The following is a 57671-nucleotide window of genomic DNA, read 5'->3' as shown; positions in this document are numbered from 1 at the left end:
TGACCAATGCCCTCCAGCCGTCGACGGAGGTACTTCCCGCCCTCGGCCTGCTGCTGCACAACGTGCGCGTGGCTCCGGCGGAGGGACCCGCTCTCGTCGACACCCCCGGTGCCGACGTCATCCTGATCGACGGCCGCCGGGATCTGCCTCAGGTGCGCAGCCTGTGCCAGCTCCTGCGCTCCACCGGGCCCGGCTGTCCGCTCATCCTCGTCGTCACCGAGGGCGGCCTCGCGGCCGTCACCGCCGACTGGGGCATCGACGACGTCCTGCTGGACACCGCCGGGCCCGCCGAGGTCGAGGCGCGACTGCGGCTCGCCATGGGGCGCCAGCAGATCGTCAACGACGACTCCCCCATGGAGATCCGCAACGGCGACCTCTCGGTCGACGAGGCGACGTACAGCGCGAAGCTGAAGGGCCGGGTCCTCGACCTCACCTTCAAGGAGTTCGAGCTCCTGAAGTACCTCGCCCAGCACCCGGGCCGCGTCTTCACGCGCGCGCAGCTCCTCCAGGAGGTCTGGGGCTACGACTACTTCGGCGGCACCCGGACCGTCGACGTGCACGTACGGCGGCTGCGCGCGAAGCTCGGCCCCGAGCACGAGTCGCTGATCGGGACCGTCCGGAACGTCGGTTATCGATTCGTTACGCCGGAGAAGGGCGACCGTACGAGCGACGAGGCGAAGGCCAAGGCCGCCCTCGCAAAGTCGGACGTTGCGGGCGGTACGGGCGATACGGCGGCCCTGGACGCCGTCACGGAGTCGCCCGAGGTCACCGCCGAGGCGTGACCTCGGTGGCCGGGTGACGGCGCACGGCATGGTCCGCGCTCCGGGCGGGTGGAACGAATCTTTTACGCCCTGCCCAGAGCGGGTCCATCCGCGTAGACTCCGCGCGTGGCCAAGGTGACTAGGGATGATGTGGCTCGGCTGGCGGGTACCTCCACCGCCGTCGTCAGCTATGTCATCAACAACGGACCCCGGCCGGTTGCCCCGGCCACGCGCGAGCGTGTCCTCGCCGCGATCAAGGAACTGAGCTACCGGCCGGACCGGGTCGCCCAGGCGATGGCGTCGCGGCGCACGGACCTCATAGGCCTGATCGTGCCGGACGCGCGCCAGCCCTTCTTCGGGGAGATGGCGCACGCCGTCGAACAGGCCGCGTCCGAGCGCGGAAAGATGGTGCTGGTCGGCAACTCCGACTACATCGCCGAGCGCGAGGTCCACTATCTGCGGGCCTTCCTCGGGATGCGGGTCTCCGGACTGATCCTGGTCAGCCACGCCCTCAACGACAACGCGGCGGCGGAGATCGAGGCCTGGGACGCCCGGGTCGTCCTCCTCCACGAACGCCCCGAGGCGATAGACGACGTCGCCGTCGTCACGGACGACCTCGGCGGCGCCCACCTCGCCGTCCGCCACCTGCTGGAACACGGCTACGAGTACGTCGCCTGTATGGGCGGCATCGCCGAGACCCCGGCGGTCGGCGACCCCGTCTCGGACCACGTCCAGGGCTGGCGGCGCGCGATGGACGAGGCCGGTGTCCCCACGGAGGGCCGCCTCTTCGAGGCCCTCTACAACCGGTACGACGCCTACAAGGCCGCCCTGGAGATCCTCGCCGACCCGGACCGCCGTCCCCCGGCCATCTTCTGCTCTACCGACGACCAGGCGATCGGCCTGCTGCGCGCGGCACGCGAGCTGCGCATCGACGTTCCGGGCGAGCTGGCGGTGGCCGGCTTCGACGACATCAAGGAGGCGGCCCTGGCGGACCCGCCCCTCACCACCATCGCCTCCGACCGCTCGGGCATGGCCCGCGCGGCCGTCGACCTCGTCCTCGACGACGGGGTACGGGTGGCGGGGGCGCGCCGCGAGCGGCTGAAGCTGTTCCCGTCGCGGTTGGTGACCCGGCGTTCCTGCGGCTGCGAGTAGCCACTACCGGCCGCCATCCGCACGTCTCTCTTGACGTCCCGCACGTCTTTATATCGGGCATACGAGCTTCTGTCGGGCTTCTCAGGGAGCACTCAGCCAGCTCTCATGCGGGCGGGACAAGCTCTGTTCCATGACCGAGAGCTTCCGCCGCAGCGGCGAGTACGAGACCCCCCAGGGCCACGAGCCGCAGTCGGCGTACCCCCAGCAGCAGTACGCTTCCGCCCCGCAGCCTTCCTCTCCGGTGAACCCGGAGTGGCCGCCCCCGCCGGCGTACGAGCCGCCGACGGCCCAGCAGCCCGCCTACCAGGAGCCGGCCCAGATCCAGCCCCAGGCCCCGCAGGCTTCGTACGGCCATCAGGCCTCGCACGAGCAGCCCGCGGCCACGGCCACCCTTCTTGCCGGGCCCCCGGCCGATCCCGCCGGCCCCGCCCAGCGCAAGAAGCGTGCGAAGGGCCCCTTCGCCCTCCTCGCCGCCGTGGCGATCGTCGCCGCGGCGATAGGCGGCAGCACGGCGTACGGCATCCAGGAGCTGACCAACTCGGGCTCCGCCGTCACCTCCAGCAGCACCAGCACCAACGTGGTGCCGTCGAGCGCCAAGGGCACGGTCGCCGGGGTCGCCTCGGCGGTCAGCCCGAGCATCGTCGAGATCAACGCGGCCTCGAACTCGGGTGAGTCGACCGGTTCCGGCGTGATCATCACGTCCGACGGCGAGATCATCACCAACAACCACGTCATCTCCGGCGCCTCGTCGATCAAGGTGTCGACGAGCGACGGCAAGACGTACACCGCGAAGGTCGTCGGCACCGACAGCAAGAAGGACCTGGCCCTCATCAAGCTGGAGAACGCCTCCGGCCTGAAGACGGCGACCCTCGGCGACTCCGCCGGTGTCCAGGTCGGCGACGAGGTCGTGGCGATCGGCTCCCCCGAGGGCCTGACCGGCACGGTGACCAGCGGCATCGTGTCCGCCCTCAACCGTGACGTCACCGTCGCCACGGAGGAGAGCCAGGGCCAGCAGCAACAGCAGCCCGGCGGTGGCAGCGGCGGCTGGCCGTTCGAGTTCGGCGGCCAGGAGTTCAACGGCGACACCGGCACGTCCACGACGACGTACAAGGCCATCCAGACGGACGCGTCCCTCAACCCCGGGAACTCCGGCGGCGCGCTCATCGACATGAACGGCAACATCATCGGCATCAACTCCGCGATGTACTCCGCGAGTTCGTCCTCTTCGGACGCGGGCAGCGCGGGCCTGGGCTTCGCCATCCCGATCAACACCGTCAAGTCCGACCTGGCGACGCTGCGCTCGGGCTCCACCACCTGAGGCAGAGAACCTCCGGGGCGGAAGTACAGGGAACAGTGAACAGAGAACAGGGGTACGTCATGATCAAGCAGGTTTCGCACACGGTGACCGGCACCGATCCGGCCGGTCTGGACCTCGCCCTCGGCGTGGCCTTCGCCCTGCACCCGCCGACGGCGACGACCCGGGCCCCGGAGGTGGCGAGGGCGACGCGTACGGCCGCCGCCCGCAGGGCAACGACGCGCGGTCGCCGTCCCGCACTCAGCTGATCCACCGCGCAGCTGATCCTTTCTCTCCGCAGCAGACCGGAAACGTGCGACGCTGAACGCGTCCGATACGTCCCGCCCCACCCGAGGAATCCGCGACCATGAGCCCCGCCGAAGGCGACCGTGACATCCAGCGCATCCTGATCGTCGACGACGAGCCGGCTGTGCGCGAAGCACTCCAGCGCAGCCTCGCCTTCGAGGGGTACGACACGGAGGTCGCGGTCGACGGCGCGGACGCCCTGGAGAAGGCGACCGCGTACCAGCCCGACCTGGTCGTCCTGGACATCCAGATGCCGAGGATGGACGGCCTGACGGCGGCCCGGCGTATGCGGGGCGCGGGCACGACCACGCCCATCCTGATGCTGACGGCCCGGGACACGGTCGGCGACCGCGTGACCGGCCTGGACGCGGGAGCGGACGACTACCTCGTCAAGCCCTTCGAACTGGACGAACTCTTCGCCCGGGTACGGGCCCTGCTGCGCCGCAGCTCCTACGCGGCGGCGGCCGTGGCGGGCAGCCTCCCGGAGGACGAGGCCCTGACCTTCGCCGACCTGCGCATGGACCTCGCGACACGTGAGGTGACGCGCGGCGGCCGAGCGGTGGAACTGACCCGCACGGAGTTCACCCTCCTGGAGATGTTCCTGGCCCACCCGCGCCAGGTACTCACCCGGGAACAGATCCTGAAGGCGGTCTGGGGCTTCGACTTCGAGCCGTCCTCCAACTCCCTCGACGTGTACGTCATGTACCTCCGCCGCAAGACGGAGGCGGGCGGCGAGCCGCGCCTCGTCCACACGGTGCGGGGTGTGGGGTATGTGCTGCGCCAGGGCGGCGCGGAATGAGCAGAGTGGGACGCCGGCTCCGTACCCTGCCGATCCGGGCGCGACTGTCCATGCTGGTCGCTGCCGCTGTGGCGTTCGCGGTGGCGGCGGTTTCGGTGACTTGTTGGTTCATCGTGCAGGGGAAGCTGTACGACGAGATCGACAGTGATCTGCAGAAGGCAACGGCACAGCCCCAGCGGTACGACCAGGTGATGGACGCCCTCAACCGCTGCCCCCGGACACCGACCGAGAACAGCGACGACTTCCGGGCCCCGGACACCCACTACTACCTCCAGCTGGTCAAGGAGGACGGAACGGCGTGTGTCTCGCTGACCTCCGAAGGCGTGATCAAGGTCGCCGACAGCGACAAGAACGTCGTCAAGACAGCGACAACCAGCGGCGACGGGGTCTTCCGCAACGGGACCGACAGCGAGGGCAACACCGTACGAGTACTGACGGCTCCTCTGATCGTCTCGACGGGCCCCAACACCCCGCCACAGATCTACGAAGGCGCCGTCCTGTCAGTTGCCGTCCCCCTCAAGAGCACCCAGTCGACGCTCAACGAGCTCGCCCTGCTCCTCCTCCTCGTCTCCGGCATCGGAGTCGTGGGCGCCGGAGCCGCCGGCCTCGCGGTGGCCCGCGCCGCCCTCCGCCCTGTGGACAAGCTCACCGAAGCTGTCGAACACGTGGCCCGCACCGAGGACTTGACGGTCCGCATCCCGGTGGAGGAGGAGAGCGACGACGAGGTGGCCCGTCTCTCGCGCTCCTTCAACTCCATGACATCCGCCCTCGCCAACTCCCACGAACTGCAACAGCAGTTGATCGCGGACGCCGGTCACGAACTCCGCACCCCCCTCACCTCCCTCCGCACGAACATCGAACTCCTCACCCGCAGCGAGGAGACGGGCCGCCCGATCCCCGAGGCGGACCGTAAGGCGCTGCTCGCCTCGGTGAAGGCCCAGATGACCGAACTGGCCTCCCTGATCGGCGACTTGCAGGAGCTGTCCCGTTCGGAGGGCCAGCGGGGCGAACGCGTCCAGGTGATCTCCCTGGAGGACACGGTGGAGTCCGCCCTGCGCCGGGCCCGACTGCGCGGCCCCGAGCTGACGATCACGGCGGACATCCAGCCCTGGTTCGTCCGGGCGGAACCCTCGGCGCTGGAGCGCGCGGTGGTCAACATCCTGGACAACGCGGTGAAGTTCAGCCCCGAGGGCGGCACGATCGAGGTCCAGCTGAGCGGCGGCACCCTGACGGTCCGGGACCACGGGCCCGGCATCCCCGCCGACGAGATCCCCCACGTCTTCGACCGCTTCTGGCGCTCACCGAGCGCACGGGCACTGCCCGGTTCCGGCCTCGGTCTGTCCATCGTCGCGCGCACGATCCAGCAGGCGGGCGGCGAGGTGTCCCTGAAGCCGGCCGGGGGTGGTGGGACAGTGGCCACTGTACGGCTGCCGGGAGCCGCTGTGCCGCCGCCGGAAACGACATAGGGGGCTTTCACCGCATGACAGGCCGGGCGGCTCATCCGTATGGGTGCGAAAGATCCTGGGCAGAATGCGTCTGACCTGCGGCGCGTTACTGCTTATATCGAAACCTTGGCCGTTTGGGCGCTGCGCTGTTACCACTTACGCGATAGGTTTCTGCCAAAACTCTCGTCGGCATGGTAGGGAACGTCGTGAACTCTCGAGCAAGAACCACTTCGCAGTCTTTTGCCGTCGCCGACGGCCGTGTGCCCAAGCCGCTCCTCGACGCCCCGTATGACCCCAAGAGCGCCCGCGGGGTGCGGCGTGCCCTCTCCTCCCTGGAGAGCCGGAAGGCCTCAGGCCCTACATTCCAGTCTTCCATCTGACGAACCCGAGTAACCCTCGAATGCCCGGTCCGCTGATTCCATTTCGACAGCTCGTTCTCAAGGTTCACAGCAGATGCGATCTCGCCTGTGATCATTGCTATGTCTACGAGCATGCCGATCAGAGCTGGAGTTCGCGGCCGAAAGTGATCTCCGACGAGGTCATTTCCTGGACTGCTCTGCGTCTTGCGGAGCACGCGAAGGACCACGCGCTGTCTTCCGTGCAGGTCATCCTGCACGGAGGGGAGCCGTTGCTGGCAGGGCCGAAGCGGCTGCGGCGCGTCTGCGAGGAACTACGCAGAGCCCTGGGTGGCGTGTGCGAACTCGACTTACGGATCCACACCAACGGCGTGCAGCTCAGCGAGCGTTATCTCGATCTCTTCGACGAGTTCGGCGTCCTGGTCGGAATCTCGCTCGACGGCGACAAGGCCGCCAACGACCTGCACCGGCGTTTCGCCGACGGCCGCAGCAGCCACGACAAGGTGTTGGCGGCGGTCGGGCTGCTCCGGCAGGAGCGCTACCGCCATCTGTTCGCCGGCCTCCTGTGCACGATCGATCTACGCAACGACCCCGGCGCCACCTATGACGCGCTGGCCGCCCTCGGTCCGCCGCGCATCGACTTCCTGCTGCCGCACGCCACCTGGGACGAGCCGCCGCCACGTCCCGACGCCGCCCCGGCTCCGTACGCGGACTGGCTGATGGCGGTGTACGACCGTTGGGACCTGCGGGGACGCCCGATCCCTGTGCGGATGTTCGACTCGGTGATCAGTACGCTCGGCGGGGGTCCCGGCCTGACCGAGGCGATGGGGCTGGCGCCCGCGGACGTACTGGTGATCGAGACCGACGGAACCTTCGAGCAGGCCGACTCGCTCAAGACGGCGTACGACGGCGCCCCGGCGACGGGGGAGGACGTCTTCCACCACACCCTCGACCAGGTCGCCGCCCACCCCGGTATCACCGCCCGCCAGCAGGGGATGGCGGGGCTGAACGAGCAGTGCCGGTCCTGTCCGGTGGTGCGGTCCTGCGGCGGAGGGCTGTACGCACACCGCTACCGGGGCGACGGCAGCGGTTTCGACAACCCGTCCGTCTACTGCGCCGACCTGGAGACGCTGATCCGCTCGATCGACACCCGCACCGGAGCAGGCGCCGACCGTCCGGTTCAGGGTTTCGACGCGCTGGCGGACGGTACCGACGACGGCAGCGCGGTCCGGGAACTGGCCCGGGCACGGCAGGCGGTCACCCGTGATCTGCTGTCCCTCGTCGGCCGGGAACTGGGCGGACAGGGCGATGAGCCCTGGGATCGTTCGTGGCGCCTGGCACTGGATCTCGACCGCCGGGACTCCTCGCTGACGCAGGTGCTGACACACCCCTACACCCGTTCCTGGATCATGCGCTGTCTTGCTGCCCCTCCCGGTGCCGCGCCGACCACGCATCTCGCCTCGCTCGTCGCCTCCGCGCTGCTGCGCGACGGCACTGTCGACCTGGTTTCCGTGCCGGTGGCCGACGGTTTCGCATCTGTCCAGGAAACGGGCCGGCTACGGGTCGGTGAAGTCGGCGCGCGGACAGTCGAGTTGGGGGGTCATCAGATCCGGAGGGCGGGTGCGCCCGGCTGGGAGCCGATGCGGTGGATACGGGCGGACGGGCTGGAGGTCGCGCTGGACGACCTCGATCCGTACCGCGACTGCTTCGGCCGGCCTGCCATGGACCGCCTGACGGACGAGGAGGCCGAGTCGTGGCGGGAAGTCCTGCCGCGCGCCTGGCAGTTGATCCGAGCGGCGCTGCCTTCGGTGGCCGCCGGCATGGCTGCCGGTGTGCGCGTCGTGACCCCCCTCACTGGCGCGGCGGGCTCGCCCACGACGCCGTCGGTGACAGCGTCCCCCGGCGGGTTCGCGGCACTGGGGGTCACCCTGGACCCGGATCCCGTGCGGCTCGCCGTCGCCCTGGTGCGCGAGTTCCGGCTCGGTGTACTGGACGCGCTGCTGGACGTGTGCGACCTGTACCACGAGGCCGACACCCGCACCGGCGAACTGCTGGCCGAAGCCTACGCGCGCTCCGCCACGGACGCCCTGCTGCCGGAGGTGGGTGCGGCCCGGCAACTCCATGTGCAACTCGACGAGTTGGCAGAGCGCGGCTCACTGACCCCCCTCGGCCTGCGGTTCACCGAGGGCATGCGGCGAAGCATATGACCGGGGCCCGGCCGCCGGCCGCCGCGCTGGCGGACCTGGGCGTACGGGCCGGTTCCACTCTGCTCGTGCACGCCTCGCTGCGCCGGACCGGACTGTCGGCCGCCGCCGTCCTGAGCGCGTTGCGCGATGCGCTCGGCCCCGACGGGACCTTGGTCGTCCCGGCGTTCACCGCGGGTAACTCCGACACTTCCCCGGCGTACCGCGAGCACACCCGGAACATGACGGTCCGTCAACTGGCCCTCCATCGGGACTCCATGCCTCCCTTCGACCCGACGCACACCCCGTCGCAGGGCATGGGGCTGCTGGCCGAGACGGTCCGGTGCGAACGGGACGCGGTGCGCAGTGCACACCCCCAGACCTCGTTCGCGGCCGTGGGGGTCCGGGCTGCGGAGTTGCTGGCGGGCCACGCCGGGGACTGTCACCTGGGAGAACACTCGCCGCTGGCCCGGCTGTACGCGGCCGATGCGCGGGTGCTGCTCATCGGGGTCGGCTACGAGGTGTGCAGCGCCCTGCACCTCGCGGAGTACCGCATCTCCGGCGCACCCTGGCGGGAGTACCGCTGCGTGGTGCTGCGTGACGGGGCGCGCCGCTGGATCTCGTTCAAGGACGTCGACCTCGACGACAGCGACTTCGGGGCCCTGGGGACGGCTTTCGAGGCGCACGATGCCACGCTCCCCGTGCCGGTCGTCCGGCGCGGCCGACTGGGCCTCGCCAGCGCCCGGTTGGTGCCCCTGCGGGCGGCCGTGGACTTCGCCACCGGCTGGCTGACCGGAAATCGCCACCCCCGCCGTGCGACGAACCACTCACAAATCGCTGCCGACTTCCTACACTGAGTGTCCACACCCGGGGGGAACGGGCGATCGGGGGATTGCGTGGCGCCGACGGAATCATGGCGGGCGGATGCCTCCGCCCCTTATTTCTTTCTGAGTTACGCCCACGCCCCGCGCAACGGTTCCGACGGCGTCGACCGGGACATGTGGGTCCACCGTCTTTTCCTCGAACTGTGCGAACACATCAACGAGATGACCGACACCGTCGGACCGCCGGGGTTCATGGACCGCCGTATCAGGGCCGGTGAGGTCTGGTCGGAGGAGCTGGCCCATTCCCTGGCCCGCTGCCGGGTGTTCGTACCGCTGTACTCACCGCGCTTCTTCCGCAGCACCTGGTGCGGCCGGGAGTGGACCGTCTTCAGCAGGCGCGCCACCCGGCACCTGTCCGGCGAACCGGGCACCCCCAGCGCCGTGGTCCCGGCGCTGTGGTCGCCGGTGGCCTCCCATCAACTCCCCCAGGAAATAGGGAATGTGCAGTACGCCCACCCCGAAATGGGTTCCCGCTACCACGATTACGGCCTCTACGGCCTGATCAAGCTGTCCTCGTACCGCAAGGACTATCAGCGGGCGGTGCTGGAACTGGCCCGGCGCATCGTCAATGTCGGCAACAACGTCCTGGTGGAGCCCGGCCGGCGCACACCCCTGGAGACCGTGCCCGACGCGTTCGCCCCGCCGCCCGACGCGAGAACGCAGAAGACGCTGCGGATCACCGTCGCCGCATGCGCGTACGACTGCCTGCCCGAGGGGCGCGGACGCGGATACTACGGCGAATCCCCCCTGGATTGGAACCCGTTCAGCCCGGACAGCCCCGCACCACTGGCCCGTGTGGCCACCGAGATCGCCGAACGCCTCGACTACCGGCCGGAGGTCACGGAGTTCCCGCACCGGCCCGGCACCGCGGATACGGTCGGCGACTTCGACGGACCCGAAGTGGTACTCCTCGACCGCTGGCTGCTGCGTGACGCCGAACACCGGGAGCAGCTGCGTCGGTTCGACAAGTGCCACCGCCCGGCGACCGGACTGATGGTCCCGTGGAACGATGCCGATCCGGACAGCAGCGAGGACGTCGAGACCGAACTGGCCGACGAGGCGGCGGCCGCTCTCCCCCGCAAGCTCAGCCAAAGCCGGCAGGCCTCCCACCGCGCGGTCGAGGGCATCTCCGACCACGAGTCGTTCGGCGAACTGCTCCCGTACGTCATGCAGTGGGCGGCGGCCCAGCATCTCAGGAACCCGCCCGTCCGCCGGTCGCCCGACCAGGGCACACCACGCTTCCGACTGCGTGCCGACCCGGACGACGACGCCCGCACACCGGTGCACCGCCCGCCCGTCGAGGAGGAAGACCGCGATGACCAGTTATGACGAACGTGAGGGTCAGGGGGGCCGCATCGTCACGTTCTACTCGTACAAGGGCGGCACCGGGCGGACCATGACCCTGGCCAACGCCGCCTGGATCCTGGCCGCCAACGGCAAGCGGGTCCTCGCCGTCGACTGGGATCTGGAGGCCCCCGGCCTGCACCGCTTCTTCCAGCCCTTCCTCGATCCGGACGCCACCGGCGCCACCACCGGTGTCATCGACCTGCTCGCCGAGTACGCCTGGGCGGCGGCCGACCCGGCACTGCCCGAGCCCCGACCGGACGACTGGCACCGGGAGTACGCCCGTATCCAGCGCCACGCGGTCTCCCTGGACTGGCCGTTCCCAGGTTCGGGCACCCTGGACCTGGTCCAGGCCGGCCGCCAGAACCGCGACTACTCGGCGACCGCGGGCGGCTTCGACTGGGACAACTTCTACAGCCAGTTGGGCGGTGGCCTCTTCTTCGACGCCCTGCGCGACGACATGCGAGAGAACTACGACTACGTCCTCATCGACAGCCGCACCGGCCTGTCCGACATCGCCGACATCTGCACGGCCCATCTACCGGACGTCCTCGTCGACTGCTTCACCCTCAGTGGTCAGAGCATCGACGGTGCCGCGGCCGTCGCCCGCTACATCGACAAGCACGCCCCCCACCGCCGTCGTATCCGCATCCTGCCCGTCCCGATGCGCATAGACGAGGGCGAGAAGGAGAAGGCCGACGCCGGACGGTCCCTGGCCCGCGCCAAGTTCGACCAGTTCCCCAGCGGTATGACCGGGGCCGAACTGGCCGGCTACTGGGGCTCGGTGGAGATCCCGTACCGGCCGTTCTACGCCTACGAGGAGACGCTGGCGACCTTCGGCGACGAGGCGGGCAACGCCGGCTCGCTGCTGTCGGCGTTCGAACGACTCACCGCGGTCATCAGCGACCATGCGGTCACGGCGCTGCCTCGCATGGACGAGGAACTGCGACTGCGCTACAAGAAGGCGTTCACCCGCGCTCCCGCCGCCCTTCCCGACGACCTGCATCTGAGTTATGTCTCCGAGGACCGGATGTGGGCCGACTGGATCTACGCCCTGCTGCGGGGGGCGGGCTTCCGGGTCGTGCTCCACTACGTCGGCGGCGAGGGCGACGGCGCGGAGCAGCCCGCGGAGCGCACCGTCGTCGTGCTCTCGCCCTCCTACCAGCGGTCGGCACGTGCTCGCCAGGTGTGGGAGAGCGCCACCGGCGGACTGCCCTCCGGCCGCCGCCAGGTGGTCGCCGTCCAGGTCGGTGACATCCGTCCGTCGCCGTCGTTCAGCGAGTGGCCCTCGGTCGACCTGGTCCGACTGGACGAGCGCAACGCCGCCTCGGTGCTGCTGCGCGCCCTCGGCAAACCGATCCTGCCCACGGGGGGCACCGCCGACGGCCTGACCATGGAGGCCCGTTTCCCCGGCACCGCGGCCAAGTTCTGGAACATCTCACCGCGCAACGCGTCCTTCACCGGCCGCAGCGCCCTGCTGGAGCACCTGCGGAACAGCCTCGGCAACAGCTCCGGCGGCGTCTCCGCCGGGCCGTACGCCCTCTACGGCCTCGGTGGGGTCGGCAAGACCCAGATCGCGCTGGAGTACGTCCACCGCTTCGGCACCGACTACGACCTGGTCTGGTGGATACCCTCCGAGCAGAACGAGCTGATCATCTCCTCGCTGGCGGAACTCGCCGACCGGCTCGGCCTGCGGATCGGCGACGACGCCGCGCAGGCTGCCCAGGAGGCGCGGGAGCATCTGCGGCAGACCGGCTCGGCGCTGCGCTGGCTGCTGGTCTTCGACAACGCCGACGAGCCGCAGGAGGTCAAACAGCACTTCCCCGGCGGCAACGGCCACATCCTGGTCACCTCCCGCAACCAGACCTGGCTCCAGGCCGGCCAGGCGCTGGAGGTGGACCCGTTCCTGCGTGAGGAGAGCATCGAGCACCTGCTGCGCCGCGCCCCCGGGCTCAGTGCCGAGGACGCCGACCGGGTCGCGGCGGCCGTCGGCGACCTGCCGCTCGCCCTGGACCAGGCCGGCGCCTGGCTGGCCGCGACCGGCATCCCCGTCGACACCTACCTGCTGCAACTGGAACAACAGGCTGAGCAGGTCCTGTCGTTCAGTCAGCCGGCCAACTACCCACAGCCCGTCGCCGCCACCTGGAACGTCTCCATCGAGCGTCTCAAGGAGCGCTCACCGGCGGCCGTTCGACTGCTCCAGCTGTGCGCCTTCTTCGCCGCCGAGCCGATCTCCATGAAACTCCTCTACGGCGAGGAGATGATCCGCGTCCTGGCCCGCGAGGACCCCGCGCTGCAGGAGAACATGGTCCTCGGGCAGGTGATCCGGGAGATCGGCCGCTTCGCCCTGGCCAAGGTGGACCGGGCCACCAACTCCATCCAGGTCCACCGCCTGGTCCAGGCCGTGATCCGCTCCCAGCTCACCGTGCAGGAGCAGGAGGACGCCAAGCACGTCGTGCACCGCATCCTGGCCGGCGCCCGGCCACCGGGAGAGGGACCGATCGACGAACCCGAGAACCGGGCCGCCTTCGCCACCATCTGGCCCCATCTGGAAGCGTCGGAGGCCAGCAGATGCGACGAGCCGGAGACCCGCCAGCTGCTCATCGACCGGGTGCGCTACCAGTGGAAGCGCGGCGATCTCGGCGCCGCCCTCGCCCTCGGCCAGGAACTCCGCTCGGCGTGGGAGGACCAGTTGACCGCGCGTCGGGACCGGCTCACCGGGCTGGAGGGGCGGATCGCCCAGGCGGCGGGCCTGACCAGCGGGGCGGACGAGGGCGACCTGTCGGCACTGGCCGTGGAAAAACGCTACGTCACCAACCTCCACACCCAGATCCTCCACCTGTGCTTCCAGATCGCCAACGTGCTGCGCTCGCTGGGCAAGTACGTCGAGGCGGAGCGCCTCGGCACGGACACGCTGGCCCGCCAGCGCGTCCTGCTGCCCGCCGACCACCCGCACGTCCTGATGACCACCAGTGGGCTGGCCATGGACCTCGGCAGCATCGGCCGCTTCACGGAGGCCCTGGACCTGGCCATCGAGGCGTACAGCGGCTTCAAGGAGAGCTTCGGCGAGGACCACCCGAGCACCCTCAACGCCAACAACAACCGCGCGTTGTGCCTGCGCCTGCTCGGCCGCTACAGCGAGGCCCTCGACATCGACCAGGAGATCTACGACCGACGGCGCAACGATCTGGGCCCCGACCATCCGGCGACTCTGACCACCGCCACCAACCTCTGCCGCGACCTGCGTGAGGTGGGTGAGTACGGCACGTCGATCTCACTGCTGCGCAGCAGTTACGAGGCCTATCAGCGGCTGTTCGGCGACACCTATCCGGAGACCCTGCGCACCGCCAAGAGTCTCGCCGTCTCCCTGCGCAAGGCCGGGCAGGTCGAGGAGGCCCGCCTGATCACCCAGCAGACCCGTGAGCTCTACCGAGCCCGCGAGATCCCGGCCTCCACTCCCGACGTGCTGGACTGCACCCTCAACTACGCCACCGACCTGTACGCGACCGGCGCCCGCGACGAGGCGCTCGCGCTGGCCCGGGAGATCGTCCCGCAGTATCAGCAGGCGCCGGGCACCCGCCATCCGGCGACCCTGGCCGCGCTCAACAACCTCGGTATATTCCTGCGGGGTTCGGGCGACCGGGAGAACGCCCGGATCCGGCTGGAGGACACCCTCGCCACCTTGCAGGACGTGCTCGGCGAGGACCACCCCTACAGCCTGTCCTGCGCGGTCAACCTCGCCAACGTTCTCGCGGAGGACGGGGAGTTGCAGCGGGCGGAGGCGCTGGAGCGGCTGGCCGTCACCGGGTTCCAGCCCAGCCTCGGCCAGAACCACCCGGACACCATCGTGTGCCGTGCCAACCTGGCACTCACCCTGCGGGCCCTGGGCCGGGCGCCTGAGGCCGATCAACTCCAGGAGGGGGCCCGGCAGGATCTGGCACGGCTGCTCGGCGAGGAGCACCCGCACACCGTGAGCGTACGGGCGGGCAAGCGCATCCACCGGGACCTGGAGCCCCTGCCCGTCTGAACGCCCTTGCCATATACGGGAGTTCAGGACCGGTCGGCCGACGGAAGCGGCCGGCCGGCCAGCAGCCAGGTCACGATGTCCGGCAGCACCCGCAGCGATGTGAAGTGTGCGGCGGCGGGCTGAAGAATCGCGGTCACGCTGGGTATCCGCGTGGCCAGCCAGCGGGTGTGGCTGGCCGGGGAGAACGAGTCCTGCTCTCCGTGCCACAGGAGCACGGGTACGGAGATGCCGGTCAGGGAAAAGCCCCAGGGGCTGCAGAAGGACAGGGCGTCGTCCACCCAGCCGTCGGCCGACACCCGCAGCGCCTCCCGGTAGTTGCGCAGCAGCATGCCCCTGATGCCCGCGTCGGCGACCACCCGCAGGTCGGACTCGGTGAGCTCCCTGCGCAGTTGGGTCAGCAGTCGTACGGGGTCCTTCCGGATCGCGACGGAGCGTTTGCGCAGACTGGCGGCAAGCCGGTCCGGTCCGGCCAGGGCCTGGGTGTACTCGCTGACATTGGAGGCGGCCATGCCGGCGAACCAGTCCAGCCCGTCGGCGTCGCGTGGCGCCAGGCTCACCAGCACCGCGACCCGGGTCACCCGGTCGGGCAGCATAGCGGCACACGCCAGGGCGTGCGGGCCGCCACCGGAACGGCCGACGACCGCGAACCGTGCGATACCCAGGGCGTCCGCGATCGCCGCGACGTCGGCGGCGACATGGGAGACAAGACGTCCCGGAAGCGGGTCCGAGCGACCGTAACCGGGGCGGTCGTAGGTGATCATGCGTACCTGCTGGTGGTACAGAAGCATCGGCCGGGGAGCCGGTCCGAGTCTGCTGCCCGGTGTGCCGTGCAGCAGAAAGACCGGCAGACCACTCGGGTCGCCGCTGACCTCGACGGCTAATCGGCGCCCGTCCCCCGCGTCCACCTCTCTCCGCACCCCGTGGCCTCCCGTCGCGCCCCGCTCGCGATAGTGCGCCGCGCGGCTGTGCCACGGGGCATTCCCCATGGTGGCCCAGATCATCCCGGCATACGGGCCTTTTGGGGCTTCCGTTGTGATCCGCGCGAGTTACAGCTGTCGGGTATCAGTTCGCGCTCACGCGGGCCGCCGAGTCGGAGGCGGACGTCCTGCGGATCGCGGTCAGCCGGGGTGGGCGGATCCCGACGGAGTGGTGATGCCGGGTTTCCTCGGTCGCGGAGCCGAGAGGAACAGTCCCGCGACCGAGGGTTCCCCCGTTGCAGAAACGACAATGCCTGGTTGTCGGCGGGTTGTCGTTCGCAACCGGTCCACAGTTTCTTGGCACTGCGTCTACTCGCGTCCTCCTGCCCTTACGTCAGGGCCTGTTGGCGGTAGTCCCTGGGTGACATCCCGTACGCGGCGCGGAACGCCCGGGTGAAATCGGAAGGGCGCCGGTAGCCCCAGCGGGCCGCGACGGTGTGGATCGGGGTGCCGCGCAGCGAGGGGTTCGCCAGGTCGCGGTGGGCGTTCTCCAGGCGTCGGCGGCGGATCCAGGCCGCGACCGGTTCGCCCTGGGTGTGCTGCTGGAAGATGCGGTGCAGATAGCTCAGCGAGATGTGGTGGGCGGCGGCGATCACCGGGGGCGTCAGTTCGGGGTCGTGCAGGTTCTGCCGGATGAACTCCTGGACGCGTTGCGCCATTGCCCTCCCCCGGGTCTCCGGCGACAACGCGGCCTCCGCCTCCAGCAGTTGGGCGAACCAGGCCGACATGAGGTCGAGGACGACCGTGCCCAGGCGGGGCGCGTCGGACGGCTGGAGTGTGCCGGCCTGCCGGTCAAGACCGACGACGAAGTCCGCCACGAGCGCCCCGACGCCCTCCAGCCCCGGCAGCCGCCGGCCCAGCAACTCCCGTACCCGGTGCGGCGGCAGGGGCAGCAGCGCCTTGGGGAAGTCCACGGCCATTCCGGTGACGAGGCCGCCCTGCCGGTCGTCCGCCGACCTGACGTCGTAGGGCTGCGAGCTGTCGGCCAGGTGCAGGTCACGTGAGGTGAACGTGCTGGTCTGCCCGGCGTGGTCGAGCGCCAGCCCGCCGTCGAGCAGCAGCGTCAGGTGATACAGCTCGGGGTCGGCCTGGCGCACCAGTTTCTCGGTCCGCCGGTAGCGCGTCGGCAGGAACGACATCTGGCTCACGACCACCGGCCCCAGCTCCATCAGCCGCTGCTCCGCCCAGAAGTCGGCGGCGTGGTCGCTGACGAGTGCGCTGGAGCGCGTCCGGCCGACCAGTTCCTGCCAGTAGTCGAATCTGTCGCCCGCAGGTACGTCGTCCGTACGGAACACCGTCCCGATCATTCCGCTTCCCTTCCGGTCCCCCGTCGCCTCCTCGGCACGGCAACCTTTCCCCCGACGGCTGCGACAGCCAAGTGACGTGGTTCCCCCTCCAGTTGATCCCTCTTGATCCACCCCCCTGCCCCCTGACCCGATCGGAAGCAGCCGTGAGCGAAACCCGCAGCAAGTCCCGTAGCCGCAGCCGCACCCGTCACCACCGCCGCCGTAGGACCGCACTGCTCGCCGGAGTCCCGCTGGCCCTCGCCTCCGCCGGAGCCATGGCCTACGGCGGTGCCCTCGGCGTGTTCGGCGCGGACGCGCAGCCGAAGGCGTCCGCCGCGGCCTCCGCCACCGCGACCTCCGCCCTCGCCGGCGTCACCGATGTCGCGGACGGCTTCGCCTCCGTGAACGCCCTTGGTCAGAACGGGACTTACGGCGGCCGGGACGGCCAGACCGTCACCGTGAGGACGCTCGCCGACCTGGAGAAGTACGCGACCGCCGCCGAGCCGTACGTCATCGTCGTCGCCGCCACCATCACCATGAACCCGGTCGGCAAGGAGATCAAGGTCGCCTCCGACAAGACCATCATCGGGTCCGGGACCTCCGGGCACATCGTGGGCGGCGGGTTCTTCCTCGGGCAGGGTGTCCACAACGTCATTATCCGGAACCTGACGATCCGGGACGCCTACCAGGGCGTCTGGAACGACAAGGAGCACGACTTCGACGCCATCCAGATGGACGGCGCCCATCACGTGTGGATCGACCACAACGACCTGCGGCACATGGCCGACGGTCTCATCGACAGCCGCAAGGACACGACCTACCTGACCGTGTCCTGGAACAGGCTGAGCCAGGACAACAAGGCCTTCGGCATCGGCTGGACCGAGAACACCACCGCCGACATCACGATCCACCACAACTGGATCCGCGAGACCGAGCAGCGCAACCCGTCCACCGACAACGTGGCCCACGCGCACCTCTACAACAACTATTTGGAGGACGAGGCGGGGACCACCATCAAGTCCTCGTACGGCAATTACTCGCGCGGCAGGACCAACATGGTGCTGGAGAACTCCTACTTCCACGGCATGACCAACCCCGTCGTCCGCGACGCCACCGCCACCGTCGTCCAGCGCGGCAACACCTTCTCCGGGACCAGTGGCAGGAACGAGAGCGGGGGTCCGGGCGCGGCCTGGAACCCGAGGTCGTACTACAGCTACACGCCGGACAAGACGGCCGATGTGCCCGCGCTCCTCAAGTCCGGTGCGGGGCCGCGCAGTTCCGTTGCCAAGGCGACGACCGGCAGCGGCACCACGACAGCCGCCGCGGCCACGACCCTCACCGTCGCCGCGGACGGCTCCGGCCAGTACCGGACCGTGCAGGCCGCCGTGAACGCCGTACCCGCGAACAACGCCTCCCGGGTGGTCATCTCCGTGAAGCCGGGCACGTACCGCGAGTTGGTGAAGGTCCCGTCCAACAAGCCGCACGTCACCATCCAGGGCAGCGGCGGCAGCCGCAAGGACACCACGATCGTCTACAACAACGCGTCCGGTACGCCGAAGCCCGACGGCTCCGGTACGTACGGCACCGGCGGCAGCGCCACGGTCGCCGTCGAGGCCGACGACTTCCAGGCCCGCAACCTGACCATCTCCAACGACTTCGACGAGGCCGCGCACCAGGACATCGCGGGCCAGGCGGTCGCCCTGCGCACCGCCGCCGACAAGGTGTTCCTCGACGGCGTCATCATCAGCGGCGACCAGGACACCCTGCTGGTGGACACCGCGTCCAAGGACAGGCTGGGCCGCGTCTACGTCACCAACTCCTACGTCGTCGGCAACACCGACTTCATCTTCGGCCGGGCCACCGCCGTGATCGACAAGTCCGTCATCACCCTGAAGAAGCGCTGGAACGGCACCTCCGCCGGTTACGTCACCGCCCCCAGCACCGCCGCGAACCGCAAGGGCATCCTGATCGCCAACTCCACGGTGAACGGTGACGTCTCCGACCGCAGCTTCTACCTCGGCCGCCCCTGGCACGCGGGCGGCGACGCGTCTCTCGACCCGCAGACCACCATCCGCAACACCTCCCTGAGCGCCGCGATCAGGACGACCCCCTGGACCGACATGAGCGGCTTCTCCTGGAAGGACGACCGCTTCGCCGAGTACAGGAACACCGGCGCGGGCTCGGGCGCCGCGAGCAGCGACCGCCCGCACCTGACCGACGCCCAGGCCACGGGCCAGGAGGTCGCGGACTGGCTGGGCGACTGGACACCGACGGCCGGCTGACCGACGTACGGAACAACCCGCACCCCCGGCAGCCCGCCTCCAACACGCTCGACGTGTACGTCATGTACCTGCGCCGGAACCTGGAGAGCCGGGGCGAACCCCGGCTCGTCCACACCGTACGGGGGGGATGGGTTACACCCTCAGGGCGAGCGTCAGCGTCTCCTCCCGCCAGTAGTCCGGCACCGGTGACGACGAAGATGACGGTGCGGGTGCGGGTGCCGGTGCGGGTGCGGGTGCCGGTGCGGGTGCGGGTGCCGGTGCGGGTGCGGGTGCGGGTGCGGGTGCGGGTGCCGGTGCGGGTGCCGGTGCGGGTGCGGGTGCCGGCGTCGGCGTCGGCGTCGGCGTCGGCGTCGGCGACAGGGGTGCCGCGAGTCGCGCGTACAGCCCGCCCCGCGCCATCAGTTCGTCGTGCGTGCCCGTCTCGGTGAGGCGGCCCTCGTCGACGACCAGGATGCGGTCCGCGTCCGGGGCGAGGCTCAGATCGTGGGTGATCATGATGGTCGTACGGCCCGCCATCAGCCGTCGCAGCGCCGGGACGATCCGGCGGGCGGCGATCGAGTCCAGGCCGGCCGTCGGCTCGTCGAGGACCAGTACCGGGGCCCGGCGCAGCATCGCCCGGGCGATCGCGATCCGCTGCAACTGACCGCCGGAGAGCGTGGCCGTGCCGGGGGCGATCCTCGTCCCGTACCCCTCCGGGAGCGCGGCGACGAAGTCGTGCGCGTCGGCCGCCCGCGCCGCCGCCTCGATGTCCGCGTCACTCGCGCCGGGGTGCCCGCACTCGATGTTCTCGCGGATCGACCCGTGCAGGATCAGCGTCTCCTGCGGCAGCAGTGCCACGTTCTCGCGCAGAAAGGTGAGGGGTACGTCGGTCAGCGGGACGCCGTCCAGGCAGATCACGCCCGCCGAGGGGTCGTAGAAGCGGGTGAGGAGTTTCGACAGGGTGGATTTTCCCGCGCCGCTCGCTCCCGTGATCAGGACCAGTTCGCCGGGGGCGGCGGTGAAGGTCACGTCCAGCAACGACGGACGGCGGTCCGTTGCCGTGCCCGGGTAGGTGAAGGACGCGCCGTGGACGCCGACCCAGCCGCGCACCGGCCACTGGGCCACCGGCTCGACCGGGTCGGCGACGGCCGGCTCGGCGTCGAGCAGCTCGCCCAGGCGTTCCGCGCCCGCGGTCGCCGCCGTCAGGGTCAGGCCGAGCTGGCCGAGGCTGCGGATCGGCGGATAGAGGTAGCCGACGAAGGCGGCGAAGGCCAGCAGGGCACCCAGTGTCATACGGCCGGCGGAGATCTCCCAGACGCCGAGTCCGATCACCGTGAGGACGCACAGCGTCTCGACGACCTCGACGAACTGTTCGTACATCTCGCTCAGCCGCGCCCCGCGCACAGTCGCCCTCATCCAGGCGCGGGCCTCGCGGTCGAGCCGTTTCTCCTCGTCGCGGCGGCGGTTGTAGGCCTGGGTGAGCACGATGTTGCCGAGGGACTCCTCCACCACGGAGGTGATCGCGCCGTCGGCGACCCGCTCGTCCTGGCTCGCCGTCCTGATACGGCCGGCGAAGCGGCGGGCGGCGAGGAGGAAGAGGGGGGCGAGGAAGAAGGTGACCAGGGCCAGGTCCCAGCGCAGCCAGAGGGCGGCGGCGGAGTAGAAGAGGGCCGAGAAGACGGCGGAGACGGTGCCGACGACTCCCGAGACGACCATCTGTTCGATGGCTTCGACGTCACCGGTGAGGCGCTCCACCAGGTCGCCCTGGCGGTGCTTCTGGAAGAAGTGCGGCGGGAGATCCTGGACGTGCCGGAAAACGTTGGCGCGCAGCCGCAGGACGAATCTCTCGGCGGTCCAGGTGGCGAGCGAGTTTCCGGCATAACCGACGAACGCGCCGAGCACGGCGACGGCCAGCCAGGCGCCGGCCGGACCCCAGAAGGCGGCGAGGGAACCGGCTTTCAGGGCGTTGTCCGTCAGTTCCGCGAACAGCAGGATCGCGGCGGTCTCGGCCAGTGCGGAAACCATCACGCACACCACGATCGCCACCAGCCATTTCCGGTCGCCGCGCGTCAACGGCCAGAACCTGCGGAATGCCTCCCGGATTTCCCTCATGCTCAACTCCCTTTCCCTTTCTCCCTACACGCCTGAGGCGGGGCCACCGGGACGATGTGCTCGTCCTGCGGTGACCCCGCCTCATGGCGGGTCTCAGCGCTGGTGCCCGACCGGACGACGTTGCACCTTCTGGGGCGCCGGCTTCTTCGGAGCCTTCGGCTTCGGGGCGTGGGCGGCGGGCTTGGCGGCCTTCTTGACGGGGGCGATCTTGTGGAAGCTCATGCGATTCTCCTTGGTTTTCGTGTTGTTCGGTGTCGTTCGGTTTCGACATGGAAAACACTACGGGACCCGATAAGAGGAAAAAGCCAATTCCACTTAGACCTCGATTAATTGCAACTGAGACCAATTTTCAGGAACCCCGGGGAACCGATCCACTATTCACACAGGACTTATTACGGGCATAACAAAGGGCCCAAGGCGATACGCCTTGGGCCCTTCGGCAGACAACTACTGGTTACTGGTTACTGCACGATCGTGATCCGCTTCGCCGTCGGCGGCGCGATCGGCGTCGTGGCCGTGGAGTTGGCGGTCAGGTAGTCCGCCAGCGCCAGCAGGTCGTCCCCGCCGACCAGGTCGTTCGTGCCCTGGCCCAGCGTCGGGTAGCCGTCGCCGCCGCCCGCGAGGAAGCTGTTCGTCGCGACGCGGTAGGTGGCGGCCGGGTCGATCGCCGCACCGTTCAGCCTGACCGAGTCGGCGATGACGCGCGCCGCGCCGGCCTTCGTCATGTCGAGCGTGTAGGTGAGCCCCGACGACACCTGGAGGATCTTCGGAGCAGCCGTGTTCGAACCGCTCACCTGCTCCTGGAGTACGGAGATCAGCTGGGCGCCGGTGAAGTCCTGGAGGTTCACCGTGTTGGAGAACGGCTGGACCGTGAAGCCCTCGGCGTAGGTGACGACACCGTCGCCCTCGGTGCCCTTCGCCGCGAACGTCAGCCCGCCGCGGATACCGCCCGAGTTCATCAGCGCGAGGTCGGTCCCCGCGTCCAGCTTCTTGCCGTACGCCAGTTGCGCGTCGGCGATGAGGTCGCCCATCGGGGACTCGATGCCGGCGCTGGGGATGTCGCCGGATATGTAACCGATCGCGCGGTTGCCGATGGGCGCCGCGAGGGTGTTCCACCGGGCGATCAGGTCGGTCATGTCCGCGGCCTTGGCGACGGTCCGGGTGACCACGTGGTTCGCGGAGGAGACGGCGGTACGGGCGATGTCACCCGTCCAGCGGTCGTACGTCAGCGTGGTGTCCGTGTAGAGGCGGCCGAAGGACGCGGCCGAGGTGACCGTGCGCGGCTTGCCCGACGGGTCCGGGATCGTGCAGGCGTACGCGGCATGCGTGTGGCCGGTGACCAGCGCGTCGACCTTCGGGGTGATGTTCTTCGCGATGTCGACGATCGGACCGGAGATGCCGGAGCCGCCGCCCGCCGCGTCGCAGTCGAAGTTGTAGGCCGTCGAGGCCGGGAGGCCGCCCTCGTGGATCAGCGCGACGACCGACTTGACGCCCTGCTTCTCCAGCACCTTGGCGTACTTGTTGATCGTCTCGACCTCGTCCTTGAACTTGAGGCCCTTCACGCCCTCGGCGGAGACGACACCCGGGGTGTCCTCAAGGGTCACGCCGATGAAGCCGACCTTGACGCCGTTCTTCTTCCACACCCAGTAGGGCTTGAGGATCGGCTTCCTGGTCTTCTCGTCGAGCACGTTCGCCGCGAGGTAGGGGAAGTCCGCCCCCTTGAACTTCTTGCCCTTGACATAGCAGCCGTCGGTCGGGTGGCAGCCACCGTTCTGCAGGCGGCCCAGTTCCTTGGCGCCCTCGTCGAACTCGTGGTTGCCGACCGCGGTGACGTCCAGGTCGAGGCCGTTGAGCGCCTCGATGGTGGGCTCGTCGTGGAAGAGGCCCGAGATCAGCGGGGAGGCGCCGACCATGTCGCCGCCGGCCGCCGTGATCGAGTACGGGTTGTCCCCGCGCGCCTCGCGCAGGTGCGTGGCGAGGTACTCGACACCGCCCGCGTCGATCGTCTTGGTCGTGCCGTCGGCCTGGATCTCGGTGACGCGGCCGGCGGAGCCGGACGGCGGCTCCAGGTTGCCGTGCAGGTCGTTGAAGGACAGCAGCTGTACGTCCTGGTAGCGGCTCGGCTTGCCCTGCCCGTGGCCGCCGGGCTTGGACGCGCTGACACCGGCGCTGGCCGGAAGAGTGGCGGCGGCGAGCGCGCCGACCGTGACGATGCCGGCGGCGCCGGCGAGCAGCGCGCGCGTACGGCGTCTGCGGCGGTGGTACGGCTGGGGTGTGGCTGGCATGTGCCCCCCTGAAGTGAGCAAGGTTCGGAAGACTTGGGATCGCCCCGGGAAAGGGCGACGTAAGAAGAGGGTGAGAACTCAGTCCCGTCCCGGCGCAGCCTAGGGTCAACGCGCGTAGCGCGACAGGGGTTCAGGGTTACGGAACGGTTGCCTCCCCGGGAGATTCACCATGAATCGGGCAGGCCTTACCCTCGTAGCCATGACCAGCGACGACACCGCGCCCTCCGGCCCCCCCGGCCTGTCTCGTTCCATCGACACCCGGGCCGCCCTCACCCCCGAGCTGGCCGACGCCGTCCTCGCGCTGCTCGCGGACGCCGCCCGGATCGACGGCCAGCAGGCGGTGTCGGAGCAGGGGCGGCTCCAACTGCGCGGGGGCGCCCGCGAGGGCGTGTCGCACTTCCTTCTGATCGTCGGCGGCGAACTCGTCGGCTACGCACAGCTGGAGGACACCGACCCGGTCGAGGCACCGGCCGCCGAACTGGTGATCCACCCGGCCCATCGCGGCCACGGGCACGGGCGTGCCCTCGGCTCGGCCCTGCTGGCCGCCTCCGGCAAGCGGCTGCGCGTCTGGGCACACGGCGGCCACTCCGCCGCCCGGCACCTCGCCCAGGTCCTCGGCCTCGCCCTCTTCCGCGAACTGCGCCAGCTGCGGCGGCCGTTGACCGACCTGGAGCTGCCCGACCCGAAGCTCCCGGACGACGTGACGGTACGGACCTTCGTGCCCGGCCAGGACGACGCGGCCTGGCTCGCCGTGAACGCCGCCGCCTTCTCCCACCACCCCGAGCAGGGCTCCCTCACCCAGCGCGACCTCGAAGACCGCAGGGCCGAGGCCTGGTTCGACCCGGAGGGCTTCTTCCTCGCCTTCCGCGACGGCGAACTCATCGGCTTCCACTGGACGAAGACGCACGCGGCGGAGGGCCTCGGCGAGGTGTACGTCATCGGCCTGCGCCCGGGCGCCCAGGGCGGCGGCCTCGGCCGGGCGCTCACCACGATCGGCCTGCGCCACCTGGCACAGCGCGGGCTGCCCACGGCGATGCTGTACGTCGACGCGGACAACACGGCGGCGGTGAGCCTGTACGAGCGGCTGGGCTTCGAGACCCACGAGACGGACCTCATGTACCGCACGGAGTCGTAGCACCCGGGCACCGAACAGCGAGCGCCTGCCGAAGGTGGGGGCGGTGATATTGACACCGCCCCCACCCTTGGTTCACGCTTTCACTATTCAATTAGTGAAAAGGTGGTTGCACGAGTGGTCGAGTACCGCATCGACAGGCGCACCGGCGTCGCCACCTATCTGCAGATCGTGCAGCAGACCAAACAGGCCATGCGCCTGGGTCTGCTGGAACCCGGCGACAAGCTGCCCACGGCCCGTGAGGTCGTGGAGGCCACCGCCATCAACCCGAACACCGTCCTGAAGGCCTACCGCGAGCTGGAACGCGAGGGCCTGGTCGAGGCGCGGCGGGGCCTCGGCACGTTCGTCCGCAAGTCGCTGGGGGCAGCCCCGGCGGACTCCCCCTTCGGCGCCGAACTGGGCGACTGGGCGGTCCGGGCGCGCGAAGCCGGCCTCGAACGGGACGACGTGGCGGCCCTGTTCACTTCCGTACTCGACACCTATTTCAAGGGGGAGCAGGGATGACCGACACCGCCATGGAGGCGGCCGGGCTGGGCAAGCGGTTCGGCCGGCGGAAGGGCTGGGCGCTGCGTGCGTGCACGTTCCGGCTGCCGGCCGGGCGCGTCTGCGCGGTCGTCGGGCCCAACGGCGCCGGCAAGTCGACGCTGCTGGCCCACGCGGCCGGTCTGCTCAGGCCCACCGAGGGCACGCTCACCGTCCTCGGCACCAGCCCGGCGGCGGCGCGGGAGCGCATGGCGTACGTCGCCCAGGACAAGCCCCTGCACCCCCAGCTCACCGTCGAGGACACCCTCCGCCTGGGCCGGGAGCTCAACCCCCGGCGCTGGGACGCGGCCGTCGCCGAGCGCGTCGTCGCGGACGGCGCCCTCGACCCCGACGTCAAGATCCACGCCCTCTCCGGCGGCCAGCGCACCCGGGTCGCGCTCGCCCTCGCCCTCGGCAAGCGCCCCGAACTGCTGCTCCTGGACGAGCCGATGGCCGACCTCGACCCGCTCGCCCGGCACGAGCTGATGGGCACCCTGATGGCCGACGCCGCCGAGAACGGCACCACGGTTGTCATGTCCTCGCACGTCGTCGCCGAGCTGGAGGGCTCCTGCGACCACGTCCTCCTCGTCGGCGCCGGTCAGGTGCGCCTCGCCGGCCCGCTGGACGACCTGCTCGCCGCCCACACCCTGATCACCGGCCCGGCCGCCGACCTCGACGACCACACGGTCATCGAGTCCCGTACGACGGGCCGCCAGACCACCGCCCTCATCCGCCCCGGGGGCCGCCTCACCGGCACCTGGCGGAGCACCACCCCCACCCTGGAGGAACTGGTCCTCGCCCACCTCCGCTCCCCCGAGGCACCGCCCCTGCACCTGGACGACACGGTGGAGGCCGCCGTATGACCACCACCACCGCACTCACGGCACCCGAGCGACCCACGGCACAGCGCACAGGCCGTCTCCACGGCCTCACCTGGACCCTGCTGCGCGTGCACCGCTCCGCACTCTGGTTCTGGATCCTGTACCTCGCCGTGACCGCCGGCGTGATCCTGTGGACGTACGGGCCGGGCGCGGACTCGGCCCTGGCGGAACTGACCCGGTTGGGCTGCCGTGACGGCGATCCGAACCTCGGCTGCGACACGGGGAGTTCGCGCGTGAGCCGCTGGGACACGGGCATGGCCCTCGGCAGCACCCTCATCACCGTCGCCCCGTTGCTGATCGCGGCGTGGGCGGGCGGCGCGCTCATCGGCCGTGAGCTGGAGAACGGCACGGCACAGCTGGCCTGGACCCAGTCCGTGTCCCCGGCCCGCTGGCTCGCCGCCAAGCTCGCCGTACCGGCCGTACTGATCATCACCGGCACTCTCCTCCTCACCGTCCTGCACCGCATGCTGTGGACGTCCCACCTCGAACTGGCGCGCTGGTACGGCAGCTGGAGCTGGTACGACAGCCAGATCTTCGAGGCCAACGGCACCCTCGCCACCGCCTACGCCCTGCTGGGCCTGGCCCTCGGCGTCCTCGCGGGCATGGTCGCGCGCCACTCGTTGGCGGGGCTCGGCGTCGGAGCAGTCGCCATCGGAATCGTCGTACAGCAGTTCCAGTCCCTGCGTCCACACCTGTGGCCGGCCGAGACCCGGAAGGGCACGGGCGACCTCGGCATGACGGTCGGCACCGGCTCCTACACCTCCACCGGGGCCCGGCTCCCCGGCCTGCTGTGCGGCGACCGGGCCGCGTGCGTCGCCCGCAACGACGTCGCCGGCGTCTACCGCGACTACCACGCCGCCTCCCACTTCTGGCCCCTCCAGCTCATGGAGACCGGACTCGTCCTCGCCCTCGTCGCCGCCGCGACGGCCACCGCCTTCTGGCTGCTGCGCCGCCGCACGGCCTGACCGCCGGCGCACCGGCCCGCCTACGCCCCTCCGCAGAGCAGCAGGGGCGTACGCACACTCCCCGCTCACCCCCGGCCCGCCTCGGCCGGCACCCGCGAGCCGCCCCCCGATATCCCGTACGTCATGTCGCCGTAACCAGTGATTCAGCCGGGCTTGCGAGGCTCACCCAATGACGCCCGCCGTGCCTGAGCCTTCGCCGCCCCCAGAGGGCACCAACGGGACCGGAGCGGACCCGTCCGGCCCCGCCGCGCTCCCGCCCGCGCGGTCCGACGCGCCTGTCCCGGGCCAGGCGCGGAACAATGGAGTCATGAGCCAGCCAAACGCCCAGTCGCAGGTACAGCACGCCCAGCCGTCCGTCGGCTCCCTGACCTCCCACCGCCCGCACACGGTGTCGGCCGTGGTCTCCGACCTGGAACCCGACATCGACGCCGACCTCGACGAGTACGAGGAGGCGCCCTACGACGGCGAGCTGCTGCCGCAGGGCCGCTTCCTCGACCGGGAGCGCAGCTGGCTCGCGTTCAACGAGCGGGTGCTCGAACTGGCCGAGGATCCGAACACCCCCCTCCTCGAACGGGCTAACTTCCTCGCGATCTTCGCCAGCAACCTGGACGAGTTCTTCATGGTCCGGGTAGCCGGCCTGAAGCGCCGGATAGCCACCGGCGTGGCCACCCGCTCGGCGTCCGGCCTCCAGCCCCGCGAGGTCCTGGAGATGATCTGGGCCCGCTCCCGCGAGCTCATGGCCCGGCACGCCGCCTGCTACCAGGAGGACGTGGCCCCGGCGCTCGCCGAGGAGGGCGTGCACCTGGTCCGCTGGAGCGAGCTGACGGAGAAGGAGCAGGCCCGCCTGTTCACCCTCTTCCGCCACCAGATCTTCCCGGTCCTCACCCCACTGGCCGTCGACCCGGCGCACCCCTTCCCGTACATCTCGGGCCTCTCCCTGAACCTCGCGGTCATCGTCCGCAACCCGGTGAGCGGACACCGCCACTTCGCGCGCGTGAAGGTGCCGCCGCTGCTGTCCCGCTTCCTGGAGGCCTCCCCGAGCCGGTACGTGCCCATCGAGGACGTCATCGCCGCACACCTCGAAGAGCTGTTCCCCGGCATGGAGGTCCTGGAGCACCACGCCTTCCGCCTCACCCGCAACGAGGACCTGGAGGTCGAGGAGGACGACGCCGAGAACCTCCTCCAGGCCCTGGAGAAGGAACTGATGCGGCGCCGCTTCGGGCCGCCGGTGCGCCTGGAGGTCGAGGAGTCCATCGACCGGTACGTACTCGACCTGCTGGTACGGGAGTTGAACATCACCGAGGCGGAGGTGTACCCGCTGCCGGGTCCCCTCGACCTCACCGGCCTCTTCGGCATCTCCTCCCTCGACCGGCCCGAGCTGAAGTTCCCCAAGTTCATCGCCGGCACCCACCGCGACCTGGCCGAGGTCGAGTCGTCGTCCGCGCCGGACATCTTCGCGGCCCTGCGCGAACGGGACGTACTCCTCCACCACCCGTACGACAGCTTCTCCACCTCCGTCCAGGCCTTCCTGGAGCAGGCGGCGCTCGACGACGACGTCCTCGCCATCAAGCAGACCCTGTACCGGACCTCGGGCGACTCCCCGATCGTGGACGCCCTCATCGAGGCCGCCGAGGCCGGCAAGCAGGTCCTCGTCCTCGTCGAGATCAAGGCCCGCTTCGACGAGCAGGCCAACATCAAGTGGGCGCGGAAGCTGGAGGCGTCCGGCTGCCACGTCGTCTACGGCCTCGTCGGTCTGAAGACCCACTGCAAGCTGTCCCTGGTGGTCCGCCAAGAGGGCGACACACTGCGCCGCTACTCCCACGTCGGCACCGGCAACTACCACCCCAAGACGGCCCGCCTCTACGAGGACCTGGGCCTCCTGACAGCCGACCAGCAGGTGGGCGCGGACCTGTCGGACCTGTTCAACCGGCTGTCCGGCTACTCCCGCCGGGAGACGTACCGCCGCCTCCTGGTCGCCCCCAAGTCCCTGCGGGACGGTCTGATCTCACGGATCAACAAGGAGGTCCAGCACCACCGTGCCGGACGCCCCGCGTATGTCCGTATCAAGGTCAACTCGATGGTGGACGAGGCGCTCATCGACTCGCTCTACCGCGCCTCCCAGGCCGGCGTCCCGTGCGACATCTGGGTCCGCGGCATCTGCGCCGTACGGCCGGGAGTCCCGGGTCTCTCCGAGAACATACGGGTCCGTTCCGTCCTCGGCCGCTTCCTCGAACACTCCCGGCTCTTCGCCTTCGGCAACGGCGGCGAGCCCGAAGTGTGGTTCGGCAGCGCCGACATGATGCACCGCAACCTCGACCGCCGCATCGAGGCACTCGTCAGGGTCGCGGACCCGGCCCACCGGGCCGCGCTCAACCGGATGCTGGAAACCGGCATGTCCGACACCACGCAGTCCTGGCACCTGGGCCCGGACGGCGAATGGACCCGGCACGCGACGGACTCCGAGGGCCAACCACTGCGGAACGTCCAGGAGATGCTTATAGACGCCCGGAGGCGTAGGCGTGGCACAGCGACACCTTGACCCGACCGACCCCACGACGGCCGGACCCGTGGCGGCCGACGCCCTCGCGGACTACCTGAGGGCGCAGGCGACGGAGTTCCTCCGCGCCCTGCGCCTGCACAGGGAGACAGGCACGGGTACGACCCACACGGGCTCCTCCGCCTCCCCTGGAGAGGAGCCCGTGGACGCGGCCCGCGCCCTGCGCCACGCGGCCCGCCGCATCACGGGCACCCTCCACACCTTCCGCCCTCTCCTCGACCCCACCTGGTCCGAGGCCCTGCACCCCGAACTGGCCTGGCTGTCAGGCACGTTGGCGAGGGAACACGCGTACGCGGCCCGCCTGGAACGCCTGCTGCTGGCGCTGCACCGCCTGTCCGGCGTCACCCCCTTCCCGACCCAGGCGGGCGTGGCCGTGGGCAGCACCGCCGGTGCCCCGTCCCATCCGGCGGCGCCCCCGGACCGCAGCAACCTGACCGTGGGGGCGGCGAAAGCAGGCGCCCTCCTCGAACGCCAACTGACCCTGGCCCGCACCCGATCCCACTCGGCAGCCCTGCAGGCCCTGGGATCGAGCCGCTTCCACGCGGTGGCCGACAACGTCGCCGTCCTCGCCAGCGAAGTCCCCCTCACCCCCACCGCCCCCACCACCGACCTGCGCCCCCTCGCCGCCGCAGCCCACGAACGCCTCTGCGACGCCGTCACCGCCCTCCCCCTCCTCACCGCCGGCCACCCCTACAACGCCGAGGCCCTCGTCCACGGCCTCTCCCCCGACCCGGCCCCGCACCCCCAGGACGCCCCCTGGCACCACGTACGCCTCCTCCTGCGCCTGCGCCGCTACGCCCACGAGCTCCTGGAGGGCGACGCGGCCCGGCTCGACGTACGGATGCTGGGGGCCGGCACGGCACTCAACCGGCACCGGGACGCGTCCGAGGCCGCCGCGGCGGCGGCAGCGGCGGCACGCACCCCCCGCATCGCCCCGGCGACGGCGTACGCGCTCGGCGTGCTCCACGCCGACCAGCGCCACGAGGTCGAGGCGGCAAGGTTCGCGTTCCAGCAGTCCTGGGAGAAGAAGGCGATGAGCGCGAGATGACGCCCGCCGACGGACACCACGGCGAACGCCCCGCACTGGCGGCGGGCTGCGTCCTGTGGCGCCGCTCGCCCCTGGACGGCGGCCTGGAGATCTGTCTCGTCCACCGGCCGAAGTACGACGACTGGTCGCACCCGAAGGGCCACCTGAAGCGCGACGAGGAGAAACTCGCCGCCGCGCTGCGCGAGGTCGAGGAGGAGACGGGCTACCGCGCGGCCCCCGGCGCTCCCCTCAGCACGGCGCACTACGAGGTCAACGGCCGCCCCAAGCAGGTGAGTTACTGGGCGGCGGAGGCGTCGTCCGGCGCCTTCACCCCGAACGACGAGGTCGACCTCATCCTGTGGCTGCCCCCGGCGGCGGCCCGCGAACGCCTCACCCAGCCCCGCGACAAGGACCTGGTCGACGAGCTGCTGGCCCTGCCGAAGGAGTAGGGCGGGGCAGCTGGGGTCTGTCGGCCCTAGGGTCTGTCGTCCACGTGCCCCTTGCCGTCCGTCCGGGCCAGACTGCGGGCCCGGCGGGCCGGCCCGCGCCACCCGCAGACGCATCTGGCGAAGCAGAACGGCCCGTGTTCCACCATGGAAACGGAGTGTTCGTCGGGGAGCTGAGAAGGTTCGCCTCGGTCGTGCTGCGCCACACCCCCAACGGTACCCATCCCCGGGTGCTGCACCCTCCCGGGGGATAACCCCCCGGACCGGCGCGGACACTGCGAGGCAACGCGAGTAACCGGTATCCGCGTGACAACCTCCCCCACCCCTCGTTAAGCGGACGACGGAGGCCGTGGACCGACGGCCCTGCTTGGGGGTGGGCGGCGATGCGACGGCGGCGACACTGGCGAGGCGGTGGGGCGGCCGTCATGGCCGCCGCGACGACCGGTCTCCTGATCTGCGCCACCGGCTGCACACGCGGCGGCGAGGCCACCACCACGGACGCCCGCCCGCCCGGCGACCCGGTCCGCGTCCTGCACCGGGCCGCCACGGCCCTGGTCGACGCGGGCACCTCCAGGACCACCACCTTTATGGAGATGGCCACCGGCGGCACCCGCGTCACCATCCGGGGCGAGGGCGTCTACGACTACACGAAGCGGCTCGGGCGCCTGACGGTGCTGCTCCCCCAGGACCCGGCGGGCGCGAGCCCGCACCGCCCGATCATCGAACTCCTTGCCCCGGGCGCCCTGTTCATGAAGAACCGGGGCGCGGGCGTCCCCGCCGACAAGTGGGTACGGGTGGACACGGCGACCCTGGCCGACGGCAACCTGGTGACGGGCGGGGTCACGGACCCGTTCGCCGCCGCCGAGATGCTGCGCGGGACGCGCGAGGCGACCTACGTGGGCCGGACCCGCGTCGCCGGCACCTCGGTACGGCACTACCGGGGCACGGCCGACCTCGCCGAGGCCGCGAAGAGTGCCTCGCCCGGCAACAGGGGCCCGCTGGCAGCGGCGGCGAAAGGGTTCGCCACGGCCCGGGTCCCCTTCGACGCCTACCTCGACGACGAGGGCCGCATCCGCAAGCTCCTGCACCGGTTCAGCTTCGTCAACGGGCAGCGGAAGGACACGGTCGCGGTCACGTCGACGACGCTGCTGTACGACTTCGGGGCCCGCGTGCACGTACGGCTGCCGCGGCCGGCGGACATCTACGCGGGCCGTATCGCCGAACAGTGAGACTGTCGTACGGAAATCGGGGAAGGCGAGGAGAGCGTGTCAGGCGAGCGAGCCGCACGAGCAACCCGGCGCCCCCCGGCTGCGTCCGCCGAAGCGCAAGGACTAGCCCGTCCGTGCCATGCGCGGTGTGTGGCCCGCTCCCTACTCTAGGAAGCGGTGACGGCAGAGAAGAGGTGATGCACGTGGCTCCGGTCGGCGGTACGGCAGTTCAGGACCACGTGGCCCTCGCCGAGATCGAGCTGTGCGGAGATCTGATCATCGCGGCCTCGGCGGCCGGCGAGGACCGGCTCAGTCTGGAGAGCATCGACGAGGTACTGCGGGTGGCGGAGGAGCGCGAGGGGCGCAAGGTCACCTCGGCTGGCTGAAAACCGACGGACATGACGGGGCTGGCCGGAGGGCTCAGGTACGCAGCAGCCGACCGATCGCCCTGGTCGCCTCCTCCACCTTCGCGTCGATCTCCGTACCGCCCTTGAGGGCGGCGTCCGCGACACAGTGCCGCAGGTGCTCCTCCAGGAGCTGGAGCGCGAAGGACTGCAGGGCCTTGGTGGAGGCCGAGACCTGGGTGAGTATGTCGATGCAGTAGACGTCCTCGTCGACCATCCGCTGGAGCCCGCGAATCTGCCCCTCGATCCGGCGCAGCCGCTTCAGGTGCTCGGCCTTCTGCTGGTGATACCCGTGTACGCCCCGGTCGTGGTCGGTCACCACGTCAGCTGCCGCGTGAGTTGCCGCGTCGGTCGTCGCATCGGGCGTCTCCGCGCCGGCCTCGGTGGTCGTCATCGCGTCCTCCCGTTGAACAAACATCAGACACAAAAGCGTCAATATACCCCTGCCGGGTATATCGTAACCAACTTTGCTGGGTATAGGGCCGGTGCAGACCACCGTGCAGTCCCCGCCGACCGATGGGCGACACTGGGGGGCGACCCGTTAGCCGTGGCCGGATGTTGCGCCTAGCATCAGCCTGACCGAACCCGAAGGACTCCGAGGACCTCACGTGCGATTTCGTCTGACCCCCAGGGAGACGAGCTTCTACGACATGTTCGCCGCGTCCGCGGACAACATCGTCACGGGCTCGCGACTCCTCATGGAACTGCTCGGGGCGGACGCCTCCGGGCGGGCCGAGATCGCAGAGCGTATGCGGGCCGCGGAACACGCCGGTGACGACGCCACACACGCGATCTTCCACCAGCTGAACTCCTCGTTCATCACGCCGTTCGACCGTGAGGACATCTACAAACTCGCCTCACTGCTCGACGACATCATGGACTTCATGGAGGAGGCCGTCGACCTGGTCGTCCTCTACAACGTGGAGGAACTGCCCAAGGGTGTCGAGCAGCAGATCGAGGTCCTGGCACGGGCGGCGGAGCTGACGGCGGAGGCGATGCCGAACCTCCGCACGATGGAGAACCTGACGGAGTACTGGATCGAGGTGAACCGGCTGGAGAACCAGGCGGACCAGATCCACCGGAAGCTCCTCGCCCACCTCTTCAACGGGAAGTACGACGCGATCGAGGTGCTGAAGCTCAAGCAGATCGTGGATGTGCTGGAAGAGGCGGCCGACGCCTTCGAGCACGTGGCCAACACGGTGGAGACCATCGCGGTCAAGGAGTCCTGACCCTTACATGGACACCTTCGCACTGATCGTGACCATCGGGGTCGCGCTCGGATTCACGTACACGAACGGCTTCCACGACTCGGCGAACGCGATCGCGACGTCCGTGTCGACCCGCGCGCTGACGCCCCGCGCGGCCCTGGCGATGGCCGCGGTGATGAACCTGCTCGGCGCGTTCCTGGGCAGCGGCGTCGCGAAGACGGTCAGCGAGGGCCTGATCGAGACACCCAAGGGCTCCTCGGGCATGGCGATCCTGTTCGCCGCGCTGGTCGGCGCGATCACCTGGAACCTGATCACCTGGTACTTCGGCCTCCCCTCGTCCTCCTCGCACGCGCTGTTCGGCGGCATGGTGGGGGCGGCACTGGCCGGCGGCACGAAGGTCTACTGGGACGGCGTCCTGGAGAAGGTCGTCATCCCGATGTTCGTCTCCCCGGTGGTGGGCCTCCTGGCCGGCTACCTGGTGATGACGGCGATCATGTGGATCTTCCGCCGCGCCAACCCCTCGAAGGCCAAGCGCGGCTTCCGTATCGCCCAGACGGTGTCGGCGGCGGGCATGGCCCTGGGCCACGGCCTCCAGGACGCCCAGAAGACGATGGGCATCGTGGTGATGGCCCTGGTCATCGCGGACGTCGAGGACTACGGCGACCCGATCCCGGTCTGGGTCAAGATCTCCTGCGCGGTGATGCTGTCCCTGGGCACGTACGCGGGTGGCTGGCGCATCATGCGCACCCTGGGCCGCAAGATCATCGAGCTGGACCCGCCCCAGGGCTTCGCGGCGGAGACCACGGGCGCGTCGATCATGTTCGCCACGGCCTACCTCTTCAAGGCCCCGGTCTCCACGACCCACGTCATCACCTCCGCGATCATGGGCGTGGGCGCGACGAAGCGGGTGAAGGCGGTGCGCTGGGGAATCGCCAAGAACATCGTCCTGGGCTGGTTCATCACGATGCCGGCGGCGGCGGTGGTGGCTGCCGCCGGCTACGGGGCCGTGTACCTGGCGTTCCTGTAACGGGCACCCGGCGATGGTGTGGCCCCGCCGGACGGGCTGAAAGATCAAGCCCCGGCCGGGGAAATCCAGCCCCTCCGGCGTTTGAGGAGCGGGGTCTGGGGCGGAGCCCCAGAAGGACGGGACGGGTAGGGGCGGCGGGGGCGAAGAAAACCACGGCACGCCACCACCCCGCACACACGAACGGGCCCGCCCCCCGGAGGAATCTCCGGGGGGCGGGCCCTCTTCGACCTCGCGGTGGCACCGCCATGCAGCACCGCGAGGGGCCTTGAAACAGACAGGGAAGCGACGGCTCAGCCGAAGCGGCCCGAGATGTAGTCCTCCGTCGCCTGGACCGACGGGTTGGAGAAGATGCGCTCCGTGTCGTCGATCTCGATCAGCTTGCCGGGCTGGCCGACCGCCGCGAGGTTGAAGAACGCCGTACGGTCCGAGACGCGCGCCGCCTGCTGCATGTTGTGCGTCACGATGACGATCGTGAACCGTTCCTTCAGCTCGCCGATCAGGTCCTCGATCGCGAGCGTCGAGATCGGGTCGAGGGCCGAGCAGGGCTCGTCCATCAGCAGCACGTTGGGCTCGACAGCGATCGCCCGCGCGATGCACAGCCGCTGCTGCTGGCCACCCGACAGACCCGAACCGGGCTTGTTCAGACGGTCCTTGACCTCGTTCCAGAGGTTCGCGCCCTTCAGCGACTTCTCCACGACGTCGCTCAGCTCGGACTTCTTGTACGAGCCGTTCAGCCGCAGCCCCGCCGCCACGTTGTCGTAGACCGACATCGTCGGGAAGGGGTTCGGCCGCTGGAAGACCATGCCGACCTCACGCCGTACCGCCACCGGGTCGACCCCGGCGCCGTACAGGTTCTCGTCGTCGAGCATGACCTTGCCGTCGACCCGCCCGCCGGGCGTGACCTCGTGCATGCGGTTCAGGGTGCGCAGGAAGGTGGACTTGCCGCAGCCGGAGGGGCCGATGAAGGCCGTCACCGAGCGCGGCTCGACCGTCATCGAGATGTCCTCGATCGCGCGGAAGGAGCCGTAGTAGGCGCTGAGGCCGCTTACGTCGATTCGCTTGGCCATGGGTATCACTGCTTCTTTCGAGGGGGCGGGCGGCCACCTGGCCGACCACAGGTCGCTGTCGAACGGCCGCGTCAGCGACCTGTCTTCGGAGCCTTCCAGCGGGCGATACCGCGAGCTCCGAGGTTGAGGATCATCACGAAGGCGATCAGCGTGAGCGACGCCGCCCAGGCACGGTCGTACGACGTCTCCACGCCCCCGCCGTACTGCTGATAGATGTACAGCGGCAACGAGGCCTGCGCACCCTCGAACGGGTCATTGTTGATGAAGGGGTTACCGAAGACGAGCAGCAGCACCGGCGCCGTCTCACCCGCGATACGGGCCACCGCCAGCATGATGCCGGTGGTGATACCGCCGATGGCGGTCGGCAGGACCACCTTCAGGATGGTGCGCCACTTCGGGATGCCGAGGGCGAGAGACGCCTCGCGCAGCTCGTTCGGTACGAGCTTCAGCATCTCCTCCGTCGACCGGACGACCACCGGCATCATCAGGATGGCCAGGGCCAGCGAACCGGCGAAGCCGAACGGCTCCATGTCGAACTGCAGCATGATGCTGAGGATGAAGAGACCCGCGACGATCGACGGGATACCCGTCATGACGTCCACGAAGAAGGTGACGGCCTTGGCCAGCTTGCCGCGCCCGTACTCCACCAGGTAGATCGCGGTGAGGACGCCGATCGGCGCGCCCATCAGGGTGGCCAGACCGACCTGCTCAAGGCTGCCGATGATGGCGTGGTAGATACCACCGCCCGTCTCGGTGTCGGCGACCACGCCCATCGAGTGGGTCAGGAAGTAGACGTCGAGGACCTTCACACCGCGTGCGACGGTCGTCCAGACCAGGGAGACCAGCGGCACGACGGCGAGCAGGAAGGCGACCCAGACCAGCGAGGTCGCGATACGGTCCTTGGCCTGCCGCTTGCCCTCGACGCGCGTGGCGATGACGTACGTACCGACGATGAAGAGGATCGCGGCGATCAGGCCCCACTGGATGTTGCTGTCCAGGCCTGCGGCGAAGCTGATGCCGATCCCGAGCGCGACGGACCCGCCGGCGAGAGCGTAGGGGAACCACTTGGGAAGCCGTGCGCCCTGCAGGGAACCGGGCTTTTCGGCTACGACGGTGCTCATGCGTTGGCCCCCGAGTACTCGGCGCGGCGGGCGATGATCGCGCGGGCGGCGCCGTTGACCAGCAAGGTGATGACGAACAGGACCAGACCGGAGGCGATGAGCGCGTCACGGCCGAACTCGTTCGCCTCACCGAACTTGGCGGCGATGTTCTGGGCGAAGGTGCCGCCGCCCGGGTCGAGCAGGCTGGCCTGGATGAGGAAGCTCGGGGAGAGGACGGTGGCGACGGCCATCGTCTCGCCCAGCGCACGGCCGAGGCCGAGCATCGACGCGGAGATCACACCGGAGCGGCCGAAGGGCAGCACCGCGATGCGGACGACCTCCCAGCGCGTGGCGCCGAGGGCCAGTGCGGCCTCCTCGTTCATCCGGGGGGTCTGCCGGAACACCTCACGGCTGACGTTGGTGATGACCGGCAGGATCATGATCGCGAGCAGGATGCCCACGGTCAGCATCGAGCGCGGCGCGCCCTCTTCCCAGGAGAAGATGCCGGTCCAGCCGAGGTAGTCGTTGAGCCAGCCGAAGAGGCCGTTCATGTTCGGTACGAGGATCAGGGCGCCCCAGAGGCCGTACACGATGGACGGTACGGCGGCGAGCAGGTCGATCACGTACGAGATGGGACCGCTGAGCCTGCGCGGGGCGTAGTGCGTGAGGAACAGCGCGATGGCGACCGCGACCGGGACCGCGATGACCATGGCGACGATCGAGGAGACGATCGTGCCGAAGGCCAGGACGGCGATACCGAAGCTCGGCGGGTTGAGGTTGGTGTTCCACTCGAAGGTGGTGAGGAAGTTGCCCTCGTCCTCGCTGATGGCGAGGACCGCGCGATAGGTCAGGAAGATCGCGATCGCGGCCATGACCGCCAGCAGCAGGATGCCCGAGCCACGGGAGAGACCGAGGAAGATCCGGTCACCGGGTCGGGTGGCACCGCGGGCGGCGCGCTTCTGCTCGGCCGTGGGCGGCTCGGGAGCTGCGGGTGGGGTGGTGTCTGGGTTCTTTGTGGTTATGTCCATCGGGTTCTCCGGTCTGCGGGGCCGCACCCGGGGTGCGGCTCCTGGCGGCGGTGCACCGGACGGTGCGGCCCGGTCCGGTGAGAGGACCGGGCCGCACACTCAGGTCAGCTCAGGCTCTCGATGGTCGTGCGAACCTTGGCGATGATGTCCTCGGGGATCGGGGCGTAGTCGTTCTCCACGAGGATCTCCTGGCCCTCCTCGCTGGCGATGTAGCGCAGGAACGCCTTGGTGGCGGGCAGGGTCTCCGCCTTGTTGCCCTTGTCGCAGATGATCTCGTACGTGACGAGGACCATCGGGTACGCGCCGTCGGCCTTGGTGGTGTAGTTCAGCTTGAGCGCCTGGTCGGCGCCGGTGCCGACGACCTTGGCGTCCGCGATTGCCTTGGTGGCGTTCTCGATGGTGGCCTTGACCGGGGTGGCGGCGCCGGTGTCGAGGGACACCGTGCTCATGTCCTTGGCGTACGACAGCTCGAAGTAGCCGATGGCACCCTCGGTCGCCTTGACCTGCTGGGCGACACCCGAGGACTGCGGAGCGGACTGGCCGCCCTCGGCCTGCCAGGCCTTGCCACCCTCGTACTTCCAGTTGTCCGGGGTCGCGGCGATCAGGTACTTGGTGAAGTTGTCCGTGGTGCCGGACTCGTCCGAGCGGTGGAACGGCTGGATCTTCAGCTTGGGCAGCGTCGCGGACGGGTTCAGCGCCTTGATCGCGGCGTCGTCCCAGCTCGTGATCTTGCTGTCGAAGATCTTGGCGAGGGTGGGCGCGTCCAGGACGAGGTCCGTGACACCCGGGATGTTGAAGCCGACCGCGATCGGGCCGCCGACCATCGGGAGGTCGATGCCCTGGCCGCCGGAGCAGACCGCCTTGGAGGCGGTGACCTCGTCGGGCTTCAGCGCGGAGTCGGAACCTGCGAAGGCCACCGTGCCCTGCGTGAACGCGGTGACGCCGGCGCCGGAGCCGCCGCCCTTGTAGTTGATCTGAATGTCGGGGCAGGCGGCCGTGAAGGCCTTGACCCAGGCGGCGATCGCGTTCTTCTGCGCGGAGGAGCCGTCGGCCAGCAGCTGGCCCTTGGCGTCGTCGCACTTGATGGAGCTGTTGGCCGCGGTGGAGGCGCCGCTGCTGGCGCCCGTGCCGGAGCCGGTGTCGTCGGAGCCGCACGCCGTGAGGGCCAGGGCGCCGGAGACGGCGAGAGCACCGAGGGAGAGGGCCCGCCGGTTCATGCGCTGAAGCTTCACTGTCTGGTGTTTCCTTCCAGGAGCCGCCGTCCTGAGATCCGGCGGCGTGCGAGGTCGCGAAGTATGGGCGGTGCGGGGCGCCCAGCAGGGCACGCGCAGCACCGGTAAGGCCGAAAGTAGGCAGATCAGGTGAAGCCACCTACGGGCGCGGGTGAACGGAGGGTGAACCCCTGCGGTCGGTGCGGTGAGGTAACGGAATGCTCACGGGGAGAACACGTGTGTGTGTCCCGACCCGGGGATCGGCCCCGGCCACCCCGTTTCTGCTGTACAAGCCCGGAATACCGCCTTCCCCTTTCTTCCGCAAGCGCGGCGGGTGAGGGAACCCACGATGCATGGAACCCGTCTCGTTCGACGGGAGCCAACACGGGCTCAAACGGAGGAACCTGGGGGGCGGGAACCGTGACACCGAGGAGCACCATGCACCGGCGTACGTTCATGGGGGGCGGCGTGGCCGCCCTGGCCGCGATGGCGACGACGGCGTGCGAGGGCCAGGGGGGCCCGGACACGAAGGGGGCCGCGGCAGGCACACCCCGGGGGACGACGCCCCTCTCCGCGACCAGCGCCTCGGCCCCCGCCGACTGGACGGCCCTCGGCCGAGACCTCGACGGCCCGCTCATCCGCCCCGGAGACGCCTCCTGGGCATCGGCCCGGCAGCTCTACAACACCCGCTTCGACGGACTCAAACCGGCCGCGGTGGCGTACGCAGCCCACACCGACGACATTCGTACGGTCCTGTCCTACGCCCGTGCCCACTCCGTGCCCGTGGCGATCCGCAACGGCGGCCACTCCTACGCGGGCTGGTCCTCGGGCAACGGCCGCCTGATCGTCGACGTGTCGAAACTGAACCGCGTCAGGACGGGCGGCGGCACCGCGGTGGTGGGGGCCGGCTCGAAGCTGATCGACGTCTACCGCGCCCTGACGGCGAAGGGCGTCACGATCCCGGCGGGCTCGTGCCCGACGGTGGGGGTGTCGGGCCTGACGCTGGGCGGCGGCCACGGCGTTGTGTCGAGGGCGTACGGCCTGACCTGCGACAGCCTCACCCAGGCCACGCTGATCACGGCGGACGGCCGCGAACTGACGGCGAACGCGACCACGAACAAGGACCTGTTCTGGGCCCTGCGCGGGGCTGGCAACGGCAACTTCGGCGTCGTCACCGAACTCCACTTCCGCACCCACCCGGCACCCCAGGCGGTGGCGGCGTTCATGTCCTGGCCGTGGCGGAAGGCGGCGGCGGTGACGAAGGCCTGGCAGGAGTGGGGCCCGACGCAGCCGGACGAGATCTGGTCCTCCCTGCACGTGGCGAACACGGCCGGCGGCACCCCGACCATCTCCATCTCTGCGTTCTCTCTGGGCACCTACACGGAGCTGCAGAACGCTGTGGACCGCCTGGCGGACAGAATCGGTTCTCCGGCGAGCAGCGTCTCACTCAAGCGCCGCTCGTACGAGGAGGCCATGGAGGTGTACGCGGGCTGCTCGTCCTTCGCGACGGACGCCCAGTGCCACCTGCCGGGCCGAACCCCGGGACGCTCGCCGCAGGGCGCGTTGGGCCGGGAGACATACGCGGCCCGCTCGGACTTCTTCGACCGCTCCCTCTCCACGGCCGGAATCCAGACGCTCCTCTCCCGCATCAGCTCGGTCCAGGGCGGCTCGGGCAGCATCGCGTTCACGGCACTCGGGGGCGCGGTGAACCGGGTCTCGCCCACGGCGACGGCATTCGTCCACCGGCGCAGCCGCTTGCTGGCCCAGTACATCGTGTCCTGGCGGGCGGGTACGGAGGGCAAGGCGGCCCAGTCCTGGCTGACATCGGCCCACAACGCCATGGCCCCGCACGCCTCGGGTGCCGCCTACCAGAACTACACGGACCCGACTCTGAAGAACTGGCGCAAGGCGTACTACGGCGACGCGGCGACCCGCCTCCAGAAACTGAAGCACCAGTACGACCCGACCCGACTGTTCACGTACCCCCAGGCGCTGTAGCGAAGCCGGGGGCCGTCCCTGTCCCCCGGCATTTCCCACCCCCGCCCGCCACCAGAGGATGAGCCCCGTCCACCCGCACCGCTCCTTCAGCCCAGGCCCAAAGGCATCCGCCCAACCCGCCCTCACCGTCCCCGCAGCCCAGGCCCGGGGCATTTCAGCCGGTCCGGCGTTTGAGGACGAGGCCCCTTCAGGGCCGACAGGGGGGTCTGGCGGCGCAGCCCCCAGGAACAGGATGGGACGGGTAGGGGCGGCGGGGGCGAACCCCCCGGCGGCTACGCCGCCAAATCCCGCTCCCCGGCATCCGCGTCCGCACCCGCCCCCGCCCGAGCCCCCGGAACCACAGCAGCCCCACTCCCCGCACCCGAGCCCGCCCCCCGGGCCCGAATCAACACCCGACCCCACCCCGACCCCTCAACAGCCCGAGCAACCGGCGTAAGAAGCGCCATGGCCAGCGGCGACAGCAGCAACACCACAGCCGTCCCGAGCGCGAACCCACCCACCACATCCGTCGGGTAGTGCACCCCCATGTACACCCGGCAGAACCCCTCCACCAGCGCGAGCCCTATCCCCACCAGCCCGAACTTCCGGTTGGCCACGAACAGCCCGACCCCCATCGCCATGGTGATCGTCGCGTGGTCGCTCACGAACGAGTAGTCGGTCTTCCCGGAGACCAGAACCTCAAGGCCCTGATGATCCAGAAAGGGCCGAGGCCGCTCCACGAACCCCCGTATCGGAATGTTCACGAGCACGGCGACGCCCGCGGCAAGCGGCGCCCAGATCAACGCGGCCACGGACACTGCCGCCTCGTCCCCACCCCGCCGCCGCACACTCCACCAGCACCAGACCACGACGAGCACCATGGCAATCAACAGCCCGTACTCGCCGACCACCTCGACCACCCGGTCGAACCACCGGGGCGCGTCCTTGGCCAGGCCATTGATGTCGTAAAGCAGATCGACGTCGGGGTTCGACCCGGTTTCGGCGAATCCAGCCATGGTGCTGCGGCCCCTTCGTCGTCATTGCCAGAGCGCACTGATTCCGTGCGCCGCTCCTGCTCACCCGTGACGTAGGGACCCACCGCTTGACACGTGCCACAAGTGACAAACGGGACACATCCAACGCCCGGTTCGGGCGTCGGTGAATCCACCACTGGAACAGGAACGCACGAACTCCGTTTATACGTTCCACTCTCCACCGAATGATCACTCAGACGTTATCGAAGAGAGACGCAAAGCCGCAGCTCAGGGGATGGTTTCACGCTGCGCTCACACCGCGGTGGGCAACGCTTTCGCGCCATCTTCGGTGACCCGCGTCGCCCCGAAGTAATCGGGGGTGTCGATCGGATCGAACCGAATGACCGCGCCGGTCCGCGGTGCGTCAATCATGTAACCGCCGCCCACATAAATCCCGACATGGCGGATGGCCCGGGAGTTGGTGAGATCGTCGGAGAAGAAGACGAGGTCGCCCGGCAACAGCTCGTCCCGCGAGGGATGCGCCCCGGCGTTGTACTGGTCGTTGGCAACGCGCGGCAGCTCGATGCCCACACTCCTGTACGCGGCCTGGGTGAGACCGGAGCAGTCGAAGCGTCCTTGCTGCTCAGCGGTACCGGTGCCACCCCAGAGGTAGGGCGTGCCGAGCTTCTCCTGGGCGTAGGTGATCGCCCCCGCCGCCTGCTCGGAAGGGTCGACGCGCCCCACAGGGGCCGCAAAGCTCGTCTGCAGCGTGGTGATGGTCTTCACATAGTTCTGGGTCTCTGCATACGGCGGTACGCCCCCGTATTTGATGACGGCGTACGCCCCCGCGTTGTAAGCGGCGAGCATGTTGTGCGTCGGGTCTCCGGGCGCGTCCTTCACATAGGAGGCGAGCTCGCAGTCGTACGACGCGGCCGATGGAATCGCGTCATTCGGGTCCCATACGTCGCGGTCGCCGTCACCGTCGCCGTCGATTCCGTGCGCGGCCCAGGTGCCGGGGATGAATTGCGCTATCCCTTCCGCCTTTGCCGGACTCTTCGCATTCGGATTGAATCCGCTCTCCTGGTACAGCTGTGCGGCGAGGAGGGCGGGATTGATGGCGGGGCACAGATTGCCCCACTTCTGCACGAGCGCCGAATACGCGGCAGGCACGGCCCCCTTGGCCAGCGCGACGCTCCCGCTGCCCACCCCGCCGGCCACGTTCCCGGCGACAAGGTAGACGCCCACGACGAGCAGCATCACGAAGCTGAGGGTGCCCCCGACGGCCACGCTCGCCACGATCCATGCCTTACGCACCGTCAACCGCCCCTCACCGCCCGGGAGTACGCCCACGCCAGTGTAGAGGGGCTACCCACACCCGGCGGTGATCATGACGAAACGCGCCGCCCGTCAAGGGGAGCCGGAGGAGTCGGCGGAACCGGTGGCCTCCCGGTACAACGAAGCGGCCGCACTCCCGAGCACAGCGCTGTAGGACACATCATCAGTGGCCCCACCCTGCTCGAACCCCCCGAGCACCCCCACCACCTCCCCTTCCCTGTCCACCCAAGGACTCCCACTCGTACCGTCGGTGAAGTCGGGGCACTCGATGCGCTGTTGCGTACGACTCTGCGCGGTGGGCCGGTTGGTACACGTGAGGGGCGCCTCCTGCACGTTGGGATACCCGGTGACGACGACATCGCTGCCCCCGGTCGCCCGCCCCGTGGCAAAGACATTCGCCCCCACGGCATCCTCCAGATCCCGCCCGCCCTTGGAGGCGACGACGGCAAAGGCGAAGTCGCTGTCCTCGTCGGACCGGTCGCTCCAGGCCCCCGGCACGAAGGTCTTGCTCACCCGCCACAGCCCGTAGGGCGCCCGGCCGTCCCGATACCCGGGCGCGAAGACGACATCGGTGTCCCCGTCCCCGCCCAGACAGTGCGCGGCGGTGAGGATCAGATCCCGCCCTCCACTGCGCACGACGGAGGCCGTACAGAAGTGCCCGCCCTCCAAGTCACCGCTGAACAGGGCCCCCACCCGGGCACTCCGCGGCACTACCCGCGCAGCAGAGGCGCCTCCGATGGTCCCTGGGGCGGCGTTTCCATGGGCCGCACCGGAGACGGAGGTGACGGCAAGCAACGCGACAACGGGAAGCAGGCGTGCCACCGGTCGACCAGGGGGACGAGTGAGGCGCTTCATCAGGGGCCACTGTGACGCGCGAACGCAAGAACGGGTAAGGCTCCTCGCTGAAAATTCTCCGTGAAGCCGTGAAGCCGTGAAGCCGTGAAAAGGGTCATCCCCCGGATCTAGGGGCCGCCCGCGGAGCCTCGCCGTACACGGGAAAGCCGTCCGTCACGATCTCGACCCCGAACGGCTCGGGCAGCAGAACGGACTCCCCGAACTTGCCCGACAGAACGTCACGGTAGGCGCCGTTGTCCGGGTGGGCGTGGAGGGCCCAGGTGCCCTTCCTGGGATCGATGACAAAGAGAACAGGCACGCGAACGACGGCGTACCAGTCGGCCTTGTCCCTGATGTCCCGGGATTTCTCGGACTGGGAGATGACCTCGACGGCGAGTGCGGCGTCAGCGGCGTCGGCCAGCCAGTCGTCGTCGTCCTCCCATTCGACGGGCAGCACGATCAGGTCCGGCGTCGCGTAGTCGTCCGGATCCTCGGGCAGAGCGATCGAGGACACCTCGTACACGTCCAGACCGTCAGGCAGAACAACCGCCTCAAGCTGCCGGCGCACCTGCTTGACCACACCCGCGTGTTTCCCACGCGGAGCAGGGGACATCACGAGCTTTCCTCCCAGGATCTGCACCCGCAGACCCGTCGCGTCCTCGATCTTCTCGGCGATCTCGCGCAGATTCCCCGGCCGGGGTCGCGGATACATCGAGGCACCGGGCGACACGGACATGGCTCGCTGCCTCCGTTCCTCCACCTCTGCGGCTGCGCGAACGGGGTCGGTGGGAGGTCCGACATCCCGCTCAGCGCCGAATCCACCGTACTGTGCGACTCCTTCCCCCGCCTCGGCCTCAGGGCCCGTACGGGTGCGCGGGGTCCCCTTGCGGCTGCGTTCGACCTGCGTCACACCGCCCCCTCACTCACGCTCCACTCAGGCATCATCACTTTAGGTCACCCCACTGACACTCGGCCCACAGCAGCTTCCCGCCCTTCGAGGCCCCCAGCTCCCGCAGCACCGAAACACCCAACGAGTCCGCACAGGCCCGTACGAGATGAAGCCCCCGGCCGCATTCACCGTCCACCGGCGGTACGACGTCAGGGGCGCCGTCAACCCCGAACCCGGGCGGAACCCTCGGATCGGTGTCCCAGACGGCGACCCGGAACCGGCCCGGCTCGCCGAGTTGAACAATGCGCAGGGCGTACGGCCCCTTGGTGTGCTGATGGGCGTTGGTGAGCAGTTCGGACGCGACCAGTTCGGCGTCGGGAATGGCTTCGGCGAGCCCAAGGGCGGCCAGAACGGTCCGCACGGTCGCGCGGCCGATACCCGGCGAGCGTGGATCGCGCGGGAGTTGAAGGGTGTAGTTCCAGGGCGGCGATACGGTGGCCATCGGAAGTCTCCGATCACTGAGGGGAGTTGGACGGTTGCCCAGTGACTTCGTCGCTCCGTCGAGCGGTGTGCTTCTGGGTGGGGGCGCCTGAAGCCAAGGTAGCGAGCTACGGATATATTCTTCACCCAAATCAGGGGATACTAAAGACAATCACCCTTGTGGGTGACAGAAGCACCCAGGAGAGACCGGAATGCCCGTGAGGAACAGCCCGACGGGACGTCAACTCCGGCTTGGCGCCGAGCTGCGCAAGCTGCGCGAGCACGCAGGCCTGACGTCAACGCAAGCCGCCCAGTTGCTCGGCATGAAGCAGGCACAGGTCAGCAACATGGAGACCGCACGGTTGGGCGTGAGCGCCGAGCGCGTACGCACGCTGGCCGACCACTACGCCTCCCCCGACAAGGCACTCGTCGACGCGATCGCCGCAATGACCGGCGATCGGAAACGCGGCTGGTGGGAGGAGCACCGCGAGTCGCTCGCCCCCTCGCTCCTGGACCTCGCCGAACTCGAACACCACGCCCGGTCGTTGCGGGACTCCACCACCGCTCGCATCCCCGGTCTGCTGCAGACTCGCGAGTACGCACTGGAGATCTTCCGCCAGGCGGTCACAGAACTCTCGCCGCCCGACATCGAGCACCGCCTGTCGTTCCGCATCAAGCGCCAGGCGATCCTCTTCCGCGAGGACGACCCCACGCCGTACGAGGCGATCATTCACGAGGCCGCCCTACGCATGAAGGTCGGCGGCTCCACGATTGCCCGACACCAGCTCCAACACCTGCTCGACATGAGCGACAGAAACCACATCACCCTGCGTGCCATCACCTTCGACGTCGGCGCCTATCCGGGGTCCGGACAGTCGATCCACTACGCACACGGTCCCGTACCTGAACTGGACACCGTCTATCTCGACCAGGCACACGGCCTCGCCTTCCTCGACGCCGAGGCGGAGTTGCGCAAATACCGAACACTGTTCGACCGTATCGAGGACATTGCGCTCGACCCGGAGAAGACCCGGGACCTCATCCTCAACGTGGCACGAGACCTGTAAAGGGACGGACCCCCATGACCCCGCACTGGCAGAAGTCGTCGTACTGCTCCGAGGGCGCCTCCTGCATACACATCGCCACCACCCCCACCACCCCCCGAACAATCCACCTCACCGAGTCCGGCGACCCCACCGGAGCGATACTCACCACCACCCCCGCCGCCTTCCGCACCCTCCTCACCACCCTGAAGACCGACACGCCCCCGCCGAAAGCAACCGCCCCCACGATCGAAGTCACCCTCGGTGAAGCCCCGGACGCCCCTGTCCGTGTCCGCTCGACCACCACCCCCGACACGGTCGTCACCACCGACCGCCGTAAATGGCACGCCTTCGTCCTGGGCGTACGAGCAGGCGAGTTCGATCACTTCGTCTAAGCCCGCCCCCTCGGACTCACTCGCCCAACTCCCCCCGCGCCCGACCTGGGGACCCTTCCGGACAACGACAAGCCTGCGCTGGTCAGCCACGTCAACCGGCGGTCGCCAACGAGGACATGGTGACCTCCGGCCCCAGGTACACCTGAACGCATGCGATCCACAAGGCCGTTTCGATGGAGTGCGCCGGATCCAGACGCCGGCTGAGACTGAGCGAGCCCGAGCCCCGCGCACCTCGATCACGTCGACATCAGCGTCGGCCGGATCGTCCCGACACCGGTGCCCGCGTCCACATCGGCCGACACCACCGTCAGGACACGCTTCGGCATCCACCACGGCTGCGACTCACCACCGCCCAGCACACGCCGGGACCACCCCCGTCCACAACCTGTGGATCACCTGTGCCCAGGGTCAAGCCGCACCCTCCCCCCACCCATCACCACGTCAGTGATCAGTAACCCACCAACCCCCTTGAGTCACGCGGAAGTCAGGATTCCGCAACCCGTCTTGTTGTCACGTACCCAACAAGCGATGGTCATCGCGGGCCGCCAACCCGCCGCCGGGGACACCGCACCGACGGCAAGCACCACCCCCGCATGACCACCCGCACCGCCCCTGCCAACCCCCTAACAGGAGGCTGTACGTTGCGTACGTCACCCCCCAGCAGCCAGTCCACGCACGGCAGATGGCGCCGCATAGGCACCGCAGCCGTCGCCACCGCCGCGCTCGCTCTCGCCGGCCTCGGCACCGCCGCCCAGGCCGGAGCGGCCACCCCCGCCACTCACGCGACCCCGAAGGTCAGCGCCAGGACCATCGCCGCGCAGGTCGCCAAGGCCCGTGTGCACTACACCAACCAGTGTGACGCGACCCCCGCGAAGGGCTTCGCGTCCTGCAACGCCCTGCGCGTCACCAGCGGCACCACCGCCTTCCAGGAGGAGCTGGCGGCGAAGAAGGGCGCCACACCCGCGACCATCAAGCCGAACGCCGCCTCGGCCACCCCCACCGGTTACGGCCCCAGCAACCTCCAGTCCGCCTACGGACTGACCGCCGCCGCCAAGTCCAACGGCTCCGGCGAGACCATCGCGATCGTCGACGCGTACGACGACCCGAACGCCGAGTCCGACCTCGCCACGTACCGCTCGTACTACGGCCTCTCGGCCTGCACCACCGCCAACGGCTGCTTCAAGAAGGTCAGCCAGACCGGCTCGACGACCTCCCTCCCCGCCGCCGACAGCGGCTGGGCCGGTGAGATCTCGCTCGACCTCGACATGGCCAGCGCGATCTGCCCGAACTGCAACATCACCCTGGTCGAGGCCAAGTCGTCCTCGATGGCCAACCTCGGCACAGCGGTGAACGAGGCGGTCAAGCTCGGCGCGAAGTTCGTCTCGAACAGCTACGGCGGCTCGGAGTCGTCCTCCGACACCTCCTACGACACCTCGTACTTCAAGCACCCGGGCGTCGCCATCACCGTCAGCTCGGGCGACGACGCGTACGGCGTCGAGTACCCGGCGGCCTCCCAGTACGTGACCGCCGTCGGCGGCACCTCCCTCAAGACGTCATCCGCCGCCCGCGGCTGGGCCGAGAGTGTCTGGTACCAGACCAACTCCGACGGCAGCGTCAACGGCGCCGGCTCCGGCTGCTCCTCCTACGACGCCAAGCCGACCTGGCAGACCGACACGGGCTGCTCGAAGCGCACGGTCGCCGACGTCTCCGCGGTCGCCGACCCGGCCACCGGCGTCTCGGTCTACGACTCCTACGGCGCCGACGGCACCGGCTGGCTCACCTACGGCGGCACCAGCGCCTCCTCGCCGATCATCGCCGCGGTCTACGCCCTCGCCGGCACCCCCTCCACCAGCTCCTACCCGGCGAAGTTCCCCTACGCGGCGGCCGGCACCTCGGCGCTCAACGACGTCACGTCCGGCAGCAACGGCACCTGCTCCACGAGCTACCTCTGCACCGCCAGGTCCGGCTACGACGGCCCGACCGGCTGGGGCACCCCGCAGGGCCTGACCGCCTTCACCGGCTGAAACAACCTCACCGGCCGACCCGGAACCACCAGATCCAGCCAATACGTCACCCACCCACGTAACCCATCCACGCAACTCATCGCACAAACGCCACCGGAGGTCGTGGGGACCACCGGCGGGCACCGGGGAACGGGCCGCGGCTACCAGCCGCGGCCCGTCGCCATGTCCGAGGTCCGCGATAGCCTGCATCTGGATACGGACCGTCAGAAGCGGTCCGTGACCGTACCGATGGTCACAGCTGGCCATCGGTGGCTAACGACGGGACCACACCACAGGTTCCGCCCACACCTCATTGCCCGGCGTGATCGGCCGTGATACACAGAGTGACCATACGATCCGTTCAACCCCTCGCACACCGTCCCGCGCTCCCCCATAGGGTGCCGCGAGAGGCGATGGCAAGGTATTCATACGAAACCCGCCAATCAATGACGCCAAGTCGACATCGGTCGGCGTCATTGTCAGCGAGAATGGACCTGACCTCTGCACTGCGGCAGAGGACGCGCGGAACTACCCGACAGGGGCGGTGACTTACATGTGGCTTGCGGCCGAAAAGGGCGACATCAACACCATCATCGGCGGGATCGCTCCGGACTGGGGCCCCTTCGGCAGCCTGGGCACCGAAGCGAAGACAATGGTCCAGGTCGTGATGGCCGTGGCCATCCTGATGTGCCTGGGCATCGCGATCTGGGGTGCGGCCAAGCAGCGCATCGGCGCCACAGCGCTGCGGGACACCTTCAGCGCGGAACAGGGCAAGGGCCTCATCATCGCGGGCCTGACAGGCGTGTTCATCATCGGCTCGCTCGGCACCCTCTTCACCATCGTCTACGGCATGGCCGTGTAGCCGGCGCCACCAGCGCTCGGCACATCGTCGGTCGGACCGCCGGGCAAGCCCGGTTCTCCCTCCCCACACCCACCCACCCGTCGTGCCCACCGACTGAGGTTGCGTCTCCCTGATGTCGAGTCACCACACCGCGCCCGCGCGGGAACCAGCACGGCTACCGTCGTACTGTCACGCGTACCCGTACGCGTGGATTCGACACGAGTTGGAAAACGAGTTCGAGGGGGCGGGCGCGCAATGAGTCTCGGTGACAGCCAGAGCGACGGCGACTCCACACGCCCCGACGACGGCGGGTACGGCGGCACCGGCCAGACCCGGACCCGCTACCACGACCAGGGCAACGGCGGCGTCTACGGCGGTGCCCAGCGCACCAAGTCGTCACGGGGCACGGTGACGGCCGTCGGCGTGGTCGTCCTCCTGATCGCGGCGATCGCCTTCGCGAACCGTGGAGGAGACGATTCCTCTGCGTCCTCGTCCTCCTCCACCGCGGGCAGCGGCTCCGGCAGCGACAGCGCCGACGGACCCGCCGCCGCGCCCACCGCGGCCTCCGGCGAGCAGCCGGTCACGAAGAAGGCGGCCGGCATCCCGTCGGGGTTCGCGCACAACCGGCAGGGCGTCCAGTCGGCGGCGGCCAACTACGCGGTGTCCCTGGGCTCGACCGGCATGTTCCGCAAGGACAGCCGGGACAAGCTCGTCGACACCCTCTTCACCGCCGAGGCCGCCGCGAAACTCAAGGCCCCCCTGGACAAGGCCTACTCCGCGAGCCTCCTCACCAGACTCGGCCTCGACGCGGGCGGCAACGCCCCCGAGGGCAGCACGTTCGTCTCGCGCGTGACCCCGGTCGGCACCAAGACCGTGGCGTACGGCGGCACCACCGCCACCGTCGAGGTCTGGTACGTCGGCCTGAGCGGCATCGCAGGTGAGACCTCCACCAGCCCGGTCACCTCGTCCTGGAACACCTGGACCTACGACATGCGCTGGTCGGGCGGCGACTGGAAGATCGTCTCCTACTCGGAGAAGGACGGCCCCAACCCGGTCCCCGGCGACGACCGGGCCGCCGCCTCCGACGAGATCAGCAAGGCCATCGACGAGTACGGAGGGTTCACCTATGCCCGGTAACACACCAGGTAGGTCCTACCTCGTGCTCAAGCTCGCCGGCGCGCTGACAGCCGTACAGACGGCGGCCGTACTCCTGGCCTCCCAGGCGTACGCGGCACCGACACCGTCCCCGACGCCCTCCCCGTCGGCATCGCAGACGGCCGGCAACCCGGACTGCGCGCTCCTTCCCGACCAGGCCAAGGAGGTCTGCGAGGGCCAGCAGGGCGGCTCGGGATCGGTCTCCAACCCCGCCTCCACCCTCGACCCCCTGTCCTCCCTCGCCAAGGGCTGCGCCGACGCCGCCTCCTGGACGGTCGACAAGCTCAGCGAGGCCGTGAAGGAGACCGCGAACGTCGACTTCACCAACCCCAAATTCCTCCAGCAGTACGCGGTCGTGTTCGCCGCGTCCACCGTCCTGACCCTGGTGCTGTGGCTGCTCGCGGTCTCCAAGCGGGCCGTGCGGGGCGTCCCCCTCACCACGGCCATCTCCGAGGCGATCGGCTTCCTCTGGCTGACCGTCCTGGCCTCCGCCTTCACACCCCTCGTCCTCTACACCGTCGTCTCGGCGACCGACGGCGTCACCGAGGTCCTCGCGAGCGCGACCGGCGACCAGACCGACACGTTCTTCGGCACCTTCTCCGGAGCACTGGCCAAGGGCGAGGACATCGGCGGCGGCCCGATCATGCTGATCGTGGTGTCCATGGTGTCGATCCTCGCGGCCGGCGTCCTCTGGCTGGAACTCGTCATCCGCGCCGCACTGCTGTACGTCGGCGCCCTGCTCGGCACGGTCGTGTACGCGGGACTGGTCGACAAGAACCTGTGGGGGCACGTCCGCCGCTGGGCCGGCATCATGATCGCGGTCATCCTGGTCAAACCGGTGATCGCCATCGTGCTGGGCCTGGCGGGCGCGCTGTCCACGAACGACGGCCCGGACGCCTTCTCCGCCGTCGTCTCCGGCCTCTCCATCATCCTCCTCGCCATCTTCGCGAGCGCGATGATCTACCGCTTCGTCCCGGGCTTCGGCGACGAGATCGCCCACTCCCGCAACAACCGCATCATGCAGGGCGCCGAAGGCAAGGCCGCCGCCGTCATCAGCTCCCCGGCGACCCTCGTCGCCCAGGGCATCAAGACCCACAGCAGCCGGGCCGACAACAACGGGGGCGGCGGAGGCGGCGGCCAGTCGTCCACCCCGCGCCCGGCCAACCCCGTGTCCGGCGGCGTGGCCGCGCACAGCTCGCGGCCCTCGGGCGGCGGCGGATCTGTCCCCTCCGCCGCACCCCCGCCGCGCAGCCCGCACGCCGGCAACAGCAACCGATCCAACCGCCCTGGAGGTGACGGGCGTTGACGACCGAGTCCCACCTGGTCTCGCCCCGCCGTACGTATCTCATCGGCCGCGCCCGGCCGAGCGCGATCGTCGGCCGCAACCGCGAGTCCGGCGAGATCGCGCTCATCATCGTGGGCGCCTTCCTCGGCATGGTGTGCGGCCTGGTCGTACCCGTCCTGTCCCTGCGCATCGTGCTGCTGACCGGCTTCCCGATGCTGGCACTGGCCGTGGTGTACGTCCCGTACAAGCGCCGCACGTTCTACAAGTGGTTCGAGATCAACCGCAGTTACAAGCGGTCGCTCCGCCAGGGAACCGCCTACCGCAGCCCCGTCATCGAGGCCGGCACCCGCATCGACGGCCGCGAGGTCGAGATCGGCCCGCCCCCGGGCATCGGCCGCATCAACTGGCTCGCGGCCCCGTTCGGCCCGGACGAGATCGCCGTACTCCTGCACGCGGACCGCCGTACGGTGACCGCGGCGATCGAGATCGAGGGCCCCGGCGTCGGCCTGCGCGACAGCGAGGACCAGGAGGCCCTCGTCGACCGCTTCGGCACGCTGCTCAAGCACGTGGCGAACGGCGACGGCTTCGTCACCCGCCTCCAGATGCTCGCCCGCACCCTCCCCGCCGACCCGGACGCCCACGCCAAGGACGTGGCCGTACGCGGCGACGAGAAGGCACCGCCGTGGCTGCAGCACTCGTACGACCAGCTCCAGTCCATGGTGTCGACGAGCAGCGAACAGCACCGCGCCTACCTCGTCGCCTGTATGCACTTCAACCGCGAACTCGCCGCCGAGGCCCACACGATGGCCCGCGCGGCGCGTCCGCACGGCGGCAGGAAGCTCGACCGGGACGCGGGCCTCGCGGTGGTCATGGCCCGCGAACTGACGGACATCTGCTCGCGGCTCCAGGAGGCGGACATTCGCGTCCGCCAGCCCCTCGGCCAGGGCAGACTGGCCTCCCTCATCCACTCCATGTACGACCCGGACCACCCGATCGACCACCTCCAGGCGATGACGAAGCGCAACGCCTGGCCGGCCGAGCTCGACGCGATGGAGCCGACGTACCTCCAGGCGAAGACCCGCGAGTCCTCGACGCGCGCCCCCTGGTGCCACTCCACGGCGTGGGTGAAGGAATGGCCGATGACCCCGGTCGGCGTCAACTTCCTCGCCCCGCTCCTCGTCCACACCCCGGACGTCATCCGCACGGTGGCCGTCACGATGGACCTCGAACCCACCGAGGTGGCCATCGAACGCATGCTCACCGAGAAGACGAACGACGACGCCGAAGCGAGCCGAGCCGCCAAGATGAACCGCACGGTCGACCCCCGCGACGTGGCCTCCCACAACCGCATCGACCAGCGCGGCGAGGACCTCGCGAGCGGCGCGGCCGGCGTCAACCTGGTCGGCTACATCACCGTCTCCTCCCGCTCACCGGAAGCCCTGGCGCGTGACAAGCGCACGATCAGAGCGTCGGCGGGCAAGTCGTACCTGAAGCTGGAATGGTGCGACCGAGAGCACCACCGAGCGTTCGTCAACACACTCCCGTTCGCCACCGGAATCCGAAGGTAGGGCTGATGCGCTGATGCGGGATCCGCTGACCGCCCTCACCGACACCTTCACGTCCTTCCTCTTCGGCAAGATCGAGACGACCCGCCTGCCCGTCCGCACCTCCACGGGCCAGGCCCAGGCCGTCTACCTCCCCACAGCCGCCCCCGGCCTCGGCGACTCCGGCGTCATCATCGGCCGCGAGGTGTACTCCGGGAAGGGCTACATCTACGACCCCTTCCAGCTGTACGGCCAACAACTCCCCGCCCCGCACTGGCTGGTGCTCGGCGAATCGGGCAACGGCAAATCAGCCCTGGAGAAGACCTACGTCCTACGCCAACTCCGCTTCCGGGACCGCCAGGTGGTCGTCCTGGACGCCCAGGGCGAGGACGGCGTCGGCGAATGGAACCTCATCGCGGAGGAGTTGGGGATAACCCCCATCCGCCTGGACCCGATGGCCGCCCTGGACATGGGGATCCGCCTCAACCCCCTCGACCCCGCGATCACCACAACGGGCCAGCTCGCCCTGCTCCGCACGATCATCGAAGTGGCGATGGGCCACGGCCTGGACGAACGCTCCGGCTTCGCCCTCAAGGTCGCGCACGCCTACGTCAACGAGACGATCGTCGACCGCCAGCCCGTCCTGACGGACATCGTCGAGCAACTACGCCATCCCGAGCCGGAGTCGGCGGAGGCGATGAACGTCGCCACGGACGACGTACGGGCCTGGGGCCTCGACGTGGCCCTGGTCCTGGACCGCCTGGTCGACGGTGACCTGCGAGGCATGTTCGACGGCCCGACAACGGTCGGCATCGACCTCGACGCCCCCCTGATCGTCTTCGACCTGTCCCACATCGACCGCAACTCCATCGCCATGCCGATCCTCATGGCCATCATCGGCGTATGGCTGGAGCACACCTGGATCCGCCCCGACCGGAAGAAGCGCATCTTCCTGGTCGAGGAGGCCTGGCACATCATCAGCAGCCCGTTCGTGGCCCAACTCTTCCAACGCCTGCTGAAGTTCGGCCGCCGCCTCGGCCTCTCCTTCGTGGCGGTCGTCCACCACCTGAGTGACGTGGTGGACGGAGCGGCGGCGAAGGAAGCGGCGGCCATCCTGAAGATGGCGTCGACGAGGACGATCTACGCCCAGAAATCCGACGAGGCACGGGCAACGGGCAAAGTGATCGGCCTACCGCGCTGGGCGGTGGAGATCATCCCGACCCTGACCCCAGGCATCGCCGTCTGGGACGTCAACGGCAACGTCCAGGTCGTCAAACACCTGGTCACGGAGACGGAACGCGCCCTCGTCTTCACCGACCGGGCGATGACGGAATCGTCCCGCGACCTGGAACTGACCGACGACGCCCTCAGAGCCGCGGAACTGGAGGCCGAGGAACGCGCCGCGGCCTTCGTCGAACAGCACCTCAGCGACCTCGACGACTCCTCCGAGTCCACGGTGGCGTGACGCGATGAGACCGGACGAACGGCAGCGGAGCGAACGCGGCGTCTCCGACGGCCTGTTGGTGGGCCTGATCGCGTTCCTCCTCGGCCTGACGCTACTGGTCTGGACGGCAACAGGCCTCGCGAGCCTGCTCTCCCACGGCGCCTGGCCACAGGGCGTCACGTTCACCCGCACCCCGGAGGCACTGCGCCACCTGATCACGGACCCACAAGACGTGCCGGGCGCCTGGCCTCGCACACCGGCGGGGCACCTCTCCGGCTGGGGACTGTTCTGGGGCCTGTTCATCGGCCAGCTGATGATCCTGTTCGTCCTGACGGTGTTCGTGGTGGGCACCCTGGCCCGCTGGAAAGCGGTACGGACGGCGAGAAGAACGTCTCACGACCAACCACCTCGCCACGAGGTCCCGGTACAACGCACGGAGCCCCCGCCCGACTCGGCGAGAATCCCGGAAGAGCCACAGCCCCACACGGAAACACCGGCACCGGACCCCCCGAAAACGCTGGCACCGGACCCCCCGAAGGTCCTTTCACCAGCACCCGCGCAGGCCTTTCCGCCGGCACCCACAGGGGTGTTCTCGACGGCACCCATGGCAACAGACAGCGAACGGGTGGGTGGGTGGGAAACAATCTTCTTCGGCACCGAAGACACCCGCACCCACCCAGCAACCCAAGCCATCCAGAACGCGGAGGGCCCCGCCCTCATCCTCACCTCCAACCCCACCCTCTGGCAGGAGACCAAGGACGCCCGAGCCAAACTGGGCCCCACCCTCCTCTACGACCCCACCCACCTCTGCGACACCCCGGCCCGCCTCCACTGGCCCCCCACCACCGGCTGCGAGGACAGACCCACCGCAGCCGCGAGAGCAGCCGCCCTCCTCACCCCGGTCCGCCCCACCGCGAAGATCGACCGGACAACGGCGGAAACCGCCGAGACGCTCCTCCGCAGCTACCTCCACGCAGCCGCGATAGACGCTCGCACCATCCGCCACGTACACCGCTGGTCCCAGGGCACCAACGTCCAGGAAGCCGTACGCATCCTCCGCACCAACCCCAAGGCCGCCCCCGGCGCCGCCGGCGAACTCGAAGCAGCCCTCACCGCGCATCCCGAACGCCGGGACATCGCCCAAGAGTTGACGAGCCGAGCCCTCGCCGCGCTCTCGATGGTGAACATCCGCGAGGCATGCACGCCGAACCGAAGTGATGCCCTCGTGCTGGATTCCTTCATCGCCGAAGGGGGCACGCTCTATGTGGTCGGTGAACCGATCGAGGACCCCAGAACGAACCCGGGCGCGATGCCCCTCCTGACAGCACTCGCCGCAAGCGTGGTCGAGCGCGGCCGGCGCATGGCCGAACGGTCATCCTCCGGTCGCCTCGACCCACCACTGACACTCGTCCTGGACGACGTCGCGGCGGTCGCTCCACTCCCCCAGCTCCCGGAGCTGCTCGCCACCGGAGCGGACCGAGGCATGCCGACCCTGGCCCTGCTCCGGTCAAGGGAACAACTCCGAGCACGATGGCCGCACCACGACCTACGGGTATAGCTCCTACGGGTGCGGCTCCCGCTCCAGCACGAACTCCAACTCGGCCTCGGAGTCGTCGGACCCCTCACCCAACGGCACGGTGACCCCACTGGGTACGAACCCCACGCGCCGATAGAACCGCTGCGCACGCGCGTTGTCCGGATGCACGATCAACCGAACCCGCTCAACGTCCGCGGCCTCCCAGGCCCACTCCAGAGCCGCGTCGAAGAGCACATCGGTCAGCCCGCATCCCCGATGCTCCGGCAGCATGAACACCCCCACAAGGTGCCCCTGTCGCTGCTCGACAGCGAACCCGGCCCAATCGGTCGTCCCAGGCTCCTCGACAAGCACTACAAGCCCCCCGACCCACTCACCGTCAGGCCCCACCGCAATGAGCTGCTGAGCGCCGGTCGCCCCCTCGGCGCCCCTCCGCACCCGCTCCTGCCAGAAGGAATCAGGCTGGCCCACTGCCTGCTCGTACGTCTCCAGGAAGGCGAGTTGCGCAATGGGATCCCGCAAGGCGGCCAACCGAAGCTCCTTGGCGGCACGCCACTCATCCGCCCGCACGGACCTCACCACAAAGCTGCTCATAGAGGTCACGTTAATACCCCTCGGAAAACAGAAAACCCCCGCACTGGAAAGTGCGGGGGTTTTCGTAATATTTGTTCGGCGGTGTCCTA

The 57671-nt window shown here is 69.5% G+C and carries 48 protein-coding genes and 1 pseudogene (1 of these 49 running past the window's edge); 33 read left to right on the top strand and 16 right to left on the bottom strand.

The features are described 5' to 3' along the window. From IEY89_RS00240 to fxsT, 10 genes are all read left to right on the top strand, one after another. Positions 1 to 782, top strand: the 3' portion of a protein-coding gene (locus IEY89_RS00240; protein WP_189145146.1) for a response regulator transcription factor. 19 nt of this gene lie to the left of the window's left edge; 782 of the gene's 801 nt are visible here — the last part of the coding sequence; the start codon falls outside the window, past its left edge; its stop codon occupies positions 780 to 782. 105 nt (positions 783 to 887) lie between these two features. Further along, positions 888 to 1913 (top strand): LacI family DNA-binding transcriptional regulator, encoded by a 1026-nt coding sequence (locus IEY89_RS00235; protein ID WP_189145145.1) that lies wholly within the window; start codon positions 888 to 890, stop codon positions 1911 to 1913. A 130-nt stretch (positions 1914 to 2043) separates the two neighbouring features. Next, on the top strand, positions 2044 to 3231 hold the full coding sequence (locus IEY89_RS00230) for a S1C family serine protease (protein ID WP_189145144.1): 1188 nt from the start codon (positions 2044 to 2046) through the stop codon (positions 3229 to 3231). A 59-nt stretch (positions 3232 to 3290) separates the two neighbouring features. Further along, the gene (locus IEY89_RS00225) at positions 3291 to 3476 is read left to right on the top strand and encodes a hypothetical protein (protein ID WP_189145143.1); all 186 of its coding nucleotides are present in this window, start codon (positions 3291 to 3293) and stop codon (positions 3474 to 3476) included. 98 nt (positions 3477 to 3574) lie between these two features. After that, positions 3575 to 4312 (top strand): response regulator transcription factor, encoded by a 738-nt coding sequence (locus IEY89_RS00220; protein ID WP_189145142.1) that lies wholly within the window; start codon positions 3575 to 3577, stop codon positions 4310 to 4312. Continuing rightward, positions 4309 to 5778, top strand: coding sequence for a HAMP domain-containing sensor histidine kinase (locus tag IEY89_RS00215; protein ID WP_189145141.1), 1470 nt, complete (start codon positions 4309 to 4311; stop codon positions 5776 to 5778). The genes IEY89_RS00220 and IEY89_RS00215 overlap by 4 nt, the downstream gene beginning before the upstream one ends. 379 nt (positions 5779 to 6157) lie before the next feature. Then, positions 6158 to 8320 carry an FxsB family cyclophane-forming radical SAM/SPASM peptide maturase gene (locus tag IEY89_RS00210; protein WP_189145140.1) on the top strand — a complete coding sequence of 721 codons (2163 nt, stop codon included), beginning with the start codon at positions 6158 to 6160 and terminating at the stop codon, positions 8318 to 8320. Further along, complete coding sequence (locus IEY89_RS00205; RefSeq protein ID WP_189145139.1) at positions 8317 to 9153, top strand: AAC(3) family N-acetyltransferase; 837 nt, start codon at positions 8317 to 8319, stop codon at positions 9151 to 9153. Before IEY89_RS00210 ends, IEY89_RS00205 begins: the two co-directional genes overlap by 4 nt. Before the next feature lie 39 nt (positions 9154 to 9192). Beyond that, positions 9193 to 10509, top strand: a complete 1317-nt coding sequence (locus tag IEY89_RS00200; protein WP_189145138.1) for a TIR-like protein FxsC — start codon at positions 9193 to 9195, stop codon at positions 10507 to 10509. Then, on the top strand, positions 10496 to 14551 hold the full coding sequence (fxsT, locus tag IEY89_RS00195) for an FxSxx-COOH system tetratricopeptide repeat protein (RefSeq protein WP_189145137.1): 4056 nt from the start codon (positions 10496 to 10498) through the stop codon (positions 14549 to 14551). Before IEY89_RS00200 ends, fxsT begins: the two co-directional genes overlap by 14 nt. 23 nt (positions 14552 to 14574) lie before the next feature. On the opposite strand, the gene IEY89_RS00190 is transcribed toward fxsT, so the two are convergent. Continuing rightward, positions 14575 to 15468 carry an alpha/beta fold hydrolase gene (locus IEY89_RS00190; RefSeq protein WP_189145649.1) on the bottom strand — a complete coding sequence of 298 codons (894 nt, stop codon included), beginning with the start codon at positions 15466 to 15468 and terminating at the stop codon, positions 14575 to 14577. Positions 15469 to 15857: 389 nt separating this feature from the next. After that, positions 15858 to 16835, bottom strand: coding sequence for an AraC family transcriptional regulator (locus tag IEY89_RS00185; RefSeq protein ID WP_189145136.1), 978 nt, complete (start codon positions 16833 to 16835; stop codon positions 15858 to 15860). Between the two features lie 143 nt (positions 16836 to 16978). On the opposite strand from IEY89_RS00185, the gene IEY89_RS00180 reads away from it, so the two are divergent. Both IEY89_RS00180 and IEY89_RS00175 read left to right on the top strand, forming a co-directional pair. Next, positions 16979 to 19096 (top strand): pectinesterase family protein, encoded by a 2118-nt coding sequence (locus tag IEY89_RS00180; protein ID WP_189145135.1) that lies wholly within the window; start codon positions 16979 to 16981, stop codon positions 19094 to 19096. A gap of 29 nt (positions 19097 to 19125) precedes the next feature. Beyond that, a pseudogene (locus IEY89_RS00175) lies at positions 19126 to 19248 on the top strand (winged helix-turn-helix domain-containing protein); the annotation flags it as partial. On the opposite strand, the gene IEY89_RS00170 reads toward IEY89_RS00175, so the two are convergent. The 3 genes from IEY89_RS00170 to IEY89_RS00165 form a co-directional block, all read right to left on the bottom strand. Further along, positions 19229 to 21187 (bottom strand): ABC transporter ATP-binding protein, encoded by a 1959-nt coding sequence (locus IEY89_RS00170; RefSeq protein ID WP_229694971.1) that lies wholly within the window; start codon positions 21185 to 21187, stop codon positions 19229 to 19231. The pseudogene IEY89_RS00175 and the gene IEY89_RS00170 overlap by 20 nt on opposite strands. 93 nt (positions 21188 to 21280) lie before the next feature. Beyond that, a complete protein-coding gene (locus tag IEY89_RS41445) occupies positions 21281 to 21409 on the bottom strand; it encodes a hypothetical protein (protein ID WP_268240712.1) in 129 nt (42 codons plus the stop codon). Between the two features lie 239 nt (positions 21410 to 21648). Next, positions 21649 to 23472, bottom strand: a complete 1824-nt coding sequence (locus IEY89_RS00165; protein ID WP_189145134.1) for a bifunctional metallophosphatase/5'-nucleotidase — start codon at positions 23470 to 23472, stop codon at positions 21649 to 21651. 199 nt (positions 23473 to 23671) lie between these two features. Between IEY89_RS00165 and mshD the strand changes: the two genes are divergently transcribed. The 9 genes from mshD to IEY89_RS00120 all read left to right on the top strand — a co-directional run bounded on the left by mshD (position 23672) and on the right by IEY89_RS00120 (position 32596). Then, entirely contained in the window at positions 23672 to 24607 is a 936-nt protein-coding gene (mshD, locus tag IEY89_RS00160; RefSeq protein WP_189145133.1) for a mycothiol synthase, read from the top strand. A 114-nt stretch (positions 24608 to 24721) separates the two neighbouring features. Beyond that, on the top strand, positions 24722 to 25108 hold the full coding sequence (locus IEY89_RS00155) for a GntR family transcriptional regulator (RefSeq protein ID WP_189145648.1): 387 nt from the start codon (positions 24722 to 24724) through the stop codon (positions 25106 to 25108). Continuing rightward, complete coding sequence (locus IEY89_RS00150; protein WP_189145132.1) at positions 25105 to 25989, top strand: ABC transporter ATP-binding protein; 885 nt, start codon at positions 25105 to 25107, stop codon at positions 25987 to 25989. Before IEY89_RS00155 ends, IEY89_RS00150 begins: the two co-directional genes overlap by 4 nt. Then, the gene (locus IEY89_RS00145) at positions 25986 to 26972 is read left to right on the top strand and encodes an ABC-2 membrane transporter-related protein (RefSeq protein WP_189145131.1); all 987 of its coding nucleotides are present in this window, start codon (positions 25986 to 25988) and stop codon (positions 26970 to 26972) included. Before IEY89_RS00150 ends, IEY89_RS00145 begins: the two co-directional genes overlap by 4 nt. 307 nt (positions 26973 to 27279) lie before the next feature. Further along, a complete protein-coding gene (locus tag IEY89_RS00140) occupies positions 27280 to 29511 on the top strand; it encodes an RNA degradosome polyphosphate kinase (RefSeq protein WP_189145130.1) in 2232 nt (743 codons plus the stop codon). Then, positions 29492 to 30577, top strand: a complete 1086-nt coding sequence (locus tag IEY89_RS00135) for a CHAD domain-containing protein (RefSeq protein WP_189145129.1) — start codon at positions 29492 to 29494, stop codon at positions 30575 to 30577. The genes IEY89_RS00140 and IEY89_RS00135 overlap by 20 nt, the downstream gene beginning before the upstream one ends. Continuing rightward, complete coding sequence (locus IEY89_RS00130) at positions 30574 to 31005, top strand: NUDIX hydrolase (protein ID WP_189145128.1); 432 nt, start codon at positions 30574 to 30576, stop codon at positions 31003 to 31005. Before IEY89_RS00135 ends, IEY89_RS00130 begins: the two co-directional genes overlap by 4 nt. Before the next feature lie 380 nt (positions 31006 to 31385). Continuing rightward, entirely contained in the window at positions 31386 to 32231 is an 846-nt protein-coding gene (locus tag IEY89_RS00125; protein ID WP_189145127.1) for an SCO4651 family lipoprotein, read from the top strand. Positions 32232 to 32407: 176 nt separating this feature from the next. After that, positions 32408 to 32596, top strand: coding sequence for a hypothetical protein (locus IEY89_RS00120; RefSeq protein ID WP_189145126.1), 189 nt, complete (start codon positions 32408 to 32410; stop codon positions 32594 to 32596). Between the two features lie 34 nt (positions 32597 to 32630). Here IEY89_RS00120 and IEY89_RS00115 read toward each other — a convergent pair whose 3' ends face one another. Then, complete coding sequence (locus IEY89_RS00115; protein ID WP_189145125.1) at positions 32631 to 33008, bottom strand: metal-sensitive transcriptional regulator; 378 nt, start codon at positions 33006 to 33008, stop codon at positions 32631 to 32633. Positions 33009 to 33222: 214 nt separating this feature from the next. Between IEY89_RS00115 and IEY89_RS00110 the strand changes: the two genes are divergently transcribed. Both IEY89_RS00110 and IEY89_RS00105 read left to right on the top strand, forming a co-directional pair. After that, a complete protein-coding gene (locus IEY89_RS00110; RefSeq protein WP_164321238.1) occupies positions 33223 to 33843 on the top strand; it encodes a DUF47 domain-containing protein in 621 nt (206 codons plus the stop codon). A 7-nt stretch (positions 33844 to 33850) separates the two neighbouring features. After that, positions 33851 to 34849 carry an inorganic phosphate transporter gene (locus IEY89_RS00105; RefSeq protein WP_189145124.1) on the top strand — a complete coding sequence of 333 codons (999 nt, stop codon included), beginning with the start codon at positions 33851 to 33853 and terminating at the stop codon, positions 34847 to 34849. 290 nt (positions 34850 to 35139) lie between these two features. Here IEY89_RS00105 and pstB read toward each other — a convergent pair whose 3' ends face one another. The 4 genes from pstB to pstS all read right to left on the bottom strand — a co-directional run bounded on the left by pstB (position 35140) and on the right by pstS (position 39276). After that, positions 35140 to 35916 (bottom strand): phosphate ABC transporter ATP-binding protein PstB, encoded by a 777-nt coding sequence (gene pstB / locus IEY89_RS00100; RefSeq protein WP_189145123.1) that lies wholly within the window; start codon positions 35914 to 35916, stop codon positions 35140 to 35142. 71 nt (positions 35917 to 35987) lie between these two features. Next, entirely contained in the window at positions 35988 to 37037 is a 1050-nt protein-coding gene (gene pstA, locus IEY89_RS00095) for a phosphate ABC transporter permease PstA (protein WP_189145122.1), read from the bottom strand. Then, positions 37034 to 38044, bottom strand: coding sequence for a phosphate ABC transporter permease subunit PstC (gene pstC / locus IEY89_RS00090; protein ID WP_189145121.1), 1011 nt, complete (start codon positions 38042 to 38044; stop codon positions 37034 to 37036). Before pstC ends, pstA begins: the two co-directional genes overlap by 4 nt. A 104-nt stretch (positions 38045 to 38148) precedes the next feature. Beyond that, a complete protein-coding gene (gene pstS / locus IEY89_RS00085; RefSeq protein ID WP_189145120.1) occupies positions 38149 to 39276 on the bottom strand; it encodes a phosphate ABC transporter substrate-binding protein PstS in 1128 nt (375 codons plus the stop codon). Positions 39277 to 39693: 417 nt separating this feature from the next. On the opposite strand from pstS, the gene IEY89_RS00080 reads away from it, so the two are divergent. Continuing rightward, positions 39694 to 41253: an FAD-binding oxidoreductase gene (locus IEY89_RS00080; RefSeq protein ID WP_189145119.1), complete on the top strand. Its 1560-nt coding sequence runs from the start codon at positions 39694 to 39696 to the stop codon at positions 41251 to 41253. 272 nt (positions 41254 to 41525) lie between these two features. Here the strand turns inward: IEY89_RS00080 and IEY89_RS00075 are convergent, their stop codons facing one another. The 5 genes from IEY89_RS00075 to IEY89_RS00055 form a co-directional block, all read right to left on the bottom strand. Then, complete coding sequence (locus IEY89_RS00075; RefSeq protein ID WP_189145118.1) at positions 41526 to 42248, bottom strand: phosphatase PAP2 family protein; 723 nt, start codon at positions 42246 to 42248, stop codon at positions 41526 to 41528. A 270-nt stretch (positions 42249 to 42518) separates the two neighbouring features. Beyond that, positions 42519 to 43526: a C40 family peptidase gene (locus IEY89_RS00070; protein WP_229694969.1), complete on the bottom strand. Its 1008-nt coding sequence runs from the start codon at positions 43524 to 43526 to the stop codon at positions 42519 to 42521. An 87-nt stretch (positions 43527 to 43613) separates the two neighbouring features. Continuing rightward, positions 43614 to 44396 carry a trypsin-like serine peptidase gene (locus IEY89_RS00065; protein ID WP_189145117.1) on the bottom strand — a complete coding sequence of 261 codons (783 nt, stop codon included), beginning with the start codon at positions 44394 to 44396 and terminating at the stop codon, positions 43614 to 43616. A gap of 94 nt (positions 44397 to 44490) precedes the next feature. Beyond that, a complete protein-coding gene (locus tag IEY89_RS00060) occupies positions 44491 to 45111 on the bottom strand; it encodes a Uma2 family endonuclease (protein WP_189145116.1) in 621 nt (206 codons plus the stop codon). A gap of 208 nt (positions 45112 to 45319) precedes the next feature. Then, positions 45320 to 45766: an ATP-binding protein gene (locus IEY89_RS00055; RefSeq protein ID WP_189145115.1), complete on the bottom strand. Its 447-nt coding sequence runs from the start codon at positions 45764 to 45766 to the stop codon at positions 45320 to 45322. Positions 45767 to 45956: 190 nt separating this feature from the next. On the opposite strand from IEY89_RS00055, the gene IEY89_RS00050 reads away from it, so the two are divergent. The 9 genes from IEY89_RS00050 to IEY89_RS00010 all read left to right on the top strand — a co-directional run bounded on the left by IEY89_RS00050 (position 45957) and on the right by IEY89_RS00010 (position 57012). Further along, positions 45957 to 46811: a helix-turn-helix domain-containing protein gene (locus IEY89_RS00050; RefSeq protein ID WP_189145114.1), complete on the top strand. Its 855-nt coding sequence runs from the start codon at positions 45957 to 45959 to the stop codon at positions 46809 to 46811. Positions 46812 to 46825: 14 nt separating this feature from the next. Then, on the top strand, positions 46826 to 47182 hold the full coding sequence (locus IEY89_RS00045; RefSeq protein WP_189145113.1) for a DUF397 domain-containing protein: 357 nt from the start codon (positions 46826 to 46828) through the stop codon (positions 47180 to 47182). 641 nt (positions 47183 to 47823) lie between these two features. Next, positions 47824 to 49206: a S53 family peptidase gene (locus IEY89_RS00040; RefSeq protein WP_189145112.1), complete on the top strand. Its 1383-nt coding sequence runs from the start codon at positions 47824 to 47826 to the stop codon at positions 49204 to 49206. Positions 49207 to 49738: 532 nt separating this feature from the next. Then, a complete protein-coding gene (locus IEY89_RS00035) occupies positions 49739 to 50047 on the top strand; it encodes a DUF8827 family protein (RefSeq protein WP_053742551.1) in 309 nt (102 codons plus the stop codon). 234 nt (positions 50048 to 50281) lie between these two features. Further along, entirely contained in the window at positions 50282 to 51163 is an 882-nt protein-coding gene (locus tag IEY89_RS00030; RefSeq protein WP_189145111.1) for a DUF8175 domain-containg protein, read from the top strand. Next, the gene (locus IEY89_RS00025; RefSeq protein ID WP_189145110.1) at positions 51153 to 52487 is read left to right on the top strand and encodes a hypothetical protein; all 1335 of its coding nucleotides are present in this window, start codon (positions 51153 to 51155) and stop codon (positions 52485 to 52487) included. Before IEY89_RS00030 ends, IEY89_RS00025 begins: the two co-directional genes overlap by 11 nt. Continuing rightward, a complete protein-coding gene (locus IEY89_RS00020; RefSeq protein ID WP_189145109.1) occupies positions 52484 to 54034 on the top strand; it encodes an SCO6880 family protein in 1551 nt (516 codons plus the stop codon). Before IEY89_RS00025 ends, IEY89_RS00020 begins: the two co-directional genes overlap by 4 nt. Positions 54035 to 54047: 13 nt before the next feature. Continuing rightward, a complete protein-coding gene (locus tag IEY89_RS00015) occupies positions 54048 to 55475 on the top strand; it encodes an ATP-binding protein (protein WP_189145108.1) in 1428 nt (475 codons plus the stop codon). 4 nt (positions 55476 to 55479) lie between these two features. Beyond that, on the top strand, positions 55480 to 57012 hold the full coding sequence (locus tag IEY89_RS00010; protein WP_189145107.1) for a TraM recognition domain-containing protein: 1533 nt from the start codon (positions 55480 to 55482) through the stop codon (positions 57010 to 57012). Between the two features lie 3 nt (positions 57013 to 57015). On the opposite strand, the gene IEY89_RS00005 is transcribed toward IEY89_RS00010, so the two are convergent. Continuing rightward, positions 57016 to 57582, bottom strand: a complete 567-nt coding sequence (locus tag IEY89_RS00005) for a GNAT family N-acetyltransferase (RefSeq protein WP_189145106.1) — start codon at positions 57580 to 57582, stop codon at positions 57016 to 57018. Positions 57583 to 57671 lie beyond the last annotated feature (89 nt).

Source organism: Streptomyces lacrimifluminis (assembly GCF_014646095.1).
GTDB lineage: Bacteria > Actinomycetota > Actinomycetes > Streptomycetales > Streptomycetaceae > Streptomyces > Streptomyces lacrimifluminis.
Note: the sequence above shows the minus strand (reverse complement) of the source record. Positions and strands in the feature narration are given on the sequence as shown.

Coding starts and splice junctions, on each gene's coding strand:
- IEY89_RS00060 (WP_189145116.1), bottom strand. CDS start 45,111: ATGTCCGTGTCGCCCGGTGCCTCGATGTATCCGCGACCCCGGCCGGGG.
- IEY89_RS00220 (WP_189145142.1), top strand. CDS start 3,575: ATGAGCCCCGCCGAAGGCGACCGTGACATCCAGCGCATCCTGATCGTC.
- IEY89_RS00120 (WP_189145126.1), top strand. CDS start 32,408: ATGCACGTGGCTCCGGTCGGCGGTACGGCAGTTCAGGACCACGTGGCC.
- IEY89_RS00170 (WP_229694971.1), bottom strand. CDS start 21,187: ATGAGGGAAATCCGGGAGGCATTCCGCAGGTTCTGGCCGTTGACGCGC.
- IEY89_RS00080 (WP_189145119.1), top strand. CDS start 39,694: ATGCACCGGCGTACGTTCATGGGGGGCGGCGTGGCCGCCCTGGCCGCG.
- IEY89_RS00130 (WP_189145128.1), top strand. CDS start 30,574: ATGACGCCCGCCGACGGACACCACGGCGAACGCCCCGCACTGGCGGCG.
- IEY89_RS00065 (WP_189145117.1), bottom strand. CDS start 44,396: ATGAAGCGCCTCACTCGTCCCCCTGGTCGACCGGTGGCACGCCTGCTT.
- IEY89_RS00205 (WP_189145139.1), top strand. CDS start 8,317: ATGACCGGGGCCCGGCCGCCGGCCGCCGCGCTGGCGGACCTGGGCGTA.
- pstB (WP_189145123.1), bottom strand. CDS start 35,916: ATGGCCAAGCGAATCGACGTAAGCGGCCTCAGCGCCTACTACGGCTCC.
- pstA (WP_189145122.1), bottom strand. CDS start 37,037: ATGAGCACCGTCGTAGCCGAAAAGCCCGGTTCCCTGCAGGGCGCACGG.
- IEY89_RS00030 (WP_189145111.1), top strand. CDS start 50,282: ATGAGTCTCGGTGACAGCCAGAGCGACGGCGACTCCACACGCCCCGAC.
- IEY89_RS00045 (WP_189145113.1), top strand. CDS start 46,826: ATGACCCCGCACTGGCAGAAGTCGTCGTACTGCTCCGAGGGCGCCTCC.
- IEY89_RS00115 (WP_189145125.1), bottom strand. CDS start 33,008: ATGACGACCACCGAGGCCGGCGCGGAGACGCCCGATGCGACGACCGAC.
- IEY89_RS00050 (WP_189145114.1), top strand. CDS start 45,957: ATGCCCGTGAGGAACAGCCCGACGGGACGTCAACTCCGGCTTGGCGCC.
- IEY89_RS00055 (WP_189145115.1), bottom strand. CDS start 45,766: ATGGCCACCGTATCGCCGCCCTGGAACTACACCCTTCAACTCCCGCGC.
- IEY89_RS00015 (WP_189145108.1), top strand. CDS start 54,048: ATGCGGGATCCGCTGACCGCCCTCACCGACACCTTCACGTCCTTCCTC.
- IEY89_RS00225 (WP_189145143.1), top strand. CDS start 3,291: ATGATCAAGCAGGTTTCGCACACGGTGACCGGCACCGATCCGGCCGGT.
- fxsT (WP_189145137.1), top strand. CDS start 10,496: ATGACCAGTTATGACGAACGTGAGGGTCAGGGGGGCCGCATCGTCACG.
- IEY89_RS00010 (WP_189145107.1), top strand. CDS start 55,480: ATGAGACCGGACGAACGGCAGCGGAGCGAACGCGGCGTCTCCGACGGC.
- IEY89_RS00025 (WP_189145110.1), top strand. CDS start 51,153: ATGCCCGGTAACACACCAGGTAGGTCCTACCTCGTGCTCAAGCTCGCC.
- IEY89_RS00005 (WP_189145106.1), bottom strand. CDS start 57,582: ATGAGCAGCTTTGTGGTGAGGTCCGTGCGGGCGGATGAGTGGCGTGCC.
- IEY89_RS00150 (WP_189145132.1), top strand. CDS start 25,105: ATGACCGACACCGCCATGGAGGCGGCCGGGCTGGGCAAGCGGTTCGGC.
- IEY89_RS41445 (WP_268240712.1), bottom strand. CDS start 21,409: ATGAGCTTCCACAAGATCGCCCCCGTCAAGAAGGCCGCCAAGCCCGCC.
- IEY89_RS00210 (WP_189145140.1), top strand. CDS start 6,158: ATGCCCGGTCCGCTGATTCCATTTCGACAGCTCGTTCTCAAGGTTCAC.
- IEY89_RS00035 (WP_053742551.1), top strand. CDS start 49,739: ATGTGGCTTGCGGCCGAAAAGGGCGACATCAACACCATCATCGGCGGG.
- IEY89_RS00230 (WP_189145144.1), top strand. CDS start 2,044: ATGACCGAGAGCTTCCGCCGCAGCGGCGAGTACGAGACCCCCCAGGGC.
- IEY89_RS00215 (WP_189145141.1), top strand. CDS start 4,309: ATGAGCAGAGTGGGACGCCGGCTCCGTACCCTGCCGATCCGGGCGCGA.
- IEY89_RS00125 (WP_189145127.1), top strand. CDS start 31,386: ATGCGACGGCGGCGACACTGGCGAGGCGGTGGGGCGGCCGTCATGGCC.
- IEY89_RS00185 (WP_189145136.1), bottom strand. CDS start 16,835: ATGATCGGGACGGTGTTCCGTACGGACGACGTACCTGCGGGCGACAGA.
- mshD (WP_189145133.1), top strand. CDS start 23,672: ATGACCAGCGACGACACCGCGCCCTCCGGCCCCCCCGGCCTGTCTCGT.
- IEY89_RS00075 (WP_189145118.1), bottom strand. CDS start 42,248: ATGGCTGGATTCGCCGAAACCGGGTCGAACCCCGACGTCGATCTGCTT.
- IEY89_RS00105 (WP_189145124.1), top strand. CDS start 33,851: ATGGACACCTTCGCACTGATCGTGACCATCGGGGTCGCGCTCGGATTC.
- IEY89_RS00140 (WP_189145130.1), top strand. CDS start 27,280: ATGAGCCAGCCAAACGCCCAGTCGCAGGTACAGCACGCCCAGCCGTCC.
- IEY89_RS00165 (WP_189145134.1), bottom strand. CDS start 23,472: ATGCCAGCCACACCCCAGCCGTACCACCGCCGCAGACGCCGTACGCGC.
- pstC (WP_189145121.1), bottom strand. CDS start 38,044: ATGGACATAACCACAAAGAACCCAGACACCACCCCACCCGCAGCTCCC.
- IEY89_RS00145 (WP_189145131.1), top strand. CDS start 25,986: ATGACCACCACCACCGCACTCACGGCACCCGAGCGACCCACGGCACAG.